The sequence below is a fragment of the Acinetobacter sp. GN11 genome (assembly GCF_054823985.1).
The window spans coordinates 1-46288 of record NZ_JRVL01000007.1; the positions used below are offsets into that span (position 1 = coordinate 1).

Below are 46288 nucleotides of genomic sequence, written 5' to 3' on the forward strand. Positions count from 1 at the left end.
TCATTTAACATAAAACCTCTTTTTCGAATTCAAAATTATTATAAAAGCTAATTCTTATCACAACAGATATTCTTGTAGTTCTTTTTCAATTGTTTCGCTAATCAACGTTGAATAGTCACTTTTCTTAGTATCTAAATGACGCATTAACCACACATCTTGTTTTAAAGTTTGCTCAGGCAGTATGGGTACTAAACCAGAAGCCTGTGCAACAAAACAAGGCAAAGCTGTAATTCCTTGTCCTTCAATGACTGCTCGTAGTTGCGAGTGCATGTTATCAAAAGACAAAGCAGGAACTGCATCTTGGGTGAGTTCACGCATCCATTGTGCTAAGAACGTATATTGAAGGCTTCTGTCCCAACCGATTATACGATGATTCAGTAAATCATTATCCGTTTCAGCATGCTCTGTGAAACTGGCAAGATAATCTTTACTACAATAAAGCCCATATTCTAGTTGGCCAAGGCGTCGAATAATGTAACGCCCGCTTTCTGGACGAACAAGTCGAAGAATAATGTCAGCTTCCCGTCGGGAAAAATCAACAGGAACGACACTTGTTGAGATTTCTAATTGTAAATCTGGGTGCTTTAGTTGCAATGCTGTTAGCTTTGATTGAAGCAACTGCTGCCCAATTAACTCAGGTAAAGCAATACGGAACAATGATTGTTGACCTTGATCGTTGTAACGTTCCATCGCTATTAAATGCTCTTCTGCTTTTTCAGCCAAAGAAAAAAAATGTTTTCCTACGTGGGTGAGTGTATAGCCATCACTGTCTCGGGAAAAAAGAATCGCATTGAGACTTTTCTCTAGTTCAGCAGCTCTGCGATGTACGGTAGAAACACTGATACCAAGCAATTTTGCACTGCGGCTCAACCCACCAGTTCGCCCAATAGCTAACAAAATTTTAGTATCGTCCCAGTTCATACCTTTCCATATTTAAAAAATGCGTTTGCAATAAAAACTATAGTATCCCCGATGTTTAGATTTATACAATTCAAACAATCACTACAGGAATTCAAAACTCATTATATAAGGCGACTATAAACCTTTTAGAGCTACGACATGCATTACTGCAATTAAATAAGATTTTCTGGTTATGGCGGGAGCTATTTTTGAGATCACAATATTAACAACATAGGAGTTCTGCCATGACGACCATTTATGTGGTTGATGCATTTACCACCAAACCAAATACAGGAAATCGAGCGGGGGTCGTTTTAGATGCTGACCATCTTACAACTCAAGAGATGCAAGATATTGCTGCATTCGCAGGGTATTCAGAAACTGCCTTTGTTTTGTCACCTAAAGATCAAAGACATGATATACATGTTCGATATTTTACCCCTACAAATGAAGTCCCGATCTGTGGACATGCGACGATCGCTACTCATTTTTTACGTGCAACTACAGGCCACCACTCAGACTACCCATTAATCGCAAAAACGGGGGCAGGTCATTTACCTGTTTCAATATTTGGAAGTCCAGAAGAGTTATTGGTGAAAATGACTCAAGGTCGCGTAGAGTTTTTACCACCTTTTAATGCGAGTCAACGGAGTGAACTTGCAAGCGCACTGGGTGTGAGTGAAAGTGATTTTGCAGACTTGCCAATACAAGTTGTCACGACGGGGCATTCCAAGGTGATGGTGCCAATGCTGAGCAGAAGTAAGCTTGATGGATTAACGCCGAACAATGAAAAATTGAAAGCTATGAGTGCTGAAATAGGTTGCAATGGTTTTTTCCCATTTGTCTTGGAAGGTAGTAAGCAAGAACCTATTACCTATGGCCGAATGTTCGCACCTGCAATCGGTATTAATGAAGATCCTGTAACTGGTAATGCAAATGGTCCAGCAGGAGCATACCTTGTTCATCACGATTTAATCGAATGTGACCAGAAAGTAACTTATTGGGGATATCAAGGTCTCGCAATACAAAGACCGGGGCGAGTTCTAGTGACAGTTGAGAAAATAGATTCAACATTACACGTCAGTATTGCAGGCCAAGCCGTTTTAGTTGGCTCAGTTTTGTACTCGGGAAAAGATTGATTATAGTTAAGAAATTCTGAGATTTTGAGTAATAAAAAAACCGCTATACATAGCGGTTTTTTATTTAGCAGATGCTTAAACTTACCAGCTTAACGCACCACCAGTTTGGTAGTCAGTTACGCGAGTTTCAAAGAAGTTTTTCTCTTTACGTAAGTCCATCATCTCAGACATCCACGCAAATGGATTAGTCACACCAGCAAATTGCTCTGGTAAACCTAACTGAGATAAACGGCGGTTACAGATGAATTTCAAATATTCTTCCATCATGCTTGCGTTCATACCCAATACACCACGTGGCATTGTGTCACGCGCATATTCGATTTCAAGCATTGTGCCTTCAACAATCATCTGAACCACTTCTTGTTGGAACTCAGCGCTCCAAAGGTGAGGGTTCTCAATCTTGATTTGGTTAATCATATCGATACCAAAGTTCAAGTGCATAGACTCATCACGCAAGATGTATTGGAATTGCTCAGCAACACCGTTCATCTTGTTACGACGACCCATACTCAAAATTTGAGTAAAGCCACAGTAGAAGAAGATCCCTTCAAGAACACAGTAGAATGCAATCAGGTTACGAAGTAAACGCTGGTCGTTTTCAGGTGTGCCTGTGTGGAAATTAGGGTCAGTTAAAGATTGAGTATATTTCAATCCCCACGCTGCTTTACGCGCAACAGATGGAACTTCACGGTACATGTTGAAGACTTCGCCTTCATCCATACCTAAAGATTCGATACAGTATTGGTAAGCGTGAGTGTGAATTGCTTCTTCAAATGCTTGACGCAAAATGTACTGACGGCATTCAGGGTTCGTAATGTGGCGGTAAATTGCCAATACTAGGTTGTTTGCAACCAAAGAGTCCGCAGTCGAGAAGAAACCTAAAGAACGCATAACAATCGTACGCTCATCTTCAGTTAAGCCATTTTCAGACTTCCAAAGCGCGATGTCTAGGTTCATGTTTACTTCTTGCGGCATCCAGTGGTTTGCACACCCGTCAAGATACTTCTGCCAAGCCCATTCATATTTAAATGGAACAAGCTGGTTCAAGTCTGCACGACAGTTAATCATTGCTTTGTCGTCAACTTGAACACGTTGCGCGCCCATTTCTAGCTCTTCAAGGCCAGGGGCAACATCTAAGTGTTCTAAGGCTGCAGAGGCTCTAGCCACCGTATCGGAGGCAACTGTTGGTCGCACGGAATGGGTTCCAGCGGATTGTGGAGCTGCCACGCTCTGCGATGATGACTGCGCAGCAGATACATTCTGCGAAGCAGACGTTTTTTCCGGTTGGATGGGCGCAGACTTGTGTTCAGGTGCAGCCGGTTTTTGCGAATCATCTTCAAAATCGTCCCAACTAAGGATAGACATTTTTGTTCTCTCTTCGTTGTGTATATCTATATTTGACATCTCTTAAACGAAGATGTCCCTACTATACGCTTTTAATGTGTAAACAAAATTAAGTTTTATTGATGCATGACCAAATTTTGTGCCTCTGGTCTCTACTCACTACAACTTATTTTGCTTACGCTGTTGCTTACGTATTGTGAAAAATGCGTAAATCAGTGGTATATAAAAGAAAAGAAAGGCAAAGATTAAAACTCCAACACCAAGCATATAGTTATGGCTGAGATGAGAAAGCATAATCTTTACCTCTTTTAAAATTGCTCTTTAGTGAAAAAGAGCAATTTTATTGAATGTTATTGGCAAGCTTCACAATCAGGGTTGTCGATTGAACAAGCCATTGGAACTGGAGCTGCTTGGGTAAAACCGTCTTCTTCAACAGCTTCTGGTTTTTTCGCTTCTACAACAGGGGCAGCAACCGGAGCCGCTTCAACAGTCGCAGGTTTAACTGCGTTTAAAGCGCCTGTGTTGATTGTAGATTTTTCAGCAGAAGTTGCGCCTAAAGCTCGGAGGTAATAAGTCGTCTTAAGACCACGTAACCATGCCATCTTGTAAGTGATGTCAAGTTTCTTACCGTTTGCACCAGCAATGTAAAGGTTAAGCGACTGAGCTTGATCAATCCACTTTTGACGGCGTGATGCAGCATCAACGATCCAGCGTGTATCTACTTCAAACGCAGTAGCAAAGATTGCTTTTAATTCTTCAGGAATACGAGCAATTTTTTGTACTGAACCTTCAAAGTGTTTCAAGTCATTAACCATCACTGTGTCCCAAAGACCGCGATCTTTTAATGCACGAACGAGGTAAGGGTTAATTACAGTGAACTCACCAGACAAGTTAGATTTCACATATAAGTTCTGGAATGTTGGCTCAATCGATTGAGAAACACCGCAAATGTTAGAGATGGTTGCAGTAGGAGCAATCGCCATCACGTTTGAGTTACGCATACCGTCTTTTTGAACTTTGGCACGTAATGTGTCCCAGTCTAAACGTTGAGTACGGTCAACTTCGAACATGCGTTCTGGACGAGATTTTGCAACAATTTCTAAAGAGTCGATTGGAAGGATACCTTGATCCCACAACGAACCTTTGAATGTTGAGTAAGCACCACGTTCAACAGCCAAGTTGCTTGAAGTTTCAATCGCGTAGTAGCTAATCACTTCCATTGATTCATCAGCAAAATCAATAGCAGCATCTGAACCGTAAGCGATGTTCATTTCATATAGAGCATCTTGGAAGCCCATGATACCCATACCCACTGGGCGGTGTTTCAAGTTCGAGTTTTTCGCTTGTGGCACAGCGTAGTAGTTAATGTCGATAACGTTATCGAGCATGCGTACAGCTGTTTTAATTGTGCGAGCTAACTTCTCACGGTCTAACACACCACCTTGAACGTGTTGAACAAGGTTGATCGAACCTAAGTTACATACTGCAATTTCGTCTTGATTTGTATTCAAGGTAATTTCAGTACATAAGTTAGATGAGTGAACTACACCAACATGTTGTTGTGGCGAACGTAAGTTACATACATCTTTGAACGTAATCCACGGGTGACCAGTTTCAAACAACATAGAAAGCATTTTGCGCCATAAGTCTTTAGCACGTACTTTCTTGTGTAGCATGTTAGTTTCTTTCGCTACAGACTCATAGTAAGCATAACGCTCAGCAAATTCAGCACCCGTTAAGTCGTGCAAGTCTGGAGTTTCAGAAGGAGTAAATAATGTCCAATCACCATCTTCAAATACACGTTGCATAAACAAATCTGGAACCCAGTTCGCAGTGTTCATGTCGTGTGTACGGCGACGGTCATCACCAGTGTTTTTACGAAGTTCTAAAAACTCTTCGATGTCTAAGTGCCAAGTTTCTAAGTATGCACACACGGCACCTTTACGCTTACCACCTTGGTTTACTGCAACAGCTGTATCGTTCGCAACTTTCAAGAATGGAACTACACCCTGAGACTTACCATTTGTACCCTTAATATAAGAGTTCAATGCGCGAACAGGTGTCCAGTCATTACCTAAACCGCCAGCCCATTTAGAAAGCATTGCGTTGTCACGCATTGCGCCATAAATGTCATAGAGATCATCGCCAATCGTTGTTAAGTAACAACTAGAAAGCTGTGGACGTAATGTACCTGAGTTAAACAGGGTAGGCGTAGAAGCCATGTAGTCGAAGCTAGACAATAAGTTATAGAACTCGATTGCACGTTCTTCTTTATTTTGCTCGTTTAACGTAAGACCCATCGACACACGCATAAAGAACAATTGCGGTAATTCGAAGCGAACGCCATTTGAGTGAATGAAGTAACGGTCAAATAAAGTCTGTAAACCTAAGTAGGTAAACTGATTAGAGCGTTCTGGCTGAATTGCTGCTGCTAATTTCTCTAAATCGAAATCAAGCAAGTCTGGTGAAAGCAAATCAAGCTCTACACCTTTTTTCAAAAAGGCTTCGAGTGCAGTGTTTTCAGGAGTATCTATAGGTAAGCCTAAGAATGCTAAACCTGTGCTCACTAATTCACTAGAAAGTAAACGTGCAGTCACGTAAGTATAGTTTGGTTCTTGTTCAATACGAGTACGTGTTGCCATCATCATCGTAGTGGCAATATCACTCTCTTTTACGCCGTTATATAAGTTCTTAACGGTTTCATCGACAATAGCCTGAACATCAATACCTTCCAAACCTTCAGCTGCTTTAGCAATCGTTGCTTGCAATGCACTTAAATCAAGTGGCTGAAGCTGACCGTTTGCATCGGTCACTTGTAACGTAGGATGGTGGTTTGAGTTCGTTTGCTGACGAGCAGTCGTACGTTGTTCACGGTAAATCACGTAAGCACGGGCAACTTTCTGTTCTCCGGTACGCATTAAAGCAAGTTCAACCTGATCTTGAATTTCTTCAATATGGATCGTACCGCCCGATGGTAAACGGCGAGTGAAAGTATTTAATACCATTTCCGTCAGTTGGGTAATACGGTCGTGAATACGGCTTGAATCCGAACTCTGTTGACCTTCCACAGCAAGAAAAGCTTTACCAATCGCAACAGAAATTTTCTCTGCATCAAATGCAGCAACATCTCCAGTGCGTTTGATCACTTGAATTTGACCGGGAGTCGAAGTAATTACGCTCATGCCAGCATAGCTCCATTGTCACTTTTGTTATGTTTATAGACCGTTTGAACCGAGCAAAAAGTATGCCACGATGTTTGAGGGATAAACACAAGACTTAGTAGTTAAAGTTTATTTTGAACACAAGATACGGGATTTTTCATAGCAGATCAATCTTGACTTTTTAGTAATTTTTTATCTGTATGATTTGATGGGAGATAGCATAGCAAAGCTATTAAAAAACGCTTATAGATAACTTTGTGGATAACTCAAAAAACAAGCACTTAAATACAATTAATGTAGGTAGAGAAATAATTTGTTTAATATTCATACATTGGAAATATGAATAGAATATGAAATTTAATAACAATAACTAAATGTTAAAAACACGAGAAAATTCAAAGGTTAATAAAATGCAACAAAACACGGTTGTCATGTATCAGTTTGGTGAACGCCTACTTGTTTACAATGTAAACGTGTGTATATTGCAAATGATAAACGAATGTATCTGCAAGATTTTTAAGATGCATGTAATGAGATTTATAGGGGCAATGATATGAGCCAAGAAGAAAAGTTACCAAAGATTCTGATCGTTGAAGACGACGAGCGTTTAGCACGATTAACTCAAGAGTATTTAATCCGCAACGGCTTGGAAGTTGGTGTAGAAACTGATGGTAACCGTGCAATTCGTCGTATTATTAGTGAACAACCAGACCTCGTGGTTTTGGATGTCATGTTGCCGGGTGCCGATGGCTTAACCGTTTGCCGTGAAGTTCGTCCACATTATCACCAACCGATTTTGATGTTGACTGCACGTACAGAAGATATGGATCAGGTACTTGGTCTTGAAATGGGTGCGGACGACTATGTCGCTAAACCAGTTCAACCGCGTGTGCTATTAGCCCGTATCCGTGCGTTATTACGTCGTACGGATAAAACTGTAGAAGACGAAGTTGCACAGCGTATCGAATTTGATGACCTTGTGATTGATAATGGCGGCCGTTCTGTAACCTTGCATGGTGAGCTTGTTGATTTCACTAGCGCAGAATATGACCTATTATGGTTGCTTGCATCAAATGCTGGTCGTATCTTATCGCGTGAAGATATCTTCGAACGTTTACGCGGTATCGAATACGATGGTCAGGACCGTTCAATCGATGTCCGTATTTCACGTATTCGTCCAAAAATTGGCGATGATCCTGAAAATCCAAAACGTATTAAAACAGTGCGTAGTAAAGGTTACTTGTTCGTTAAAGAAACCAATGGGTTATAAGGTCTGAATAAACTTCCTATAAGGTTGGTCGAGTGTTTAAACACAGCATATTCCTGCGAATCTATGCGGGACTGGTAATTCTTGTTGTTTTGGTTGCCGTTTTTGGTTATTTGCTTGTACAAATTATCAATTATCAACGGGCACAAGAATACCGTGAATCTTTAACTGATGGTATTTCCTATGTCATTAGTGAGGGAGTCGCTCGACAACCGGGGAAGCAACAGAAAATAGACTGGGTTTCAGATGCATCAGATTTATTGGAACTCCCAATTTATTACACTGATGCGAGCAAGGTCGAGTTATCTCGTACCGAGAAAAAACGAATCGAAGCTCAAAAGTCTGTTGTTCGCTACGATGCCAGTAATAGTATTGCGTATATTATTATTGGTTTGCGTGATGACCCTCAGCACTTTTTATCCATAAAAGTAGACAAAATTAGTGAGCGCCAAATGAAGGCTCTCCCTATTTTTGTACTTGATTATTTAATGTTTTATCCGGGGCAAGAACAAGAGTATCTTGCTAAGATTCAAAAACATTTCTCATATCCAATTAATATCTTCAATATTCAAGATATTAATCTAGACTCTGAGCAAATTGGTCGTTTACGCCAAGACCAAAGTGTCATGTTGTACAAAGATAGTGCAACAATGCGTGGCACAACCATTTCAATCGTATCTCCAATTCCAAATCATCCGACACAAGTTTTGGTTCTTGGTCCGGTTCCAATGTTTAACTGGATGCCTTTACAGCTTTCTGCTGGAATTACCTTATTTAGCCTATTCTTACTGAGTCTGGGTGTTTATGGTCTTATCTTGCCGTTAGAGCGTAAAATTCGCCAAGTTCGTTATGCGTTAAACCGCATGAAGTCAGGTGATTTGTCATTGCGTGTTCCTATTGAAGGAAGTGACGAAATGGCAAACTTGGCATCAAGTTATAACAATATGTCTGACCATATTCAGCGTTTAATTGAGGCTCAGCGCGAGTTGATGAGAGCTGTATCTCATGAGCTTAGAACGCCGGTTGCCCGTATTCGTTTTGGTACAGAGATGTTGGCAGAGGAGGACGATTACAATCATCGTATGCATCAGGTCGACATGATTGATAAAGATATTGAAGCGCTCAATACCTTAATTGATGAAATCATGACTTATGCAAAACTAGAGCAGGGTACACCTTCATTAGATTTTGCTGAAATTGCGCTATTTGATGTATTGGATCAGGTTGCGGTAGAAACCGAAGCTTTAAAAACGCAAAAAGAAATTGAACTTGTTGCTCCTCCTGTTTATTTAAAAGTAGATGCAGAGCGTCGTTATCTTCACCGTGTTGTTCAAAACTTGGTGGGTAATGCTGTTCGTTATTGCGATAATAAAGTTCGCATTACAGGTGGTGTTCACAGCGATGGCATGGCCTTTGTTTGTGTTGAAGATGATGGTGCTGGAATTCCTGAACAAGATCGTCAAAGAGTATTTGAAGCCTTTGCCCGTTTAGATGACAGTCGTACTCGTGCGTCAGGTGGTTATGGTTTAGGGTTGTCAATTGTAAGTCGTATTGCTTACTGGTTTGGTGGCGAAATTAAAGTAGATGAAAGTCCTACCTTAGGTGGAGCTCGCTTTATCATGACATGGCCTGCAAAACGCTTTAAACAACCTCCGTTGAAAACCAATAAAAAAGCACCTTCATAAAGGTGCTTTTTTATTGCATTCCTTATAATTGAGTTGCATCTGGTTCCAAAATGGGTTTTCCGCTTCTTAAGCTGGTTAACGCATCGGAATTAAAGTCGATCAGTAATGAATTGTTTTTTGCATCAATCTGGTATTTTTGAATAAGAGGTTGATCTCCATTAATCGTTTCTATTTTATATTCATCCGCAATATGCAAAATACCTTCTAGGTTCGTTGTGGTTGACGCAAAATCCTGTCTAAATATTTCATAGACATCTCGCAAGTCAAAAATTGCATTGTTCGCATCTGGATGTTTGTGAATATAGCTTTCTATATGTCGCACAAGTAACTGCGCAAACAAGTAGTAGTTTGGTTTATGCGTATATTCTAGAGTCATGCATTTTTCTCCTTATTATCTGTTATTAGCATACATGGCAAAACACAGGTTATTGTATAAAATTCATTACACTAGATGATTAAATGGAAACCTATAAAGATATAAAGACCCGATTACGCCCTTGGCGTTTTGCTTGATATAAAGCGTCATCTGCTTCTTTAAATAAATTTTCAATCGCTCTATGTGATGAAGGGGAATATAAACTTATACCAATACTGACTTGTATGAAAATTGGTAATTTCCCATAAATATAGATCGGTTGCTGACTAATTTTAATTCGTATTTGTTCTGCAAGGTCAAATGCGCTTTCTTTGGTGGTATCTGCAATGAAAATTGCAAATTCTTCACCGCCAAATCGTCCCAATAAATCATGAGGATGCAAAATATTTTGAATGGTGGTGACACAAGTTTGTAGAGCACGGTCACCTATTTGATGGCCATAGTTGTCATTAACTTGTTTGAAGTGGTCCACATCAAGCATGAAGAAGGCTGAGGTTTTATTTTCCTTGTGTACCTTTTCTTGAAGGAGTCTGACCGACTGCAAAAACTGGCGTCGAGTGAGACTCGATGTTAACTCGTCATGCGCAATGGCGTGTTGAAGCTTTTGAATTAATTCTGAATGTAAAACACTAATGCTAGAGACGGTAAGAGGTGCAATCGTCATCATGATTAAGCCAATACGAATTGACATGGTGTTGCTTAAATATTCGTTTGGATAAAGCAAAAGGTAATGTCCAGAGACATGATAGATAATATAGGCACTCGTAAAGGTCGTAATGAGTGCAACAATAATCGGTTTGTAGCGAATGGCACACCAAATGAGTGCAGCAATTGGGTAGAGCAGGGAACCTGGGCCTGAGTCATAATAGCTGGCCGCAATAGAAATGATGACAGCTATAAAGGGTAAAAGGTCAATCGCTTGTAAGCCACGATTTCTCGAAAAGTAATGTTTTACCTGACTGTATTGAGGTAGGTTCAATATGATTGGCAAAAGAAGTAAGGCGTTTTGTAGCTCTGAAGTGAACCAGTAACCGAATTCATCCCATAAATTACCAAGCATAAATTTGGTATTAAACATGGGCACAAAAGTTGCTGCAAACAATGCGCCTGCTACGCTTCCTACTCCGCATAAAGCAAATAAAAAAAGGTAAGAATAACCTCTGTAGGCTGCTTTAATATTCTGGTTGAAAAAAGTATAGAGTGCGAGGGTAGTCACAACATAAATAAAATTTGATGTTGTTAAAACGAGTGTGAGAACAAATGGAGTACCCTGAATTAGATCGGCAATCACATATCCTATATAGGCACCTAAAAATGCACTGAGTCGACGTGTGCGTGGAAAGCGAATGAGTAACCCGAGCAAAACAGAATTGGCAGGCCAAAAGAACGCGAGAAAACTTAAAGGACGCGATGCGATGCCAATAAAACAACATACCGTAATAATGAAGCCAAATAGGAGAAAAAATTTTAAAGAAGAGGAAAATGAAAATTCACGAAGTGAGTATGGCATCAGCTGCCCTTAATGATAAACACTCTTATCCAAGAGTAATAAAATATTATGCATGACTAAACATTCATCATAATTCAGAGGAGAAGCTGAATACAATAAAAAACAAACTAATATTATAAAAAAGTAAGTTATTAAAACTTAATGATGGATGAACTGTGTAATTATTCTAAAATTAAAAAATGAAAAAAATCATCATAAACAAAAAAACTATTAAATAAACCGATTATGTGCGGTGAAACCCCCCTTACAACCCATAGAAGAATAGTTTTACCAAGAAAATCATCCGAAAGACTAAGACGCTTCAACTAGCATGCGAAATTAGAAATCAGGTACAATTGGCGGGATTAATTTTGTGTTTGGTGTATTTGAAGGCCAATACATACATTCTTTGTTAAATAATAGGCCTGCCAGGAGTTATCCCCGCATGAGTGCCATTACTCCATACGACTGGGCGATTATCGCCTTCGTGATCGGCGTTACATTTCTTTGCGTCTTTATGCTCACAGTTCCCTTACTCCTCGGGGGGAAATCGTGGGGGCGTGCTAAGCAAGAGCAGTTTGAATCGGGTGTCGTGAGTGCTGGTGGCGCTCGCATTCGCCTGTCTGCAAAGTTCTATTTAGTTGCAATTTTCTTTGTTGTCTTCGACTTAGAGGCACTTTACCTCTATGCATGGTCTACTTCTGTGCGTGAAGTAGGGTGGTTGGGATATACCACTGTTGTGATCTTTGTCGTTGATTTATTGATTGCGCTTGTTTATGCCTTCTCTGTAGGTGCTTTAAGTTGGTCACCAGCAGATCGCCGTAAATCAGCAGGTGAGACGATTAAAATCGGTTCACCAACAATGAACATTGCTGAAATTACACGCTTTAACTCTATTGAAGAGCTCGTAACTGACCCTACAGGCCAGATTCCAGCTCAATCATCAGGTCGTGTTAAGTCAAAAACTACACCTGCATTGTCATCTGAAAAGGAGTAAGTCGGGATGAAATATACTCTGACCCGCGCGAATCCGGATGCTGACCAATACCCATTGCAAGAACGTCAAATCGTGACAGATCCACTAGAAGAGGAAGTGAATAAAAACGTATTCATGACTCGTTTAGAGGATGTCTTGCATACAGCAGTAAACTGGGGGCGTAAAAACTCCTTGTGGCCATTTAACTTTGGTACCTCATGTTGTTACGTTGAATATGCAACGACCTTAACAGGTGTGCATGACTTGTCACGTTTCGGCGCAGAGGTTATCCGTGCTTCACCTCGTCAAGCTGACTTGATGATTGTTGCAGGGACCTGTTTCGTAAAAATGGCACCAGTTATTCAGCGTCTATATGAACAGATGTTAGAGCCTAAATGGGTCATCTCGATGGGTGCTTGTGCAAACTCTGGAGGTATGTACGACATCTATTCAGTAGTTCAAGGTGTAGACAAAATTATTCCTGTTGACGTGTACGTCCCAGGTTGTCCACCTCGTCCTGAAGCATTAATTCAAGCTTTAATGCTTTTACAAGACCAGATTCAATTAGAGCGACGCCCGCTTTCTGCCGTGATCGGTGATGATCTTCAGCCAGTGTATAAGCCAAAGATGATGCCAGAACGTGACCGTAAGAATGCGCAGCGTATTGCCGTTAAAAACTTACGCTCTATGGATGAGATTAAATAATTTTTTGACGGTGCTTTGACATATCTAACCGATATGTTCATCGAGAAAATTGACAGAATTTGTATTAAATAGGAAGCCAAGCCAATGGCTGAAACTGACATTGCTATGCCAGAGTCAACACCAGTTGATTCACGCCCAGCATTTGCAATCGTAGAAGAACTCAAAACCAAATTTGGTGAGAACTTTTACGTGCAGGCGACTTTTGAAGAGTTTCCAACAGTCTGGGTTGAGCGCGCACGCGTGCAAGAAGTCCTTATGTTCCTACGTAAAGTGGAACGTCCATATGTAATGCTGTTTGACTTATCTGCGATGGATGAGCGTTTACGTGTTCATCGCGATGGTTTACCAGCATCTGACTTCACTGTGTTCTATCATTTATTATCGCTTGAGCGTAATAGTGACATTCGTATCAAGGTTGCCTTGAACGAAAATGATCTTAACCTTCCGACAGCGACCAATATCTGGCCAAATGCCAACTGGTATGAACGTGAAGCTTACGATATGTTCGGTATCAATTTCGAAGGGCATCCAATGCTCCGTCGTATTTTGTTGCCAACGTATTGGGAAGGTCATCCGTTACGTAAAGAATATTCAGCACGTGCGACGGAATATACGCCGTACATGCAAGACAAAGCGAAACAAGACTTTGAGCAAGAGCACTTACGCTTTGTGCCAGAAGACTGGGGTCTTAAGCGTGGTAACGCTGACGAAGACTTCATGTTCCTGAACTTGGGTCCTAACCATCCATCTGCACATGGTGCGTTCCGTGTTGTATTGCAGTTAGATGGCGAAGAAGTGAAGGACTGTGTTCCTGATATTGGTTATCACCACCGTGGTGTGGAAAAGATGGCTGAGCGTCAAACATGGCATTCTTTCATTCCTTATACTGACCGTGTTGACTATTTAGGTGGTTGTGCTCAAAACATGCCATATGTAATGGCTGTAGAGCAAATGGCAGGTATTAAAGTTCCTGAACGTGCTCAAGTGATTCGTGTCATGTTGAACGAATTGTTCCGTATTAATAACCACTTGTTGTTCTGTGGTACGGCAATTCAGGATGCCGGTGGTATGACACCAGTATTCTATATGTTCGCAGACCGTCAAAAAGTTTACGACATTGTTGAAGCAATCACGGGTTACCGTATGCATCCAGCATGGTTCCGTATTGGTGGTACAGCACACGATCTTCCAAACAACTGGCAAAAACTTGTTAAAGAATTGCTAGAGTGGATGCCTAAGCGCTTAAACGAATACTACACAGCAGCATTGAAAAACTCTGTGTTTATTGGTCGTACGCGTAACGTTGCACAATACGATGCCAAATCTGCACTCGCATGGGGTGTAACTGGTACTGGTTTACGTGCGACAGGTATTGATTTTGACGTTCGTAAATATCGTCCATACAGTGGCTATGAAAATTTCGATTTTGATGTGCCAGTTGAGTATGAAGGCGATGCATATGCACGTGTACTCGTTCACTTCCGTGAAATTACTGAGTCGTTAAAAATTATTCAACAGTGTTTGGATAACATGCCTTCTGGTCCATATAAAGCGGATCATCCATTGGCTGTTCCACCACCGAAAGATAAGACATTACAAGATATTGAAACCTTGATTACGCACTTCTTGAGCGTTTCATGGGGTCCTGTCATGCCAGCGGGCGAGTCATCATTTATGACTGAAGTGGTTAAAGGCGCAAGTACGTATTACTTGACTTCAGATAAATCGACGATGAGTTATCGTACTCGTATTCGTACACCGACCTTTACTCACTTACAGCAAATGCCTGCAGTGATTAACGGAAGTTTGGTATCTGACTTAATCATTTATCTGGCGACCATTGACGTGGTTATGGCTGACGTGGATCGCTAAGAGGTAACACATAATGATGATTTTGACTGATAAAAAGCCACGTGTGAATGTTGAAGGGATTTTGACTGCGGACGAAATTCACGATATCGAACATCACATTGGTCACTATCCATACCCTCGTGCAGCCTCTTTGGATGCATTGAAGTGTGTACAGCGCCGTAATGGTTGGGTAGATGACGCTCAAATGAATGCCATCGCACAGTTATTGTCGATGAGTGTTGCTGATTTGGAAGGTGTTGCAACATTTTACAACCGTATCTATCGTCAACCGGTAGGTCGTCACGTAATTTTGCTTTGTGACTCAATTGCTTGCTTCTTGATGGGTGCAGAAACACTTGCTGAAGCATTCCAGCGCGAATTAGGTATTCAGTTTGGTCAAACGACTGCAGATGGTCGTTTTACGCTGCTTCCAATTTGCTGCTTAGGCAACTGCGACAAAGGCCCAACTTTAATGATTGATGAAGATACTCACGGTTTAGTTGAAGTGACATCAGTCAAACAGTTATTGGAGAAGTATATATGAATACTGAACCAAAACCAATTTATGGCGACGGTAATCCAGAAACTCATCCACTAACTTGGCGTTTAAGTAAACGTGACGAAGTTCGTGGTGCTGATGATTACGAAGCACTTGAAGGCTATGCCGGCTTTAAAAAAGCATTAGGCATGAAACCTGCTGAAGTGTTAGACGTGATCAAAGCTGCAACCGTAAAAGGTCGTGGTGGTGCGGGTTTCCCAGCGGGTATTAAATGGTCATTAATGGCACCAAATGATGGTGGTCCACGTTATTTGATCTGTAATGCCGATGAAATGGAACCGGGTACCTTTAAAGACCGTTTGTTGATGGAAAAGCTTCCACATCAATTGATCGAAGGGATGTTAATTGCGGGTTATACCTTAGAGGCGACTCATGGTTATATCTTTATCCGTGGTGAATACATTGAGGCTGCTCAATATCTAAATGAAGCGTTAGAACAGATTCGTGCTAAAGGTTATTTAGGCGAAAACATTTTAGGTTCTGGCTGGAATTTTGACTTACATGTACATACGGGTGCAGGGCGTTATATCTGTGGTGAAGAAACTGCATTGATTAACTCGCTTGAAGGCCGTCGTGCTAACCCTCGTACTAAGCCACCGTTCCCGCAAGTTGCAGGAGCATGGGGCCGTCCAACAATTGTGAACAACGTTGAAACTTATAACAACTTGCCAGCAATTATGCTTCGTGGTCCAGAGTGGTATATCGGTTTATCAGCAGGTAAATCAAAAGACCCAGGCACTAAAATTTATGGTGCGTCAGGTAAAGTGAAATTCCCGGGTCTTTGGGAATTACCATTTGGTACAACTGCGCGTGAAGTGATTGAAGATCATGCTGGTGGTATGCGTGAGGGCTTAAAGCTTAAAGCATGGTTACCGGGTGGTGCTTCAACTGACTTTTTACCGGCTGATACCATTGATTTACCAATGGATGCAGACACGATTATGAAAGCAGGTTCTCGTTTGGGAACATGTTTATTAATGGTTGTAGATGAAACTCAATGCATGGTATCGCTCACTCGTAACCTAGAAGAGTTCTTTGCGCGTGAATCATGTGGTTTCTGTACACCATGTCGTGATGGTTTGCCATGGGCTGTTAAAGCGCTTAAAGCACTTGAAGCAGGCGAAGGTAAGAAAGAAGATATCGACCATTTACAAGAATTGACTCGTAAATTATGGATCGGTAAAACTTTCTGTGCCCACGCACCTGGTGCGATGGAGCCGCTTATGGGCGCACTCAAACATTTCCGTGGTGAGTTTGAAGCGAAAGTGACGACTCGTCCTGTCGTGCAAACCAGCAACGTAGAACAAGCTTAAGGAATTCGACTTATGGCTACAATTCATGTCGATGGAAAATCGTATGAAGTCAACGGCTCGGAAAACTTGCTACAAGCATGTTTGAGTCTGGGCATCGACATCCCATATTTTTGTTGGCATCCATCCTTAGGTTCGGTTGGTTCTTGCCGTCAATGTGCTGTTACGCAATATGCGAATCCAGAAGATACGCGTGGTCGTTTGGTCATGTCTTGCATGACACCAGCATCTGACAATACCTATATCTCAATTGAAGACAAAGAAGCAACGGATTTCCGTGCATCTATTGTTGAATTTTTGATGACGAATCACCCGCACGACTGTCCAGTCTGTGAAGAGGGTGGTCACTGTCATTTACAAGACATGACAGTGATGACAGGTCATGACCGTCGTCGTTACCGTTTTACAAAACGTACGCATTACAACCAAGAACTTGGCTCATTCATTGCACATGAAATGAACCGCTGTATTGCTTGTTACCGTTGTGTTCGTTACTACAAAGATTATGCGGGTGGTACAGACTTTGGTGTGTATGCCAATGCATCTCGCGTTTACTTTGGTCGTCCAGAATCAGGTACTTTAGAATCTGAATTCTCGGGTAACTTGACTGAAGTATGTCCAACAGGTGTATTCACTGATAAGACTCATTCAGAGCGTTATAACCGTAAATGGGACATGCAGTATGCACCAAGCGTGTGTCAAGGCTGTTCTTCTGGTTGTAACATTTCTCCGGGTGAACGTTATGGTGAAATCCGTCGCGTAGAAAACCGTTTTAATGGTTCGGTTAACCAGTACTTCCTTTGTGATAAAGGTCGTTTTGGCACAGGTTATGTAAACCGTGCAGACCGTCCACGTCAGCCTCAGTTCCGTAACGGTGAAACTGTTGCAACTGTTTCTGTCGATCAAGCTTTAGATCAAACGATTGCAAAGCTTCAAGGCAAAAAAGTCTTGGGTATTGGTTCTCCACGCGCAAGCTTGGAATCGAACTATGCATTACGTGAGCTTGTAGGTCAGGCAAATTACTCAACTGGTGTTGCACAAAAAGAGCAAAAACTTGTTGAACTTGCTGCATCTATCATGCAAACCGAGGGTATTTACAACCCGAACATGCGTGAAATTGAAAGCTACGATGCTGTTCTGATTTTAGGTGAAGACCTGACTCAAACTGCACCACGTATGGCCTTGTCTGTTCGCCAAGCTGCGAAAAACAAAGCTCGTGAAATGGCTGCGAAAACACGTACTCCAGATTGGTTGGCTGAACCTGTACAACGTATTGGTCAAGAAGCAAAATCTCCGATCTATATCTTGGCTGCAACTCAAACTCGTCTTGCCGACGTTGCAACTGGTGAAGTTGTTGCTTCTCCAAATGATATTGCACGTTTAGGCTTTGCCGTAGCAGCAGCAGTGAAAGGTGATGTATTAACTGGTTTAGATGACGATGCAAAAGCATTCGCTCAAACCATTGCTGACACTTTAAAAACAGCAAATAAACCATTAATCATTGCGGGCACAAGTTTGCAAGATGCTTCTATTATGGAAGCTGCGGCTGAGTTGACTCAGAACTTAGGTTCTAAAGCTGGTTTAAGTCTTGTGGTTCCTGAAGTGAACTCTATGGGCTTGGCATTGTTTGGTGGCTTAAGCCTTGAACAAGCATTTGCTCAAGACTACGACACACTTGTTATTGTTGAAAATGACTTGTTCCGTCGCTTACCTGCTGCTCAAGTAAAAGCTGCACTAGATAAAGCTGAAACAGTAATCGTGCTTGATCACAGTGAAACTGAAACTGTGAAACAGGCTGATATCGTTCTTTCAGCAGCAAGCTTTGCGGAAGGTGACGGTACTGTTGTAAGCCAAGAAGGTCGTGCACAGCGCTTCTATCAAGTTTACGATCCAAGTTACTACAAGCCTGAATATGCAATTAAAGAATCATGGCGCTGGTTACATGCCATTGAAACTGGCATTAAAGGTAAAGCTGTAGATTGGACATTGCTTGATGATGTGATTGAAAGCATCGTGAAAAATGTACCAGTACTTGAAGCAATTCAAGATGTGGCACCTGATGCAGGTTACCGTGTACATGGTTTGAAAATTGCGCGTGAACCACGTCGTTATTCAGGTCGTACAGCAATGCGTGCGCCGTTATCGGTTCATGAACCGAAACAGCCTACAGATCTAGATTCAGCATTAACATTCTCAATGGAAGGTTATGTTGGTCCTCAAAAAGCATCATCATTAGTACCATTTGCATGGGCTCCGGGCTGGAACTCTCCACAATCTTGGAATAAATACCAAGATGAAGTGGGTGGTCACTTAAAAGGCGGTGATTCTGGTGTTCGTTTATTCGATCGCTTGGCAAAACGCCCTGCACGTAGCTATGTTGCTCCAGTGCCTGTAGTTGCAAACCCTGAAAGCTTCCGCTTAGTACCAATGCATCATATTTTTGGTTCTGGTGAATTCACTATTAAAACACCAGCAATGGAAACTCGTATTCCAGAAGCTATGTTTGCAGTGGGCGAACAAGATGCAACTCGTTTGAACCTTCAAGAAGGTCAACGCATTACTGTAAAAGCAGGTGAAACCAGTGTGAGCTTGCCTGTACAAGTAATTGAATATTTACCTACAGGTTATATTGGTTACCCAGTTGGTTTAGCACCAATGGTGTCACTAGCTGAGCCTGTTTCAGTGGCTTTAGGAGTGTAATTCATGAATCAAGAAATTATACGTCAAACGCCACTTTGGGCTGAGAACTGGCCAATCGCCTACGCTGTAGTTCAAGCAGTTGTGATTTTGCTTGTTGTTGTTTTAGTTGCAGCGTTGATGTCTTTCATTGAACGTCGTTTGCTTGCTTTGTGGCAAGACCGTTATGGTCCAAACCGTGTTGGTCCTGGTGGTATGTTCCAGATCGTTGCCGACATGCTCAAGATCATGTTCAAAGAAGACTGGACACCAAAATTTGCTGACAAGCTTACATTCCGTTTAGCGCCAGCTGTTGCCATGGCAACAGCTGTTCTTTCATTCATGGTTATCCCGGTGAGTCCTTCACTGGGTGTTGCCGACATGAGTATCGGTTTGTTGTTCTTCATGGCAATGGCTGGTATTGCAGTTTATGCAGTATTGTTTGGTGGTTGGGCTTCAAATAACAAATACTCATTGCTTGGTGGTTTACGTTCAGCTGCTCAAACCATTTCTTATGAAGTGTTCTTGGGTATCTCATTGATGGGTGTGGTTGCAATTGCAGGCTCATTTAACCTTCGTGAAATTGTTGAAGCGCAACGCGATGTTTGGTTCGTCATTCCACAATTCTTAGGTTTCTTGATTTTTGTGGTTGCTGGTGTTGCGGTAACTCACCGTCATCCATTTGACCAACCAGAAGCAGAACAAGAATTGGCTGAAGGTTACCATGTTGAATATGGTGGTATGAAATGGGGTATGTTCTTCGTTGCTGAATATGTCAACGTGGTACTTATTTCTGCATTGATCGTAACTTTATTCTTCGGTGGCTGGTTAGCACCATTCAATTTAGAAATTCCATTTGTTCCGCCAGTATTCTGGTTTGTGATTAAAACAGCATTCTTTGTAATGATGTTCGTTTTGGCTCGTGGTTCTTTAATGCGTCCACGTTATGACCAAGTCATGAACTTTGGTTGGAAAATTTGTTTGCCATTGGCGTTGGTCAACTTGTTAGTGACTGGTGCTGTGATTCTGATGAATCAGGCCTAGGACAGCAGGGAGTACAAAATGTATAAATTTCTAGCTGGATTCGGATCGATTGTACGTTCGTTGTTTATGGTATTTAGCCATGTAACACGTAAACGTGACACGATTTTATATCCAGAAGTACCGGCTGAACAGATTGTGCCGCCACGCTTTCGTGGTCGTATTGTGTTGACGCGTGACCCAGATGGGGAAGAGCGTTGTGTGGCATGTAACCTATGTGCGGTTGCGTGTCCAGTTGGCTGTATCTCATTGCAAAAAGCAGAAAAAGAAGATGGACGTTGGTATCCGGAATTTTTCCGCATCAACTTTTCACGCTGTATTTTTTGCGGTATGTGTGAAGAAGCTTGTCCAACAACTGCGATTCAGATGACACCAGATTTCGAGCTTGGTGAATATGTACGTCAAGACCTTGTTTATGAGAAAGAAAACTTACTCATTTCAGGTCCGGGAAAATATCCAGACTACAACTTCTACCGTGTAACGGGTATGGCGATTAACGGTAAAGAGAAAGGTCAAGCACAAAAAGAAAGTGCACCAATCGATGTACGGAGTCTATTACCATGATGTGGCCGTTTTATTTGATGGCACTCGTGGCCATCGTTTCTACGGTTCGTGTAGTGACTAACACGAACCCTGTACACGCTTTGCTTAGTCTCATTGTTTCATTGCTTGCTGTTGCTGGTATTTTCATGATCGTGGGGGCGCCTTTTGCAGGTGCTCTTGAAATCATCGTCTATGCCGGAGCAATTATGGTTCTGTTCGTATTCGTTGTGATGATGCTCAACTTAGGTCAACACACCGTTGAACAAGAACGTAAATGGCTTTCTTCAGATGCTTGGGCATATCCAGCCCTCATGAGTTTCTTACTCGGCTTGCTTTTAGTTTGGATGCTTGGTGGTGAATACACCACTATTTCAGCACCACTTGGGGCACAAGTGATTGGACCAAAATTAGTTGGTCAAGCACTCTTTACTCACTATTTACTATTGGTTGAAGTTGCCGCGATGTTATTGCTAGCAGCCCTTGTTGCAGCATACCACTTAGGTAAACGTGAACCAGGTGCAGAAGAGGAAAAAGAATAATGGGCCAGATTCCTTTAGAACATGGTTTGATTGTTGCAACCATCCTTTTTGCACTCGGTTTTTACGGTGTAATGGTTCGACGCAACCTATTATTTATGTTAATGAGCCTTGAAGTGATGATGAATGCTGCTGCATTGGCATTTGTTCTTGCGGGTAGCGTATGGGCACAACCAGATGGACAAGTGATGTTCATTCTGATTTTGACCCTTGCAGCAGCAGAGGCATGTATCGGTCTTGCGATTGTCCTTCAGTTCTATCATCGCTTCCATCATTTGGATGTGGATGCTGCTAGTGAGATGCGCGGATGAGTTATTTATATCTAACAATATTATTTCCGCTAATCGGTTTTATTTTATTGGCGGCGGGACGAGACAAACTCTCTGAAAATGTTGCAGCAATTATTGGTGTAGGTTCTGTAGGTTTATCTGCATTATTTGCATTGATTGCTGGAATGGCATTTACCACAAGTGGTCAGCAAGTTTTTGTTCAAAATCTGTGGACATGGTTCAATGTTGGCGGTTTTGCACCGGGCATTAGCTTACATTTAGATGGCTTATCTTTACTCATGATGGGCATGGTGACAGGTGTTGGTTTCTTAATCCATATCTTTGCATCATGGTACATGCGCGGTGAAGAAGGTTATGCGCGTTTCTTCTCTTATTTCAACCTGTTTGTTGCCAGCATGCTTGTGCTTGTATTGGGCGACAACTTGGCGTTGTTATTCTTAGGTTGGGAAGGCGTAGGTCTTTGCTCTTATTTGCTTATCGGTTTCTATTATGCAAACCCTGCAAATGGTTGGGCTGCGATCAAAGCATTTACAGTTACCCGCGTAGGTGACGTATTCTTACTTATCGCTTTATTCTTGCTTTACCAACAATTTGGTACGCTGAATACTCAGTACATCGTTGAACACGCAGCAGAAGTAATGACGAAGAGCTCGTCACTTACGATCTGGACTGCATTAATGTTGTTCTTGGGTGCGGCTGGTAAATCTGCGCAAATTCCATTGCAAACATGGTTGGCAGATGCAATGGCAGGTCCAACACCTGTTTCTGCATTAATCCACGCTGCAACAATGGTAACGGCTGGTGTGTACTTATGCTGCCGTCTATTCAGCGTATTTGAACTTGCGCCTGAAGTGATGCAATTCATTTCGGTAACAGGTGCTGTGACTTTGTTAGTTGCAGGTTTTGCTGCACTCGTTCAAACAGATATCAAACGTATCTTGGCTTACTCAACAATGAGTCAGTTGGGTTATATGTTTATGGCTGTAGGTGCGGAAGCGTATCAAGCTGGCTTGTTCCATATGTTGGCTCACGCATTCTTTAAGGCATTATTATTCTTGTCTTCTGGTGCGGTGATTCTGGCTTACCACCACGAGCAAAACATCTTCAAAATGGGTGGCTTGTTCAAACGTAACAAATTCCTGTTTGCTTGTTTTGCGATTGGTGGCGGTGCATTAGCAGCGATTCCATTCTTGACAATCGGCTTCTTCTCTAAAGATGCGATTCTTGGTGAAGTTTGGGTACAAGGTCAATCAGTTGCTCTATATCACACCTTATATTGGGTGGGTGTAGCAGGCGCATTCCTGACTTCAATCTATACATTCCGTTTAATCTGGGTTGTATTCTTTGGTCAAGAAAACACGCCTTACCATGAAATTAAAGGCGCAACTTACTGGGCTCCATTGGGCATTTTAGCTGTACTGTCTACTTTTGTGGGTGCCGTATTAAAAGCACCTGTAGCTGGTATTCTTAATACTGCAAAAATTCCTGAATTCCATGTGGCTGAACAATTTGTAGAAGGCATGCATGGGGCAGAGCATTTAGCAGTAGGCATTGCGCTAGTTGGTCTAGTTGTTGGTATAGCATTATTTACATTTGCTTATGGTGCAGTGAAATCATTTGCTCAAACAAGTTTGGGTGCAGGTCTGGCGCATATTTGCCGTACTGCTTTTGGTTTTGATGCATTGTATGACATCGTTTTTGTTAAACCTTATTTATTCTTCGCCAAAATCTTTGGCCGTGATCCGATTGACAGTTTGTGGCTAGTTCTTCCTGCACTTGTGAAAGGCGGAAATAGTTTTACAAGCTCACGTCAAACCGGTTCATTGCGTGAATACGCATCAAGTATGTCACTCGGTGTAGTGGTGTTATTGATGATCTTGATCGTTATTCAGGTAGTGGGGAAATAAAATGGAAAACAATTTAATTTTACCCGCGCTGATTCTTGTTCCATTCATTGCTGGTTTTATTTGTTGGTTAGTCGATAAGCTCGACAAAACTTTGCCACGCTGGATTGCCTTAATTGGTATGCTCATTACTTTGGGCTTAGGTCTTGCACTTTGGCAAAGTGGAACTTATACCTATGAGATGGGTTCAAAAATCCCAACTTGGTCTGCTGAGTTCTATTTACCGTGGATTCAATCACTCGGTATCGGCATTCACTTAGCTGTGGATGGCTTATCTTTACTCATGGTTTTACTAACAGCGTTGCTTGGTGTACTTGCTGTTGGTTGTTCATGGGGCGAAATTCAAAAGAACGTTGGTTTCTTCCACTTAAACCTCTTATGGAGTTTAGGTGGCGTTATCGGTGTATTCTTAGCGATTGACCTATTCTTGTTCTTCTTCTTTTGGGAGATGATGCTTGTACCAATCTACTTCCTGATTGCGTTATGGGGTCATAAAGGTTCAAACGGTCGTTCACGTGTTTACGCAGCTACTAAGTTCTTCCTTTACACGCAAATCGCTGGTTTAGTGATGTTAATCGGTATTCTTGGTCTTGTAGTTTATGGCTACATGATGACCGGAATGATCGGTTTCGATTACAACTATTTATTAGCTGTAGCGAATCACTTACCTCCTAGCTTAGCGTATGGTTTCATGATCTGTTTCTTCATCGGTTTTGCGGTGAAATTACCAGTATTCCCATTACACGGTTGGTTACCAGATGCGCATGCTCAAGCACCTACAGCAGGTTCTGTAGACTTAGCGGGTATTTTGATTAAAACAGCTGCGTATGGCTTGCTTCGTTTTGTTATTCCATTCTTCCCGGCAGCTTCTGCACAGTTTGCAGATATTGCGATTATTTTCGGTTTGATTGGTATTTTCTACGGCGCATGGTGTGCTTACCAGCAAACTGACATGAAACGTTTACTTGCGTATACGTCGATTTCACACATGGGCTTTATTTTACTTGCGATCTACGCAGGTAACATTTTGACCTTCCAAGGTCTAATGATCATGATGTTGGCACATGGTTTGTCATCAGCTGCATTGTTCATTATGTCTGGTCAAATCTACGAACGTTTACATACACGTGATTTACGTTTAATGGGTGGTCTTCGTGGCCAGCTTCAGTACTTGCCATTTTTCTTGATGTTCTTCGTGGCTGCTCTTGTAGGCGTGCCAGGTTTGGGTAACTTTATCGGTGAATTCCTGATCTTGATGGGTTCATTCAATAAATATCCTGTATTCACGATTCTTGCTTCTATCAGCCTTGTATTTGCAGGCTTATACGGCTTGATTTTGATTCACCGTACTTTATTTGGTGAACCAAATCCTGAACAAAAGCAACACTACGCTAGTCCACTAAAAGATTTATCTGCTCGTGAAGTTGGTATTTTGATGATTTGTGCGATTGGTCTCGTTTGGCTTGGTATCTACCCACAAACATTCTTGGATGTATCTCATTCAAGCATGCAGTGGTTTGTTAATAGTTATATGCCAGTTCAAGAAGTCGTTGAAACTGTTCAGCAAACAGCTACTCAACTTGACCATGTGGAGATCCAATAATCATGAACTTCACAGTATCACTTGCTACGCTTATGCCTTTAGCTCCGGTGATGATTGTTGCTTTGACAACAATCGTCGTCATGCTGTTAATTTCAATTAAGCGTAATCATAATTTAATCGCAACAGCTTCTGTTGTTGGTTTAAACCTCGCTGCACTTTATATTTTATTTGCAGTATTTGGCGGTAAGTTTGTACCGGCAAATGTGATGGGCATGTTTATGGTTGATCCATTTACCATGTTCTATCAGTTTATGATTTTGATTGCGGCATTGGCTTGTTGTACTTTGTCTCACGCTTACATCGAAACCTATAAAGACAACCGCGAAGAACTCTACCTTTTGTTACTTGCTTCAGTAGCAGGTGCAATGTTGATGGTTGCAAGTTCTCACTATGCATCGTTCTTCATTAGCCTTGAGTTAATGTCGATCCCTGTATACGGCTTACTTGCTTATACTTATCAACGTAGTAGTTCACTTGAAGCTGGTATTAAATATCTTGTACTTTCAGCGACTGCTTCTGCAATGTTGTTGATGGGTATGGCATACATCTATGCATATACTGGTTCACTTTCATTCTATGATTCTGTACAGGCTTTATTTGGCGCAATCAAACAGCCAATGGTGTTATTAGGCTTAGCACTCATTATCTTTGCTGTTGCATTTAAATTATCGCTTGCACCGTTCCATAAATGGACACCAGATGTATATGCAGGTGCACCAGCACCAATGGCAACTTTCTTGGCGACCGCTGCTAAAGTTGCAACAATTGGTTTGTTCGTGCGCTATATGCTTGCTTCAGGCGCAATTATGGTGGATTCGTTAGTTACTATTTTGACAATCATTGCAGTATTGTCGATTTTAGTTGGTAACTTACTCGCTGTTCGTCAAGTTAACTTAAAACGTATTCTTGGTTATTCATCTATTGCTCATTTTGGTTATTTGTTAATTGCTTTAATTAGCATGACTTATGCGAGCTTGGGTAGCGTAACTGTCTATGTGGTGTCTTATGTATTAACAACTATCGGTGCTTTTGGTGCGGTAGCGTTAATGTCTAGCCCATATAACAACGTAGATGAAGCACAAAGTCTTGCAGACTACCGTGGTTTGTTCTGGCGTCGTCCAGTACTTACAGCAACTTTAACAGTCATGATGTTATCTTTGGCTGGTATTCCATTAACAGCAGGCTTCATTGGTAAGTTCTTGGTGGTAATGGCTGCTGTAACAACTCAACACTGGTTCTTGGCTGCAATGATTATTGTGGGTAGTGGTATTGGTTTGTACTACTACTTACGTGTGATGGTTGTAATGTATATGACACCACCAGAAACTCCTCGTATTGATGCAGATGCTCATTGGGGTCAAAAAGTAGGTGGTTTAATGGTATTGGCTGCTGCTGCATTAGTTATTATTTTGGGTGTTTACCCAGATCCAATGATTAATTTGGCATTAAAAGCAGAAATTTTATCTCCATTACATTTCATGCTTTCGCAACAACATTAATTCTAGTGTACAAAAAAGCCTCCAAATCCGGAGGCTTTTTTTTATTGAGCATTAAAAAAAGATTATAATAAATACGTTTTTATATTTTTAGGTAACATCTGTGGCCATTCAAGAAATTCGTCACCCACTTATTCGTCATAAATTAGGTTTGTTACGTCGTTCTGACATCAGCACTAAGAATTTCCGTGAGCTTGCGCAGGAAGTGACTATGTTGTTGACTTATGAAGCAACAAAAGATTTACCAGTTGTGGATTGTGAAATTAATGGATGGGCTGGAACAGTTACTACGCAGCGTATTGCTGGTAAAAAAATAACGATTGTACCGATTTTACGTGCAGGCATTGGTATGCTGGATGGCGTGCTTAATCTGATTCCAAGTGCAAAAGTGAGTGTTTTAGGTCTCGAACGTAATGAAGAAACACTAGAAGTTCGTACTTATTATAAAAAACTAGTTCCAGATGTTGCTAATCGTCTTGCAATGATTATCGATCCAATGTTGGCAACAGGTAACTCATTAGTTGCTGCCATTGATGTGTTAAAGGCAAGTGGCTGTAAAGATATACGTGTTATGGTATTAGTTGCTGCTCCAGAAGGTGTTGCTAAGGTTGAAGCAGCTCATCCGGATGTCCAAATTTATACAGCATCTATTGATAATGGCTTAAATGAACAAGGCTATATTGTTCCTGGCTTAGGTGATGCGGGCGATAAAATTTTTGGTAGTGTCCAAAAAGACTAATTTTTGAAATAACGATAAAAAGAGACTTAATCAAACCGTAAAGTTTTGAGGGCGGATTGAAAGTCTCTTTTTAATTTTCTGCTGTAATATCAGTATTGAAAAAGTAAGGTAAAGATCATGAAGCAAGAGTTTTATACCGGAAAAGTTAAACAATATGATCCTGAAAAAGGATTTGGTTTTATTGGAACGGCTGAAGGAGATATTTTCTTTCATATTTCGGATTTTCCTGCATCAGAAGGGGAACCGAAAAGAAATGAAAAAGTGAAATTTCTTGCTGTAGATAATCAGGGGAAATTTAAGGCTATTAAGATTGAGCGTATCGATCCTAATCCGTCTAAAACCAAAAAAACTCAAATCACCGATCATAATAAAGCGATTACGTCAGAGTTGTTATCACATTTCCGACGTTAATCATGTTCTCAATCTTCAAAGCTAGCTTGGTGTCGAGTTTAGCTAAGAGCGGCAAAAAAGATTTTTGATCGCGTGCAGAACGAGTAAGTAATACAAAATTAAGGGAGGTGTAAGCTTCCCTTAATTGTCTTAAGCAATAAATAATAAAATGAAAAGAATGGTGAGCCTTGTGAAAATGACTCAAGATGGCATTAGAAGATCAGGTCTTAAACTTGATCTTCACAGAATTGTAAGAATGCTTTGAGGCCAGGACCTTGGTATTTCTGACGGTGTACCAACATGTAAAGTGGGCGAGTAAGTTGCCAAAATGGTGTTTCTAAAATAACGAGTTGTCCTTTTTCAATTAAAGGTTCAATAGCGAGTTTAGAGATACAAGACATTCCTAAACCACCAGCAACTATTTTCAAGATTGCTTCATTGTGACCTAGGGTTAGGCGAATATTAGCGTCTGGGAGGTCTTGCAAAATAGCATTATCAAATACTTCACGAGTTCCCGAGCCTTCTTCACGTAAAATCCATTCAACCTGATAAAAATCATGTGCTGTTAAAGGTCGATTTAAACGTGCTAGAGGATGATTAGGGGAGCAGCATACTGCAAGCTCGTCATCTCGCCAGTGAATACATTGAAGTTGAGGCAGGTGACACGAGCCTTCAATTAATGCCAAATCAAGCTGAAACTGATTGACTGCTTCAATCATTTGGCGTGTGTTGCCCACCTGTAATTGCAGGTGCGCTTTGGGGTGATACTGTAAAAAGTTCGCCATTAAATCTGGCATGAGATAATCACTAATCGTTAGAGTTGCCCCAATACGTAAATCAATGCTTTGTAACTCACCTTTTGCAGCTTGCTCAAAAGCTTCACAGCGACCTAATATTTCTAGTGCTTGAGGCAATAGAAAGCGACCAAGATCATTAAGTTGTAGTCGTTTACCTAAACGATCAAATAGAGGAGCACCAAGACCATCCTCTAAATCGGCTAAAGCCATACTTGCTGCACTTTGCGTCAGTCTGACCGCTTCACTGGCTTTGGTGACAGTTCCTTCTTGAGCGACTGCTACAAAAACAGCCAACTGGCGTAATGTCATGCGCATGTTTAAAAAGCCTTAACGTTTAAAAGTATTCATTATTTCGACTGTCATGCTAACATGAGCGCACTATTTCATGCCACGTTGAAATCATGTCAATTGAAAAATTTAGCGTAGAAAAAGTCTTATCTGTACACCGCTGGACCCCAACCCTTTTTAGTTTCACCATGACTCGCCCTGCACATTTTAAATTTACTGCTGGGCAATTTGCGCGTATTGGACTGAAAGTTGGGGATGAACTTGTTGTTCGTGCCTATTCGGTGGTGTCTTCTCCATTTGATGAAACGCTAGAATTTTTCTCGATTGTGGTACCTGACGGTGCATTTACCTCAAATCTTCAACATTTGAAGGTAGGTGATGAGCTTTACTTAGAAAAAATACCTTATGGTTATCTTACCTTAGCTCGCTATCAACAGCCTTTACCGCATGATTTATGGTTATTGGCAACGGGTACTGGTTTAGCACCGTTTTTGTCGATGCTGCAAGACTTTGATACATGGTCAAAATATCAAAAGATTAATTTGGTCTACAGTGTGCGTACAGCTGCCGAATTAGCTTATGTTGATCGTATTCAAGAGATTGCTGAAACTTTTGGGGAAGGGCACGTCGGTTTTAAATTTATTTCAATTATCACTCGTGATCCATCAGCCCAGTTACATGACCGTTTGCCAGTTTTGATTGAGAACGGTGAATTAGAAAAAGTTGCTGGTATCGAATTAAGCCCTGCAACAAGCCATGTCATGCTTTGTGGAAACCCAGAAATGGTAGATGACACGAAAGATGCTTTAAAACGTCGTGGTTTGACGATGAATCGTCGAGGTGAGGGAAATATTGCAGTAGAAAATTACTGGTAACAAACGACAATTAACAATTAAAAGAACTTTAAAATTATTTTATGGATATGTTTATTAATGGACAAACATATCCATAAATTCACGAATTTCAGAAATTGCACTGTCTACATCGCTTGAAAGCCAAGTTGGTTCAAAAAGACCTGCATAATGTTCTAAACGGTCTTGGGGAACAACTAAACGAACAGGACAGTCTTCTTCAAGTAAACGCCAAGGTAAAATCGGAACTTCATTATCCAGAAAAATATTGATATTACGAATATCAACAATCATGGCATTAATGCAGTCAGGAAAAGGCATCACTGAAAATTCTTCAGTACGACGACGAAAATACTCTAGATCACCCCATTTGAGTTCATAACTTGGTTTATTAAATTCAATAATACCAATGAGATGTTCATCTCTCGTCTGGTGTAAATAACATTGATGTGTGACGTCAGTGTCGAGATCAAGAGTTACGTTTTGCTGACGATACATCATAAAATAGAGCAGCTTTAAAACAAGGGGGCTTATTATAGCCTATTTTATAAAAAGTAAGCGCTAAAACATATTGTATTACAAATGGGACATAGACGAAGCTGGTGAATTACGAGAAATTATTTTTAATTGTCTAAATTAATGTGTGCAAATTTTATACTGTTTTTATTATTTTAAAAGTAGAGTTTTGCAATCACAGACACCTTCGAATAATGCTTTTTCACACAATGCAACAAAGCAAATTGCTATGATGAATATAAAGTTAATGATAATAGAAGAGGGGAAAGAAGATGCATGACTTTTCAAAACCACCTCATGTGACGAGTCCTGAAGAAACTGCGAAAAAAAGAAGATTGCCAGTTTATATTTTAATTATTGTTGGGCTTTTTCTTCTTGCACTTATTGTCTATATGGTTGCTGACCACAACCAGACTCCTAAACAAGAAGGTGCTTTTCAAAATGAGACCACACCACATGTAATTAAGGGTAGTTCTGATTTGAATTTAAAGACCTACACAGGGTAGTAAGCGAATCAGTTTATCTTGATATCAAGCCTTTAGGTGTAAACCTGAAGGCTTTTTTGCAACCTTTTGCATCAATTTGTTGTATTTATGCAGAAGTGTGTTGATTAGAAAATATTCAAAACATAATGTGAGATAGACCGCATTCATCGTCATTTTTTACAACGAATGGTGTTTCCTAGAGATAACACTGAAAAGAACATAACAATTGAGGACATAACAATATGAATGAATTTTTTGATGGGCCTCGCGGCGCTCAATTTGATGCGATGTATTACTGGGATCAGTTTCATCCTATTCTGGCTGCAGTAGTAATCTTATTAGTGGGTTGGATAATTGCTTTATTAGTAGCAGCAGGTGTGAAAAAGTTTCTACAAAAAGTAAATACCAATGCCAAACTATCTTCAGCTACTGGCCGAGCGCCAAATATTGAAGGCCTGATCTCCAAGGTTGTATTCTGGTTTATTCTGATTTTAGCTGTTGTCGCGGCTCTAAATGTGCTCAACATTAGTGGAGTGAGTGGCCCATTCAGCAATATGGTCAATCAGGTACTGGTCTACATTCCAAATATTATTGCTGCTGTGGTGGTGGGTTTTATTGGTTGGATCGTTGCTCGACTGGTGCGGGCAGGCATTACCAATGTTTTATCCAGAACCCAACTCGATGATAAGTTAAGCAGTGAAGTGGGTGTAGGTGGAATTAGCCAGAATATTGGTGAAATTCTTTACTGGCTTGTATTGTTACTTTTCCTTCCGATTGTTCTGTCAATATTAGGATTAACAGGCTTACTCATTCCAGTTCAAAATATGGTAAATGATGCCGTAGCTTTCTTACCAAATATCTTTATTGCTGGCGTTATCGTTTTTGTTGGTTATATCTTGGCAAAAATTGTACGTGGTATTGTTGAAGGTCTAGTAAATAGCTTAGGTGTTCAAGCTCAAGCTGAAAAAATTGGTCTTTTCAAAAGTTCTAATGTAGGCAAATTCTTAGGTTCATTTGTTTTCGCAATCATCATCATTACTACATTAATTGTAGCGTTCGAAGCTCTAGGGATTGAGACAATTTCTCAGCCTGCAACAGCAATGCTAAATGAAATCTTGCAAGCAATTCCAAACATTATTGCGGCTGGTTTAATTTTACTGGTTGCCTATATTGTTTCTCACTTTGTTGGGCGTTTGGTTGCAGAGTTAATTGCTGGAACTGGTGTTGATGAAATTCCTGCAAAATTAGATGTACAACGCTTTTTAGGTCAAACTAAAGTTTCTAATGCAGTTGGTTGGCTAATTGTATTCTTTACTATGCTGTTTGCAGTATCTGAAGCAGCGGATCGTCTTGGTTTCGATCAAATCAGTGGTCTAATTGCAATGTTTATCCATTTCGGTGCAAACATTCTATTGGGTGCTGTAATTCTAGTGATTGGTTTCTGGCTAGCGAATGTTGTAGCGAATGTAGTTCAACGTGGTGAATATAATAGCTCGCGTTGGTTAGCTAGTTTAGTTCGTGTTTTAATTATTGGGCTGGTACTTGCGCTTGGTTTAAGAGCGATGGGTATTGCAGATTCAATTGTTAACCTTGCATTTGGTTTGACTCTAGGCGCGGTTGCAGTGGCTTTCGCTCTTGCATTCGGTTTAGGTGGTCGCCAACCAGCAGAACGACTTTTAACTGATTTACTTGATAAAGCGAAAAAAGAAGCGAATCAACCAAATCCTCTTTATCAACCGCCTTCTAGTACGAGTAGTTCAGCTCCAAGTACGTCAACAACTACATCTACGCCAACAACTCCACCATCAACAGCTCCATCTGATGCAAAACCAGCAGATTCTGTACAGGTGAATCCAGCGCACCTTCCTGTAAATAAACCGTTTGGTTCTACAGGCGAAAATGATGAAATTTAAGGGAATTAAATTAAATTTCAGATAAACAGTACAAAAAATCTTTGATTTTTGTGATAAGTTCGACCACTCTATATTGAGTGGTCGTTCTTTTTTGGCCGTTATAAAAACAAATAAGTGAGGAAAATACGATGAAGAAACCAGGTCGTTTTTTAGCACCGATTGTCATTGCCGGAATTACGGTGGGTTTTTTAGCAAGTGCTTATAAATTTGTATTTAGTAAGTCGGAAAGCTCAAAACAGACTACTTCTCAGCCACAAGATTCATCGAACGCATCAAGTAGTTCGAAAAACTCAAATTAGCTTATACATATTGGGCAGCAGCATAGGCAGAAGACCAAGCCCACTGGAAGTTGTAGCCTCCTAAATGCCCAGTTACATCGAGCACTTCTCCAACAAAAAACAGTCCTTTCTGCTTTTTACTTTCCATGGTCTTGGAAGATACTTCAGTTGTATCTATTCCGCCTAAAGTAACTTCCGCGGTACGATATCCTTCTGTTCCAGAAGGTTTAACTGCAAAGCCATGTAACTGTTCGGCAATATGATCTAGCTGTGCATCACTGATATTGCCAATCGCAATTTCGCTCTGTTCTGGCCAGATGAGTTGTTGTAACTCTTGGATAATACTTTTGGCAGTAAACTCATTAAGAAGAGTACGTAATAAAACTTTAGGCTGTGCTTTCTTTTTATCTTTTAAATAGGTCGCTAAATCTTGGCTAGGGAAGAAGTCAATTTTAAAACTTTCTCCTGAGTTCCAATAGTTTGAAAGCTGCAAAGAACTTGGTCCACTTAAGCCACGGTGGGTAAATAATAACGCTTCAGTAAAGCTATTTTTTGAGTTGCTTAACGTCACATCCAAAGCATTACCACTTAAGCGTGTAGTGACTTCTTTAATGTGATCTGAAAAAGTAAATGGAACTAAACCTGCACGAGTTGGAAAAACTTGATGTCCAAATTTTTGTGCCAGTTCATAGCCAAAACCAGAACCGCCTAATGTTGGAATCGATAAGCCCCCAGTGGCAATCACTACAGAATCACAAGTGTAATGTCCTTGATTGGTGTTTAGTGAAAATCCACCTTTTTCCAATGGCGTAATTTGGCCAACTTCGCAATGGGTTTGAATATCTACATTTTTGGTTTTATTACACTCATTCACAAGCATTTCTAAAATTTCTTTAGCGCCGTTTAGCGTAAATAATTGCCCATGTTTACGTTCTTCATAGGCAATTTTATAATCACATACCAAACCGATAAAGTCCCAGTTGCTATAGCGTGACAGGGCAGAAATAACGAAGTGCGGATTATGAGAAATATAATTGTCAGGTTCGACATATAGATTGGTAAAGTTACACTTACCGCCACCTGACATTAAAATCTTTTTACCAATTTTATTGGCTTTTTCTAAAATTAAAACCGAGCGCCCGCGTTTAGCAGCATGTGCAGCCAACATGAGTCCAGAAGCACCTGCACCTAAGACAATGACATCGACATGACTGTTAGACATAAGAGATTCTCGATTAATCTGGAAAATTTAAAAGGGGCATATACTACCATGCCGAGCCTTAGGCGTGCTAAAGACATTTATAACGGTAGAGAACGACGCGGTTTGAAAATGAGTAAGTAATTGATATTATTTATTTCTTATATCTGCCTGTAACCCACCAGAATGAATTGCTAGAATACGTGTTCTTTCAGGAAAGTAATTGTTTTTGATAAGGTCAAACAGACCGAACATCATTTTTCCCGTATAGATCGGTTCAAGGGGTACAGCGTATTGTTCTTCGAAATTTTCTATAAATGCCAATAACTCAGGTGAAGTTTTCGCATAACCCCCGCAGCAATAAGCATCTGTCAGTGACCAATTCTGTTTTTTAGTCCACTGCATAATATCTTGTTGTAGAAAGTCGCCTTTTAATGCTGAAAATCCTAGAACCTTTTGATGCAGTGCGCTTCGTTCAATCAGCCCTGAAATAGTCCCACCAGTTCCGACTGCACAGCAAATGACATCATAGTTTTGCAAATCGCTTTGACTGAGAATTTCCTGACAACCTTGCACGGCTAGCTGATTAGAACCGCCTTCAGGAATAATGAAAGTTTCAGGACATTGATTGTGTAATTGTTGAAGATAGTTTGCATCATCTCTCAAACGATATTCAGTGCGCGAGACAAAATGTAAATGCATTCCTAAACTTTGAGCTTTTGCCAAGGTTGGGTTAAGAGGCTGGGTTGCTAATTCTTCCCCACGAATAATGCCTATACTTTTAAAGCCAAAAAGATGAGCTGCATACGCAGTTGCGGCAATATGATTTGAATAAGCCCCACCAAAAGTCAAAACGCGTGATAACGCTTGTTGTTTTGCGGCAAGCAGATTGTATTTTAGTTTGAAAAATTTATTACCCGAGATTTGGGGGTGAATTAAATCTAACCGCTTAATGTCGAGATGCAGGGAATAGGGGAGTTGAATATGTTGATAAGGAACTGATTGAGCAATGTGATCAAACATTAGAAATTGAGAAAATAATGATTGATCACATTGTAACTTTTTAGATAGAACTTTAAAAAGCTGTTTACGAATTTGTATCGACAGAAGTAACCACTGACATGCCAGGACGTAAATGTTCCATTCCTTCCTGATTTGGATCAATAGTAATGCGTACGGCAATTCGTTGCACAACTTTAGTAAAGTTACCTGTCGCATTGTCAGGTTTTAACACACTGAACTCGGAACCCGCAGCAGGCGAGATCTGCTCAACATGTCCTGTAAATTTTTTGTGTTTCATCGCATCGACTGTAAACCATGCTTTCTGACCAATCCGCATATTGGCAATTTGGGTTTCTTTGAAATTGGCAATCACCCAAGTTTGCTGTGGAATGAGGTAAAGTAACTGTGAGCCTGCTGCTACATATTGCCCAACACGAGGGTTAACTTCACCAAGTTGGCCATCCATCGGAGCAACAATAACGCTATAGTCTTTGGTGGTTTGTGCTTGGTCTAACTGTGCTTTAGCACTTGAAACTTGTGCTTCTAAACCCGCTTCTGCAACCTGTGCTGTTTTAAGTGCTTCATTTGCAACTAACACATTGGCTTCTGCTTGCTTCAGTGCTGCAAGGTTATTTTCAGCATCTGCCGCGGCTTTATCTTGCTCAGATTTAGAAGCTGCGCCACTATTTCCTAGCTGTTGATAGCGCTTAAGCTGGGCTAAAGAAAGTTCATATTGAGCTTTGGCTTGATCCACTTTGGCTTGCGCTGCAACAATATCAGCTTGTTTTTGGGCAATGGATTGAGTTTGATTAGCTAAGGTATTTTTAGCTTGTTCAACACCTGATGCTGCTTGTGTTACTTTTTGGTCGTAAGTGGTTGCATCAATATGCATGAGCACTTGACCTTTTTTAACGTGGTCAAAGTCTTTAACGACTACATCTTTAACGTAGCCATTAATTTGTGAAGATAAAATCGTGGTTTTACCTTTGACATAACTATTGTCAGTTTGCTGAACACTCGTTGCAAACGGCCCGATTCTCCAAGCCCATAAAATCACTAAAATACCGACAATAAGAACACCTAACATCCATAACAGTGTTGAGCGTTTTGTCGGAATCAGTTTACTTGCAGGTGCAGGCTCGTTGGCGGGTGCCTGAGCTGGTGTTGGTTCTGGTTTGTTTTGATCATCTGACATATATCAATCTCAATTTCTATTTCATCAAATACGAAAGCCATTAAGGACGGCTAATTCCTCTGCGTTGTAGATATTTACTACGTGCAATATTAAATCCACCCCATAAGAGTAGGGCGACGGCAAAAATACCGTTTAAAGCAATAACATCATTGTAGGCACGAACTTGGGCTTCACGAGTGACCACTTGGTTAAGTGAGCGCATGGATTGAGCTGTTTGTAATGCTGGATCAGTAGTGGTGATGGATGCACTGCGTTGATAGGTCGAGAGCCTTTGAGCGACTAGAGGGTCTGCTTGTTCTAAATCTTTAATAATCTCTGCCTGATAGTTTTGCGTACGATGTTGTTGATAGGTCGAGAAGAAAGAAGACCCAACAAGACCACCGAAAGTTTGGGTAGCAGAAAATAATACGATAAAGGTCACTACGTAAGATGGGCCTTTAGCAAGCGTTTGCGCAAAGCCAATAAGAAGTAATGGACCAATAAATAGACCACCAGCAAAACCGACTAGAAACTGACTGGCAAAGAAATTCACAGGTCGGACATCACTGGTTAAGTGATAATCTAGTCCACAAGCAACCAGAATGAGGAACTCTGCAAAAAGTAAGTGGAAGATAATTCGTTCGCGTGAAAAAGTAAGTGCACTAAAAAGTGTTCCGCTTAAAATCCCTACCAATATGACAACATAGAGTGGCACAAATTGGTCAGGACCCATTCCCATAGTTTTTAAGAAGTTAACAGCAGCATAGCTTTGTTCAGACATTAAAAGTCGAATAGCAAAAGCACCAAAAATGAAACGTAGGGTTGAAGAGGCGCCTAACCAACGTGTCATAATTAATGGATTGGCGCGATAGTGTTCATAGAGCAAACCTAAAACAACTAAGCTAAAACCTGCAATCAAGACGTAAGCGAGCCATTCGCTATTAAACCACCATAAAATTGGACCTTGGGTGAGCACAATACATAAGCAGGCAAAACCTGGAGCCAATAAAGCAAAGGTAAAGAAATCTTGTTTCTCAAAAACATAAATTCGTAAGCTACGTGGTAATTTCAATGAAACAACCATGGCTAAACAACAAAGTGCTAAACCAAGCTCAAAGGTGTAAAGAACAGACCAACTGTCTGTACTGACAAGAAATGGAGAAATAATCCAAGCCAACGGTACGCCAAGTTGCTGAAAGCCGAAGGCGATATATATACCTTTTGCCATGTCTGCTTTTTTAAAAGCTTGCATGGTGTAATACATACCTAATGAGCTTAGTGGTGCACCAGCTAAACCTGCAACAACCCGTGCGAATAGTGCCATTTCATAGGTGTGTACAAAAATATGCAAAACAAGCACGGCAATAAAAATAACCAGCCCTATTTCTGAAAATACTCTCAAGCCATATTGTTGTCTGGCTTTAAACAAAATCAGGTTTGAACTGACATTTGCCATGACATATGCCGCAGGCAGCCAAGCAGCTTCGGAAGGCGTCAGGCCATATTCACCTTGGATTAAGGGTAAATTTGCTGTAATAAAACCATTACTTAAGCTTGCCGAAAGGGCGATAAATAAACCAATAAAAAAGTAAATAAATCGCTTAGGTACAGAATGCGCAATAGCTGCTGGTGAACCAGGTAGAGTCGGTTGCTCTTCTGGTGTCCAGTCGGGTGGTGTTTCTAAATAACGAGGCGTTTTACTCATTCTATCCCTCGAATTTTTTGTATTTGAATACCGTGAAATAGTAATTCAATTGCTCGTTTTGCTAAGCGAGTCTGTTCTTCTGGCTCATGTCCTTGAAATGAAGAACCCAACATTGCAGTGACCATTGCATAGTCATCGGCAGTTAGATCAGCTCGGCACAGTTTTTGTTCTATCGCATTTTCAATCAGTGGGTTAAGTGCATTATTTCGCCGTTCATAAATTTTTAACATAATTGGGTCTTGTCGATCAATTACTCTCCAAAAATCTTGCAAAATTGCGAGCTTGGGAAGTTGCCCAATGTGTCCTTCAATTAAACGAAATAAACCGTCCTCGAATTGTTGAAAATGAGCTGCTTTTTGCTCTAGCTGTGTAATCGCACGCTCTAAAAGCGCGCTAATTAAAGCCTTGCGATCACAAAAGTTGCGGTAAAAAGTTGCTCTGCCGACCCCAGCGTGGTCAATTACAACTTGTAAGGGAACATTAATGCCATGAATACGAAAACATTCTTCGGCTGCATTGAGTAATTCATCCCGATTTTGGGCAGCAATTTTTTGACGTTTACTCATGTCATCGATTGGGGAGTTTCAAAGGTTATATATTTAACGGACATTTTTGTCCGTTGTGAATATATAAATTGTAAAAACATGAAAATTCAATTTTCATCATTTATATCTTCTGCATTTTTATATGCGTCATAAAAAGCTGCTAGAATACCGCGCAATTGCGTGATGCTAGGTCAATACAATGTTTGAGTCCCTTATTCCTCTTTTTTCAATTGCGATGGCATTGATGCTTGGAGCAATAAGCCCTGGGCCAAGCTTTATTTATGTAGCGCAAAATTCAATTTCTAAATCACGTAAACATGGGTTGTTTACAGCATTAGGGACGGGGACAGGCGCAGCTCTGTTTGGTCTATTAGCTGTTATGGGGTTACAAGCAGTTTTATTGGCAGTGCCTTCTGCATATTTGATTTTAAAAATCGGTGGTGGGCTTTATTTACTATGGCTTGCTTTTAAAATTATTAAACATGCCAAAGAACCAATTGCAGTTGAAAACGATGCAAAATCGAAAATGACTTATAAACAGGCATATCGATATGGCTTAATTACCCAGTTAAGTAATCCGAAAATTGCAGTGGTGCTAGCGAGTGTATTTACTGCTTTGTTGCCAAAAGAAATCCCAAATTATTACTACGTCGCATTACCAGTGATTTGTTTTATGATTGATGCTGGTTGGTACTCATGTGTGGCAATGCTGTTATCTTCAGAGAAGCCTAGAACAATGTACTTAAAAGCAAAAACTGGCGTTGACCGAGTTGCTGGAAGCATTGTGAGCCTATTGGGTTTAAAGCTAATTTTCTTCAAGTGATAAGTCTTTAATTAAAATATCTAAAAAATCCTAAGCCAGCTGTTTATAGTCTGGCTTTATTTTGCGCAAAATATATACAAATTGAAATATCTTTTTTAGCACTTAAGCACTTTAAAAGTGGTAACTTAATAAATAAAACAAAAAGAAATGAGGATCACGTTATGAAAAAACTAATGGTGAGCATTTCTGTAGTTTTTCTCATCTTAACTACAGGATGTGAGATGAGAACGATGAGCAAGCAACCACTGGCAAATGAACGTACCATGAGTATTGTGGGTACTCCGGTTCATGAAAAGGATTACAAAATTTCCGATATACAAGCGAATAATCATGAGCAATCTAACTATTAGGTTACTTGTTGGATGTGCAACTTACTGTATTTTGAATATGGTAAGTGCATGCGAACCTGCTTCTTTAGATTGGGAGCTTTTTCAGGAAAAATATGATTTAAATCATGATGGGATGTATAGCTTAAAAGAATTTCAACGTGTTGAATATTTCTATCCTTACAACTGGCCGAGCGATAAACGTTTTCAAGGTGAAAACAAGCAAACAGAGCTATTTCATTATTTAGATGAAAATAAGAATGGTTATTTAACAAATGAGGAGTTAGGAAACATACATGTTTTATTTAATAACCCTTGTGAAGGGTGGCCGTGGTCATAATTTGAAAGCACTCGCTTTCTAAATTTATTTAATATTTTGATTCACTCACTTCTGATATTTATAAAATAAAAAAGCTTCCAATTTAGGAAGCTTTTTTATTAAGGCTGATTAAGAAACTTTATCGCCTGGTTTTGCGCCTGTATCTGGAGAAATAATGAAAATACCTTCACCATTTCCAGCAGCAAGTACCATTCCGTTTGAAATACCGAAACGCATTTTACGTGGTGCAAGGTTAGCAACCATAACGACCAGTTTGCCTTTTAAGTCTTCTGGTGCGTATTGGCTACGAATACCACTGAATACATTACGTGGTTCAGCTTCGCCAACGTCTAAAGTAAGTTGAAGTAATTTATCCGAACCTTCCACAGCACCTGCTTCAACGACCTGAGCAACACGCAAGTCAACTTTTAAGAAGTCTTCAATACCAATGATTTCTGCTTCACCCACTGCTGGAACAGGAGCCGCTTTTTTCTCGGCAGCTTTGTCCTTTTTCGCCGTCGCTTTAGTTGCTTCTGGAGCAGGAGTACCTAAAGACTCTTTAGATGCATCCACCATTGCAGCAACAGCTTTTGGATCAACACGTTGCATCAGTGGTTGGAACTGCGCAATCTCATGGCTTACAAGAATTTGTTTACGTGAATCGAAATTGAAGCTTTCAAGCTTTAAGAAACTTTGAACTTGCTCAGCCAAAGTTGGAAGAACAGGAGCTAAGTAGACCGCTAATTGACGGAATAAGTTGATACCAACCGAGCATACATCAAGAACTTGTTGTTCTTGACCTTCTTGTTTAGCAAGGGCCCAAGGTTTTTTCTCGTCAATATATTGGTTTGCACGGTCAGCTAGCGCCATAATTTCACGAATAGCCATTGAGAATTCACGTGCTTCATATGCTGTAGCGATTGAATCACCTGCATCAATAAAGCTTTGTACCAATTCAGGTTCTGCGCATTCAGCGGATAAAGTATTGTTAAAGTTACTGTTGATAAATTTAGCGCAACGGCTAGCAATATTAACGACTTTACCGACTAAGTCAGAATTTACCTTTTGAATAAAATCATCAAGGTTTAAATCAGAGTCTTCAACTTTATCTGAAAGTTTAGATGCAAAGTAGTAACGTAAATATTCTGGATTTAAATGCTGTAAATAAGTCTCTGCTTTAATAAAAGTACCGCGAGACTTAGACATTTTTTGTCCGTTCACAGTCAAGAAACCATTTACAAAAAGACCAGTTGGAGTGCGATAGTTTGCACCATCTAACATTGCAGGCCAGAACAATGCATGGAAATAAACAATGTCTTTACCAATGAAATGGTAAACGTCGTTTTGACTGTCTTTTTTCCAGAAATCATCAAAGTTTAAATCTGGACGTTTAGTTTTGATGTAATTTTCAAAACTAGACATATAACCGATCGGTGCATCTACCCAAACATAGAAGTATTTATTTGGTGCATCTGGAATTTCAAAACCAAAATATGGCGCGTCACGAGAAATATCCCAATCCGTTAAACCCGATTCAAACCATTCATCGAGTTTGTTTGCAATCGAAACAGGTAAGCGACCTTCATCACGGGTCCATTTCTGTAAATACTCAGCAAAGTTCGGTAGTTTAAAGAAATAGTGATCTGAAGATTTTTCAACTGGTGTTGCGCCGCTTAACGTTGAACGTGGGTTAAGTAACTCAGTTGCATTATAAGTTGTACCGCAAACTTCACATGAGTCGCCGTATTGGTCTTCTGACTTACATTTTGGGCATGTACCTTTAATGAAACGGTCAGACAAGAACATGCCTTTTTCTGGGTCAAATAATTGAGTTACAGGACGAACTGCAATATTTCCAGCTTCACGGTTTTTAATATAGATATCTGTTGAACGTGCTTTATTGGCATCGCTATGCGTTGAATCATAGTGATCGAAATGTACGCCGAAGCCATCAAAATCACGAATATGTTCTTTCTGAACATTCGCAATTTGCTCCTCAGGGCTAATACCGTTTGCCTCAGCACGTAGCATGATGGCAGTACCATGAGCATCATCCGCACATACATAAGTCACATCATGACCCATTGCCCGCATGGCACGAACCCAGATATCTGCCTGGATGTAACCGAGTAAATGACCCATATGAATTGGACCATTAGCATAAGGAAGGGCATTAGTGACTAAAATTTTACGCACGGATTTCATTCTCTCATTCGTATTTATAAGGTGGAAGATTTTAACTGATGAGCGAGGATAAGCAAAGATTAATAATCTTTGCCCGAGCGCAAGGCGAGAGCTAAGCTTGAGTGGTGGGATAAGCAAAGATCAATACTTTTCCCGAGCGTAAGATGAGAGCTATGCTTAAGTGGCGGGATAATAATCTTTGTTGGGGAGTCAGCAGTAGTTGCAAAAATGGGATTTTAATTGAGAAGTTGCTTCTCTTTGGAACAGATAAACAAATCAAAAAATATTTGAATCTTCCTGTATTGTCTTTGTTTCAAATTGCAGTTACGTTCAGAAAATAAGCCATAAAGATGTATAACTAATAACTTATTCAGGTAATTTTTGAATTAACTACGAGGATAACAACGATGACTACTGAAAATAAATTAGATGATTTAAAGGCAAAAGCAGCAGATGCAAAAGTGCAAGGCGAAAAAGCTTTGGATGATTTAAAGGAAAACGTAAAAGAGAAACAAGCTGCTGGTAAAGAAGCTGTTGAAGATACGATAGACGAATTAAAAGCAAAAGCGGCAGATGCAAAAGCTCAAGGTGAAAAAGCTTTGGATGATTTAAAGGAAAATGTAAAAGAGAAACAAGCTGCTGGTAAAGAGGCGGTTGAAGATAAAGCAAATGATTTGAAAGGCAGACTTGAGGATGCTCAGCATACTTTGCAAGATAAGTTCGATCATTTACGTACTGAGGCGAGCCATAAACTTGATGATGCCAAAGCTAAGGCAACTGAGCTAAAAGATGAGGCTGCAACAAAATTTGATGAGTTAAAAACTCAAGCAACGGCAAAATTTGATGAGTTGAAGAAAACGGCAACTGATAAGTTAAATAAATTGAAAAACCATGATTCTGCTGAATAAGTTTATTTAAACTAAAATCTGCACTCCTCACCTAAAAGATGAGATTGTAAGTGAGTAATTATTCATCCCAAGGTGAGCGAGTGCGGACCAATACTGTTACACTATCTCCATTAAGCTGTAATGATCTGTTTTGGAGTAAACAATATGTCTTGGCTTTCTTCATTGAAGTCTGTTTTTTCACCTGCACAAGAAGTGAAAGAAGATGAAATCCAAACCGTACTCCAAAATTATTTACTACCGTATTCAAACGATGCTTTAAAAGAGCGCATTAGTCAGCTTCAAGTTCAAGGTCGAGTATTACAACTCACCATTAATACATTTCCTGATGAAAAAGAGCACTTGCAGCAAATTCATGATGATTTGGCTGGGGCTTTGGAAAAGTGTGGTATTGAAGAACTAAACCTGCATGTAGTTCAACAGAAGCGCCCTACACAAGAAAGTTCAAATTTACCTCCTGTGCTAGATGCTTCACCTAAATCAGAACCAGATCCAAATAATCCTCCTATTCAAAAAGCAGCTCCTCAACAAAGAGACGTTCCACTTCATCCTCGCATTAAGCATGTTATTTTAGTTTCGTCAGGTAAGGGTGGCGTTGGTAAATCGACAACTACTGTCAATTTAGCGCTTGCTTTGCAAAAAATGGGGCTTAAAGTTGGAGTGTTGGATGCCGATATCTATGGCCCAAGTATTCCGACTATGCTGGGAAATGCTGGCAAAACTCCTCTTATTGAAAGTGAAAATTTTGTGCCTTTAGATGCCTATGGCATGGCGGTGTTATCGATTGGACATTTAACTGGTGATAACAACACACCTGTCGCGTGGCGTGGGCCGAAGGCAACGGGTGCTTTAATGCAATTATTTAATCAAACTCTTTGGCCTGATTTAGATGTATTGATGATTGATATGCCGCCTGGTACTGGTGATATTCAACTTACCCTTGCACAGCGTATTCCAGTGACTGGTTCAATCATTGTGACTACACCACAAAATGTTGCCTTATTAGATGCTACAAAAGGCATTGAGTTATTTAATAAAGTTGGCATTCCTGTATTAGGTGTTGTTGAGAACATGTCGACTCATATTTGTTCGAATTGTGGTCATGAAGAACAAATTTTTGGTATTGGTGGTGGGGACAAGCTCTCTGAACAGTACCACATTCCATTGTTAGGTCGTTTGCCTCTAAATGCTCAGATCCGTGAGCATGCCGATCAGGGTAAACCAAGTGTTGTAGCAATGGATGATGCAGCTGATAGTTATATTGATATTGCTAAAGTTATGTGGGAACAGATTGAAAAAATTCCTCAACGTACACGTGATGACAAGCGGATTTTTTAATTTATTAAAGCCCGACTTTAAGTCGGGTTTTTTTATTGTCTGGTTAAAATAAAAAATTAAATTACTGAATTATAATAACAAAGCTAAACTTGAAATTGGCATGTAGATTGCTACTTTACACTTTTTAAAAAGAAAGGGTAAAAAATGCAATTTAAATGTGCTTTTGGCGTGATCAGTTTATGTAGCGCCTTATTTTTAGTCGGATGCAATAATGACGATTCTTCTGTTGCACAAACACCAACCGTTCAGGAACAAAAACAGAAATTACAGCCGATTATTATTCAGGGTGCTTTGCCAGTAGAATCGGAAAGAATGGCTTCAAAATTAGAGAATAAGACTGTTGAAGAAATTGGTGGGTGGAAATTCTGGAAGGGTACCTATAACGGTTATCCAATGATTATCTCTAAAACTCGCATGGGTATGAGTAACTCAGCTGCGGCAACTGCTTTAGCTATCGAGCGTTATAAACCGATTGCGATCATTAATCAGGGAACAGCAGGTGGGCACGATCCAGATCTACACGTTTACGATATTGTTTTAGGAAAATATGCGACCAATATTGGTGCATTTAGAACCCCTAAACAGCCATTGGGTGCTGGGTCAAATTCACTCACTTGGGTTGAAGCTTTTGATGTTTTGCCAACAGATGAGTCTGATCCGGAACCGATTGCAATACGCAAATTTGAAGGTGACCAAGAGTTATTAATGGCGGCACATAAAGTCCGTTATGACAAAGGTGAGGTGGTTGAGGGAACAATTGGTTCAGCAGATGTTTGGAATAACGAACTTGATCGTATTCAATTTTTCCATCAGCGTTATGGCACTTCTGTTGAGGAAATGGAAGCAGCATCAGTTGCTCAAATCGCAAGTCAGTTGAATGTTCCGTTTTTAGGCATTCGAATCTTATCTAATAATATTACAAATAACGGAGCTTATGACCCAGGTACAGGAGAGGCTTGCCAAGAGTATGTACTCAATGTGGCCGAAGAGTATATGAAATCAAAACTACCAAAATAATAATTTAAAACTAAGCAAGAAGATTGGAGTTTTTATAAAGCCTCATTTTCTTGCTTTTTAAGACGATGTCTACTTTTCCAGTTTTTAATAACCATCCAACGCCAGAAAATTTCTGTAGACAGATATAAAATAACGGCAAATACGAAAGCTTCGACAACTAGGCCTGTCATTAAAATTTTCGCAAGACTAAAATCAATGTGCCCGTGCCCGAAATGAGTAATCCAGCGGGAAATTTGGTGCAATACACCTAGCAACATTTCTTTATTGATCATATGCACATGAAAAATATGCGCACCAAACCAAAAACCGATATATAGAATAGGAACTAGAGTAAGAGGATTACTTAGCCAAGCCAGCATTAAGCTAATGGGTAAATTGACTTCGAATAGTAAGACCGCCATCACAATAAATACACTGTGAAAAGGGATAGGCAGTAAACCAAAAAAGGTTCCGACAAAAACAGCTCGGGTAATTGATTTTCGATTGACATACCAAAGCACAGGATTCAAGGTCTTTTTACCAAAAATCCTTAGAAATTTCATATTTGAAACTTTCTCGGGTGAGGGAAGCCAAGATTGAAAAAAGTGCTTTGCCATAATCATTAAGGTAGTAGAGCGCGGTGCTCTATATAAAAAAATCAGAAA

44 protein-coding genes are annotated in these 46288 nt (G+C 40.4%); 29 read left to right on the top strand and 15 right to left on the bottom strand.

What is annotated here, in order from left to right:
* Nucleotides 1-57: 57 nt before the first annotated feature.
* Nucleotides 58-921 (bottom strand): LysR family transcriptional regulator, encoded by an 864-nt coding sequence (locus tag NL42_RS00790; RefSeq protein WP_461311426.1) that lies wholly within the window; start codon nucleotides 919-921, stop codon nucleotides 58-60.
* A 224-nt stretch (nucleotides 922-1145) separates the two neighbouring features.
* On the opposite strand from NL42_RS00790, the gene NL42_RS00795 reads away from it, so the two are divergent.
* A complete protein-coding gene (locus NL42_RS00795; RefSeq protein ID WP_461311427.1) occupies nucleotides 1146-2039 on the top strand; it encodes a PhzF family isomerase in 894 nt (297 codons plus the stop codon).
* Between the two features lie 81 nt (nucleotides 2040-2120).
* Here the strand turns inward: NL42_RS00795 and NL42_RS00800 are convergent, their stop codons facing one another.
* The 3 genes from NL42_RS00800 to NL42_RS00810 all read right to left on the bottom strand — a co-directional run bounded on the left by NL42_RS00800 (nucleotide 2121) and on the right by NL42_RS00810 (nucleotide 6565).
* A complete protein-coding gene (locus tag NL42_RS00800) occupies nucleotides 2121-3404 on the bottom strand; it encodes a ribonucleotide-diphosphate reductase subunit beta (protein ID WP_336169196.1) in 1284 nt (427 codons plus the stop codon).
* Between the two features lie 138 nt (nucleotides 3405-3542).
* Nucleotides 3543-3677, bottom strand: a complete 135-nt coding sequence (locus tag NL42_RS00805; protein WP_016139143.1) for a hypothetical protein — start codon at nucleotides 3675-3677, stop codon at nucleotides 3543-3545.
* Nucleotides 3678-3733: 56 nt separating this feature from the next.
* On the bottom strand, nucleotides 3734-6565 hold the full coding sequence (locus NL42_RS00810) for a ribonucleoside-diphosphate reductase subunit alpha (protein WP_461311428.1): 2832 nt from the start codon (nucleotides 6563-6565) through the stop codon (nucleotides 3734-3736).
* Nucleotides 6566-6918: 353 nt separating this feature from the next.
* Here NL42_RS00810 and NL42_RS00815 point away from each other — a divergent pair, with 353 nt between their 5' ends.
* Genes NL42_RS00815 through bfmS form a run of 3 tightly spaced genes read left to right on the top strand, consistent with a single transcriptional unit; the run spans nucleotide 6919 to nucleotide 9496 of the window.
* A complete protein-coding gene (locus NL42_RS00815) occupies nucleotides 6919-7101 on the top strand; it encodes a hypothetical protein (RefSeq protein ID WP_034679197.1) in 183 nt (60 codons plus the stop codon).
* Nucleotides 7098-7814, top strand: coding sequence for a response regulator transcription factor BfmR (gene bfmR, locus NL42_RS00820; RefSeq protein WP_003653488.1), 717 nt, complete (start codon nucleotides 7098-7100; stop codon nucleotides 7812-7814). The genes NL42_RS00815 and bfmR overlap by 4 nt, the downstream gene beginning before the upstream one ends.
* A 32-nt stretch (nucleotides 7815-7846) precedes the next feature.
* Entirely contained in the window at nucleotides 7847-9496 is a 1650-nt protein-coding gene (bfmS, locus tag NL42_RS00825; protein ID WP_461311429.1) for a sensor histidine kinase BfmS, read from the top strand.
* Nucleotides 9497-9518: 22 nt separating this feature from the next.
* Here the strand turns inward: bfmS and NL42_RS00830 are convergent, their stop codons facing one another.
* Together NL42_RS00830 and NL42_RS00835 are read right to left on the bottom strand one after the other, a co-directional pair.
* On the bottom strand, nucleotides 9519-9872 hold the full coding sequence (locus NL42_RS00830) for a hypothetical protein (RefSeq protein ID WP_016139140.1): 354 nt from the start codon (nucleotides 9870-9872) through the stop codon (nucleotides 9519-9521).
* A 91-nt stretch (nucleotides 9873-9963) separates the two neighbouring features.
* On the bottom strand, nucleotides 9964-11382 hold the full coding sequence (locus tag NL42_RS00835) for a sensor domain-containing diguanylate cyclase (RefSeq protein ID WP_461311430.1): 1419 nt from the start codon (nucleotides 11380-11382) through the stop codon (nucleotides 9964-9966).
* 424 nt (nucleotides 11383-11806) lie between these two features.
* On the opposite strand from NL42_RS00835, the gene ndhC reads away from it, so the two are divergent.
* From ndhC to NL42_RS00910, 15 genes are all read left to right on the top strand, one after another.
* Nucleotides 11807-12358 (top strand): NADH-quinone oxidoreductase subunit A, encoded by a 552-nt coding sequence (ndhC, locus tag NL42_RS00840; protein WP_016139138.1) that lies wholly within the window; start codon nucleotides 11807-11809, stop codon nucleotides 12356-12358.
* Nucleotides 12359-12364: 6 nt separating this feature from the next.
* Entirely contained in the window at nucleotides 12365-13042 is a 678-nt protein-coding gene (locus NL42_RS00845) for a NuoB/complex I 20 kDa subunit family protein (RefSeq protein WP_002050353.1), read from the top strand.
* A gap of 84 nt (nucleotides 13043-13126) precedes the next feature.
* Nucleotides 13127-14914, top strand: a complete 1788-nt coding sequence (nuoC, locus tag NL42_RS00850; protein WP_016139137.1) for an NADH-quinone oxidoreductase subunit C/D — start codon at nucleotides 13127-13129, stop codon at nucleotides 14912-14914.
* 13 nt (nucleotides 14915-14927) lie between these two features.
* The gene (gene nuoE, locus NL42_RS00855; RefSeq protein ID WP_461311431.1) at nucleotides 14928-15437 is read left to right on the top strand and encodes an NADH-quinone oxidoreductase subunit NuoE; all 510 of its coding nucleotides are present in this window, start codon (nucleotides 14928-14930) and stop codon (nucleotides 15435-15437) included.
* Nucleotides 15434-16765, top strand: coding sequence for an NADH-quinone oxidoreductase subunit NuoF (gene nuoF / locus NL42_RS00860; protein WP_461311432.1), 1332 nt, complete (start codon nucleotides 15434-15436; stop codon nucleotides 16763-16765). Before nuoE ends, nuoF begins: the two co-directional genes overlap by 4 nt.
* A gap of 12 nt (nucleotides 16766-16777) precedes the next feature.
* Entirely contained in the window at nucleotides 16778-19462 is a 2685-nt protein-coding gene (gene nuoG / locus NL42_RS00865) for an NADH-quinone oxidoreductase subunit NuoG (RefSeq protein WP_461311433.1), read from the top strand.
* A 3-nt stretch (nucleotides 19463-19465) separates the two neighbouring features.
* Nucleotides 19466-20482 (top strand): NADH-quinone oxidoreductase subunit NuoH, encoded by a 1017-nt coding sequence (gene nuoH / locus NL42_RS00870; RefSeq protein WP_003653472.1) that lies wholly within the window; start codon nucleotides 19466-19468, stop codon nucleotides 20480-20482.
* Nucleotides 20483-20500: 18 nt separating this feature from the next.
* On the top strand, nucleotides 20501-21043 hold the full coding sequence (gene nuoI, locus NL42_RS00875) for an NADH-quinone oxidoreductase subunit NuoI (protein WP_016139133.1): 543 nt from the start codon (nucleotides 20501-20503) through the stop codon (nucleotides 21041-21043).
* Nucleotides 21043-21561: an NADH-quinone oxidoreductase subunit J gene (gene nuoJ / locus NL42_RS00880; RefSeq protein ID WP_171068139.1), complete on the top strand. Its 519-nt coding sequence runs from the start codon at nucleotides 21043-21045 to the stop codon at nucleotides 21559-21561. Before nuoI ends, nuoJ begins: the two co-directional genes overlap by 1 nt.
* Nucleotides 21561-21869: an NADH-quinone oxidoreductase subunit NuoK gene (gene nuoK, locus NL42_RS00885; protein ID WP_003653467.1), complete on the top strand. Its 309-nt coding sequence runs from the start codon at nucleotides 21561-21563 to the stop codon at nucleotides 21867-21869. Before nuoJ ends, nuoK begins: the two co-directional genes overlap by 1 nt.
* Nucleotides 21866-23755, top strand: a complete 1890-nt coding sequence (gene nuoL, locus NL42_RS00890) for an NADH-quinone oxidoreductase subunit L (protein ID WP_151799274.1) — start codon at nucleotides 21866-21868, stop codon at nucleotides 23753-23755. The genes nuoK and nuoL overlap by 4 nt, the downstream gene beginning before the upstream one ends.
* A 1-nt stretch (nucleotide 23756) precedes the next feature.
* Nucleotides 23757-25355: an NADH-quinone oxidoreductase subunit M gene (gene nuoM, locus NL42_RS00895; RefSeq protein ID WP_336169213.1), complete on the top strand. Its 1599-nt coding sequence runs from the start codon at nucleotides 23757-23759 to the stop codon at nucleotides 25353-25355.
* 2 nt (nucleotides 25356-25357) lie between these two features.
* Nucleotides 25358-26854, top strand: a complete 1497-nt coding sequence (nuoN, locus tag NL42_RS00900) for an NADH-quinone oxidoreductase subunit NuoN (RefSeq protein WP_252610079.1) — start codon at nucleotides 25358-25360, stop codon at nucleotides 26852-26854.
* Nucleotides 26855-26954: 100 nt separating this feature from the next.
* Complete coding sequence (gene upp / locus NL42_RS00905; protein WP_003653460.1) at nucleotides 26955-27590, top strand: uracil phosphoribosyltransferase; 636 nt, start codon at nucleotides 26955-26957, stop codon at nucleotides 27588-27590.
* Between the two features lie 117 nt (nucleotides 27591-27707).
* A complete protein-coding gene (locus tag NL42_RS00910) occupies nucleotides 27708-28001 on the top strand; it encodes a cold shock domain-containing protein (RefSeq protein ID WP_016139127.1) in 294 nt (97 codons plus the stop codon).
* A gap of 206 nt (nucleotides 28002-28207) precedes the next feature.
* Here the strand turns inward: NL42_RS00910 and gigC are convergent, their stop codons facing one another.
* The gene (gigC, locus tag NL42_RS00915) at nucleotides 28208-29092 is read right to left on the bottom strand and encodes a LysR family transcriptional regulator GigC (protein WP_016139126.1); all 885 of its coding nucleotides are present in this window, start codon (nucleotides 29090-29092) and stop codon (nucleotides 28208-28210) included.
* A gap of 86 nt (nucleotides 29093-29178) precedes the next feature.
* On the opposite strand from gigC, the gene NL42_RS00920 reads away from it, so the two are divergent.
* Complete coding sequence (locus tag NL42_RS00920) at nucleotides 29179-29940, top strand: ferredoxin--NADP reductase (protein WP_461311434.1); 762 nt, start codon at nucleotides 29179-29181, stop codon at nucleotides 29938-29940.
* A gap of 54 nt (nucleotides 29941-29994) precedes the next feature.
* Here the strand turns inward: NL42_RS00920 and NL42_RS00925 are convergent, their stop codons facing one another.
* Nucleotides 29995-30414 carry a hypothetical protein gene (locus NL42_RS00925; protein WP_171068138.1) on the bottom strand — a complete coding sequence of 140 codons (420 nt, stop codon included), beginning with the start codon at nucleotides 30412-30414 and terminating at the stop codon, nucleotides 29995-29997.
* 290 nt (nucleotides 30415-30704) lie between these two features.
* Here NL42_RS00925 and NL42_RS00930 point away from each other — a divergent pair, with 290 nt between their 5' ends.
* From NL42_RS00930 to NL42_RS00940, 3 genes are all read left to right on the top strand, one after another.
* Entirely contained in the window at nucleotides 30705-30938 is a 234-nt protein-coding gene (locus tag NL42_RS00930) for a hypothetical protein (protein WP_005302983.1), read from the top strand.
* Between the two features lie 221 nt (nucleotides 30939-31159).
* Nucleotides 31160-32830, top strand: coding sequence for a mechanosensitive ion channel (locus tag NL42_RS00935; RefSeq protein ID WP_461311435.1), 1671 nt, complete (start codon nucleotides 31160-31162; stop codon nucleotides 32828-32830).
* A gap of 128 nt (nucleotides 32831-32958) precedes the next feature.
* Complete coding sequence (locus tag NL42_RS00940; protein WP_004794296.1) at nucleotides 32959-33129, top strand: hypothetical protein; 171 nt, start codon at nucleotides 32959-32961, stop codon at nucleotides 33127-33129.
* A 1-nt stretch (nucleotide 33130) separates the two neighbouring features.
* On the opposite strand, the gene NL42_RS00945 is transcribed toward NL42_RS00940, so the two are convergent.
* The 5 genes from NL42_RS00945 to NL42_RS00965 form a co-directional block, all read right to left on the bottom strand.
* Complete coding sequence (locus tag NL42_RS00945) at nucleotides 33131-34330, bottom strand: BaiN/RdsA family NAD(P)/FAD-dependent oxidoreductase (protein WP_461311436.1); 1200 nt, start codon at nucleotides 34328-34330, stop codon at nucleotides 33131-33133.
* Nucleotides 34331-34456: 126 nt separating this feature from the next.
* A complete protein-coding gene (locus NL42_RS00950; protein WP_461311437.1) occupies nucleotides 34457-35329 on the bottom strand; it encodes a 1-aminocyclopropane-1-carboxylate deaminase/D-cysteine desulfhydrase in 873 nt (290 codons plus the stop codon).
* 64 nt (nucleotides 35330-35393) lie between these two features.
* A complete protein-coding gene (locus tag NL42_RS00955; protein WP_461311438.1) occupies nucleotides 35394-36503 on the bottom strand; it encodes an HlyD family secretion protein in 1110 nt (369 codons plus the stop codon).
* A gap of 40 nt (nucleotides 36504-36543) precedes the next feature.
* Nucleotides 36544-38187 carry an MFS transporter gene (locus tag NL42_RS00960; RefSeq protein WP_049838187.1) on the bottom strand — a complete coding sequence of 548 codons (1644 nt, stop codon included), beginning with the start codon at nucleotides 38185-38187 and terminating at the stop codon, nucleotides 36544-36546.
* Nucleotides 38184-38753 (bottom strand): TetR/AcrR family transcriptional regulator, encoded by a 570-nt coding sequence (locus tag NL42_RS00965; protein WP_075383824.1) that lies wholly within the window; start codon nucleotides 38751-38753, stop codon nucleotides 38184-38186. Before NL42_RS00965 ends, NL42_RS00960 begins: the two co-directional genes overlap by 4 nt.
* A gap of 178 nt (nucleotides 38754-38931) precedes the next feature.
* On the opposite strand from NL42_RS00965, the gene NL42_RS00970 reads away from it, so the two are divergent.
* From NL42_RS00970 to NL42_RS00980, 3 genes are all read left to right on the top strand, one after another.
* Nucleotides 38932-39555: a LysE family translocator gene (locus NL42_RS00970; RefSeq protein WP_016139116.1), complete on the top strand. Its 624-nt coding sequence runs from the start codon at nucleotides 38932-38934 to the stop codon at nucleotides 39553-39555.
* A gap of 161 nt (nucleotides 39556-39716) precedes the next feature.
* Nucleotides 39717-39905, top strand: a complete 189-nt coding sequence (locus NL42_RS00975; RefSeq protein WP_461311439.1) for an NF038215 family lipoprotein — start codon at nucleotides 39717-39719, stop codon at nucleotides 39903-39905.
* Nucleotides 39886-40221 (top strand): EF-hand domain-containing protein, encoded by a 336-nt coding sequence (locus tag NL42_RS00980; RefSeq protein WP_461311440.1) that lies wholly within the window; start codon nucleotides 39886-39888, stop codon nucleotides 40219-40221. The genes NL42_RS00975 and NL42_RS00980 overlap by 20 nt, the downstream gene beginning before the upstream one ends.
* Nucleotides 40222-40329: 108 nt before the next feature.
* Here NL42_RS00980 and metG read toward each other — a convergent pair whose 3' ends face one another.
* Nucleotides 40330-42396 carry a methionine--tRNA ligase gene (metG, locus tag NL42_RS00985; RefSeq protein WP_461311443.1) on the bottom strand — a complete coding sequence of 689 codons (2067 nt, stop codon included), beginning with the start codon at nucleotides 42394-42396 and terminating at the stop codon, nucleotides 40330-40332.
* 395 nt (nucleotides 42397-42791) lie between these two features.
* On the opposite strand from metG, the gene NL42_RS00990 reads away from it, so the two are divergent.
* The 3 genes from NL42_RS00990 (at nucleotide 42792) to NL42_RS01000 (ending at nucleotide 45644) form a co-directional block, all read left to right on the top strand.
* Nucleotides 42792-43292: a hypothetical protein gene (locus NL42_RS00990; RefSeq protein ID WP_461311441.1), complete on the top strand. Its 501-nt coding sequence runs from the start codon at nucleotides 42792-42794 to the stop codon at nucleotides 43290-43292.
* Between the two features lie 144 nt (nucleotides 43293-43436).
* The gene (gene apbC, locus NL42_RS00995) at nucleotides 43437-44627 is read left to right on the top strand and encodes an iron-sulfur cluster carrier protein ApbC (RefSeq protein ID WP_461311442.1); all 1191 of its coding nucleotides are present in this window, start codon (nucleotides 43437-43439) and stop codon (nucleotides 44625-44627) included.
* A gap of 144 nt (nucleotides 44628-44771) precedes the next feature.
* The gene (locus NL42_RS01000; protein WP_016139111.1) at nucleotides 44772-45644 is read left to right on the top strand and encodes a 5'-methylthioadenosine/S-adenosylhomocysteine nucleosidase; all 873 of its coding nucleotides are present in this window, start codon (nucleotides 44772-44774) and stop codon (nucleotides 45642-45644) included.
* Between the two features lie 32 nt (nucleotides 45645-45676).
* Here the strand turns inward: NL42_RS01000 and NL42_RS01005 are convergent, their stop codons facing one another.
* Nucleotides 45677-46246 (bottom strand): DUF2062 domain-containing protein, encoded by a 570-nt coding sequence (locus NL42_RS01005; protein ID WP_461311444.1) that lies wholly within the window; start codon nucleotides 46244-46246, stop codon nucleotides 45677-45679.
* Nucleotides 46247-46288: the final 42 nt, after the last annotated feature.

Coding starts and splice junctions, on each gene's coding strand:
- NL42_RS00790 (WP_461311426.1), bottom strand. CDS start 921: ATGAACTGGGACGATACTAAAATTTTGTTAGCTATTGGGCGAACTGGT.
- NL42_RS00795 (WP_461311427.1), top strand. CDS start 1,146: ATGACGACCATTTATGTGGTTGATGCATTTACCACCAAACCAAATACA.
- NL42_RS00800 (WP_336169196.1), bottom strand. CDS start 3,404: ATGTCTATCCTTAGTTGGGACGATTTTGAAGATGATTCGCAAAAACCG.
- NL42_RS00805 (WP_016139143.1), bottom strand. CDS start 3,677: ATGCTTTCTCATCTCAGCCATAACTATATGCTTGGTGTTGGAGTTTTA.
- NL42_RS00810 (WP_461311428.1), bottom strand. CDS start 6,565: ATGAGCGTAATTACTTCGACTCCCGGTCAAATTCAAGTGATCAAACGC.
- NL42_RS00815 (WP_034679197.1), top strand. CDS start 6,919: ATGTTAAAAACACGAGAAAATTCAAAGGTTAATAAAATGCAACAAAAC.
- bfmR (WP_003653488.1), top strand. CDS start 7,098: ATGAGCCAAGAAGAAAAGTTACCAAAGATTCTGATCGTTGAAGACGAC.
- NL42_RS00830 (WP_016139140.1), bottom strand. CDS start 9,872: ATGACTCTAGAATATACGCATAAACCAAACTACTACTTGTTTGCGCAG.
- NL42_RS00835 (WP_461311430.1), bottom strand. CDS start 11,382: ATGCCATACTCACTTCGTGAATTTTCATTTTCCTCTTCTTTAAAATTT.
- ndhC (WP_016139138.1), top strand. CDS start 11,807: ATGAGTGCCATTACTCCATACGACTGGGCGATTATCGCCTTCGTGATC.
- NL42_RS00845 (WP_002050353.1), top strand. CDS start 12,365: ATGAAATATACTCTGACCCGCGCGAATCCGGATGCTGACCAATACCCA.
- nuoC (WP_016139137.1), top strand. CDS start 13,127: ATGGCTGAAACTGACATTGCTATGCCAGAGTCAACACCAGTTGATTCA.
- nuoE (WP_461311431.1), top strand. CDS start 14,928: ATGATGATTTTGACTGATAAAAAGCCACGTGTGAATGTTGAAGGGATT.
- nuoF (WP_461311432.1), top strand. CDS start 15,434: ATGAATACTGAACCAAAACCAATTTATGGCGACGGTAATCCAGAAACT.
- nuoG (WP_461311433.1), top strand. CDS start 16,778: ATGGCTACAATTCATGTCGATGGAAAATCGTATGAAGTCAACGGCTCG.
- nuoH (WP_003653472.1), top strand. CDS start 19,466: ATGAATCAAGAAATTATACGTCAAACGCCACTTTGGGCTGAGAACTGG.
- nuoI (WP_016139133.1), top strand. CDS start 20,501: ATGTATAAATTTCTAGCTGGATTCGGATCGATTGTACGTTCGTTGTTT.
- nuoJ (WP_171068139.1), top strand. CDS start 21,043: ATGTGGCCGTTTTATTTGATGGCACTCGTGGCCATCGTTTCTACGGTT.
- nuoK (WP_003653467.1), top strand. CDS start 21,561: ATGGGCCAGATTCCTTTAGAACATGGTTTGATTGTTGCAACCATCCTT.
- nuoL (WP_151799274.1), top strand. CDS start 21,866: ATGAGTTATTTATATCTAACAATATTATTTCCGCTAATCGGTTTTATT.
- nuoM (WP_336169213.1), top strand. CDS start 23,757: ATGGAAAACAATTTAATTTTACCCGCGCTGATTCTTGTTCCATTCATT.
- nuoN (WP_252610079.1), top strand. CDS start 25,358: ATGAACTTCACAGTATCACTTGCTACGCTTATGCCTTTAGCTCCGGTG.
- NL42_RS00910 (WP_016139127.1), top strand. CDS start 27,708: ATGAAGCAAGAGTTTTATACCGGAAAAGTTAAACAATATGATCCTGAA.
- gigC (WP_016139126.1), bottom strand. CDS start 29,092: ATGCGCATGACATTACGCCAGTTGGCTGTTTTTGTAGCAGTCGCTCAA.
- NL42_RS00920 (WP_461311434.1), top strand. CDS start 29,179: ATGTCAATTGAAAAATTTAGCGTAGAAAAAGTCTTATCTGTACACCGC.
- NL42_RS00925 (WP_171068138.1), bottom strand. CDS start 30,414: ATGTATCGTCAGCAAAACGTAACTCTTGATCTCGACACTGACGTCACA.
- NL42_RS00930 (WP_005302983.1), top strand. CDS start 30,705: ATGCATGACTTTTCAAAACCACCTCATGTGACGAGTCCTGAAGAAACT.
- NL42_RS00935 (WP_461311435.1), top strand. CDS start 31,160: ATGAATGAATTTTTTGATGGGCCTCGCGGCGCTCAATTTGATGCGATG.
- NL42_RS00940 (WP_004794296.1), top strand. CDS start 32,959: ATGAAGAAACCAGGTCGTTTTTTAGCACCGATTGTCATTGCCGGAATT.
- NL42_RS00945 (WP_461311436.1), bottom strand. CDS start 34,330: ATGTCTAACAGTCATGTCGATGTCATTGTCTTAGGTGCAGGTGCTTCT.
- NL42_RS00950 (WP_461311437.1), bottom strand. CDS start 35,329: ATGTTTGATCACATTGCTCAATCAGTTCCTTATCAACATATTCAACTC.
- NL42_RS00955 (WP_461311438.1), bottom strand. CDS start 36,503: ATGTCAGATGATCAAAACAAACCAGAACCAACACCAGCTCAGGCACCC.
- NL42_RS00960 (WP_049838187.1), bottom strand. CDS start 38,187: ATGAGTAAAACGCCTCGTTATTTAGAAACACCACCCGACTGGACACCA.
- NL42_RS00965 (WP_075383824.1), bottom strand. CDS start 38,753: ATGAGTAAACGTCAAAAAATTGCTGCCCAAAATCGGGATGAATTACTC.
- NL42_RS00970 (WP_016139116.1), top strand. CDS start 38,932: ATGTTTGAGTCCCTTATTCCTCTTTTTTCAATTGCGATGGCATTGATG.
- NL42_RS00975 (WP_461311439.1), top strand. CDS start 39,717: ATGAAAAAACTAATGGTGAGCATTTCTGTAGTTTTTCTCATCTTAACT.
- NL42_RS00980 (WP_461311440.1), top strand. CDS start 39,886: ATGAGCAATCTAACTATTAGGTTACTTGTTGGATGTGCAACTTACTGT.
- NL42_RS00990 (WP_461311441.1), top strand. CDS start 42,792: ATGACTACTGAAAATAAATTAGATGATTTAAAGGCAAAAGCAGCAGAT.
- apbC (WP_461311442.1), top strand. CDS start 43,437: ATGTCTTGGCTTTCTTCATTGAAGTCTGTTTTTTCACCTGCACAAGAA.
- NL42_RS01000 (WP_016139111.1), top strand. CDS start 44,772: ATGCAATTTAAATGTGCTTTTGGCGTGATCAGTTTATGTAGCGCCTTA.
- NL42_RS01005 (WP_461311444.1), bottom strand. CDS start 46,246: ATGATTATGGCAAAGCACTTTTTTCAATCTTGGCTTCCCTCACCCGAG.